Source organism: Xylanibacter rodentium (assembly GCF_013166575.1).
GTDB lineage: Bacteria > Bacteroidota > Bacteroidia > Bacteroidales > Bacteroidaceae > Prevotella > Prevotella rodentium.
Genome location: NZ_JABKKE010000004.1, coordinates 115,343 through 173,013, shown reverse-complemented (window position 1 = coordinate 173,013; position 57,671 = coordinate 115,343). Strand labels below are relative to the sequence as shown.

General features: G+C 48.6%; 33 protein-coding genes (2 of these 33 running past the window's edge). 11 read left to right on the top strand and 22 right to left on the bottom strand.

Annotated elements, in window-relative coordinates; all coding sequences use genetic code 11:
• The 7 genes from HPS55_RS04000 to HPS55_RS03970 form a co-directional block, all read right to left on the bottom strand.
• Nucleotides 1-2,597, bottom strand: the 5' portion of a protein-coding gene (locus HPS55_RS04000) for a hybrid sensor histidine kinase/response regulator transcription factor (protein WP_172176336.1). It extends 1,222 nt beyond the left edge of the window; 2,597 of the gene's 3,819 nt are visible here — the first part of the coding sequence; its start codon is at nt 2,595-2,597; its stop codon lies beyond the left edge, outside the window.
• A 126-nt stretch (nt 2,598-2,723) separates the two neighbouring features.
• Entirely contained in the window at nt 2,724-4,394 is a 1,671-nt protein-coding gene (locus HPS55_RS03995) for a cellulase family glycosylhydrolase (RefSeq protein WP_172176338.1), read from the bottom strand.
• Nucleotides 4,391-6,181 (bottom strand): Ig-like domain-containing protein, encoded by a 1,791-nt coding sequence (locus HPS55_RS03990; protein WP_172176340.1) that lies wholly within the window; start codon nt 6,179-6,181, stop codon nt 4,391-4,393. The genes HPS55_RS03995 and HPS55_RS03990 overlap by 4 nt, the downstream gene beginning before the upstream one ends.
• Nucleotides 6,182-7,157: 976 nt before the next feature.
• A complete protein-coding gene (locus tag HPS55_RS03985) occupies nt 7,158-8,726 on the bottom strand; it encodes a glycoside hydrolase (RefSeq protein ID WP_172176342.1) in 1,569 nt (522 codons plus the stop codon).
• Between the two features lie 461 nt (nt 8,727-9,187).
• Nucleotides 9,188-9,583 carry a hypothetical protein gene (locus tag HPS55_RS03980; protein ID WP_172176344.1) on the bottom strand — a complete coding sequence of 132 codons (396 nt, stop codon included), beginning with the start codon at nt 9,581-9,583 and terminating at the stop codon, nt 9,188-9,190.
• Nucleotides 9,580-9,897: a hypothetical protein gene (locus HPS55_RS03975; RefSeq protein ID WP_172176346.1), complete on the bottom strand. Its 318-nt coding sequence runs from the start codon at nt 9,895-9,897 to the stop codon at nt 9,580-9,582. The genes HPS55_RS03980 and HPS55_RS03975 overlap by 4 nt, the downstream gene beginning before the upstream one ends.
• Before the next feature lie 58 nt (nt 9,898-9,955).
• Nucleotides 9,956-11,275, bottom strand: coding sequence for a leucine-rich repeat domain-containing protein (locus tag HPS55_RS03970; RefSeq protein ID WP_172176348.1), 1,320 nt, complete (start codon nt 11,273-11,275; stop codon nt 9,956-9,958).
• Nucleotides 11,276-12,439: 1,164 nt separating this feature from the next.
• Between HPS55_RS03970 and HPS55_RS03965 the strand changes: the two genes are divergently transcribed.
• Nucleotides 12,440-13,357, top strand: coding sequence for an Rpn family recombination-promoting nuclease/putative transposase (locus HPS55_RS03965; protein WP_172176350.1), 918 nt, complete (start codon nt 12,440-12,442; stop codon nt 13,355-13,357).
• A 139-nt stretch (nt 13,358-13,496) separates the two neighbouring features.
• On the opposite strand, the gene HPS55_RS03960 is transcribed toward HPS55_RS03965, so the two are convergent.
• The 7 genes from HPS55_RS03960 to HPS55_RS03930 all read right to left on the bottom strand — a co-directional run bounded on the left by HPS55_RS03960 (nt 13,497) and on the right by HPS55_RS03930 (nt 29,856).
• Nucleotides 13,497-15,212, bottom strand: coding sequence for a RagB/SusD family nutrient uptake outer membrane protein (locus HPS55_RS03960; protein WP_172176352.1), 1,716 nt, complete (start codon nt 15,210-15,212; stop codon nt 13,497-13,499).
• Between the two features lie 23 nt (nt 15,213-15,235).
• The gene (locus HPS55_RS03955) at nt 15,236-18,454 is read right to left on the bottom strand and encodes a SusC/RagA family TonB-linked outer membrane protein (RefSeq protein WP_253945828.1); all 3,219 of its coding nucleotides are present in this window, start codon (nt 18,452-18,454) and stop codon (nt 15,236-15,238) included.
• Nucleotides 18,455-18,483: 29 nt separating this feature from the next.
• On the bottom strand, nt 18,484-20,079 hold the full coding sequence (locus HPS55_RS03950) for a fasciclin domain-containing protein (protein ID WP_172176354.1): 1,596 nt from the start codon (nt 20,077-20,079) through the stop codon (nt 18,484-18,486).
• Between the two features lie 179 nt (nt 20,080-20,258).
• Nucleotides 20,259-22,232: a fasciclin domain-containing protein gene (locus HPS55_RS03945; protein WP_172323505.1), complete on the bottom strand. Its 1,974-nt coding sequence runs from the start codon at nt 22,230-22,232 to the stop codon at nt 20,259-20,261.
• Nucleotides 22,232-23,941: a RagB/SusD family nutrient uptake outer membrane protein gene (locus tag HPS55_RS03940; protein ID WP_172176358.1), complete on the bottom strand. Its 1,710-nt coding sequence runs from the start codon at nt 23,939-23,941 to the stop codon at nt 22,232-22,234. The genes HPS55_RS03945 and HPS55_RS03940 overlap by 1 nt, the downstream gene beginning before the upstream one ends.
• A 26-nt stretch (nt 23,942-23,967) precedes the next feature.
• Nucleotides 23,968-27,288: a SusC/RagA family TonB-linked outer membrane protein gene (locus HPS55_RS03935; RefSeq protein WP_172176360.1), complete on the bottom strand. Its 3,321-nt coding sequence runs from the start codon at nt 27,286-27,288 to the stop codon at nt 23,968-23,970.
• Between the two features lie 21 nt (nt 27,289-27,309).
• Nucleotides 27,310-29,856, bottom strand: coding sequence for a fasciclin domain-containing protein (locus tag HPS55_RS03930; protein WP_172176362.1), 2,547 nt, complete (start codon nt 29,854-29,856; stop codon nt 27,310-27,312).
• Nucleotides 29,857-30,962: 1,106 nt separating this feature from the next.
• Here HPS55_RS03930 and HPS55_RS03925 point away from each other — a divergent pair.
• The 5 genes from HPS55_RS03925 to HPS55_RS03905 all read left to right on the top strand — a co-directional run bounded on the left by HPS55_RS03925 (nt 30,963) and on the right by HPS55_RS03905 (nt 38,048).
• Nucleotides 30,963-32,471, top strand: a complete 1,509-nt coding sequence (locus HPS55_RS03925; RefSeq protein ID WP_172176364.1) for an MFS transporter — start codon at nt 30,963-30,965, stop codon at nt 32,469-32,471.
• Between the two features lie 23 nt (nt 32,472-32,494).
• The gene (locus tag HPS55_RS03920) at nt 32,495-33,604 is read left to right on the top strand and encodes an endo-1,4-beta-xylanase (protein WP_172176366.1); all 1,110 of its coding nucleotides are present in this window, start codon (nt 32,495-32,497) and stop codon (nt 33,602-33,604) included.
• Between the two features lie 20 nt (nt 33,605-33,624).
• Nucleotides 33,625-34,593, top strand: coding sequence for a glycoside hydrolase family 43 protein (locus tag HPS55_RS03915; protein WP_172176368.1), 969 nt, complete (start codon nt 33,625-33,627; stop codon nt 34,591-34,593).
• Between the two features lie 13 nt (nt 34,594-34,606).
• Nucleotides 34,607-35,116 carry an RNA polymerase sigma factor gene (locus HPS55_RS03910; protein WP_172324703.1) on the top strand — a complete coding sequence of 170 codons (510 nt, stop codon included), beginning with the start codon at nt 34,607-34,609 and terminating at the stop codon, nt 35,114-35,116.
• Nucleotides 35,117-35,228: 112 nt separating this feature from the next.
• A complete protein-coding gene (locus tag HPS55_RS03905) occupies nt 35,229-38,048 on the top strand; it encodes a two-component regulator propeller domain-containing protein (RefSeq protein WP_172176372.1) in 2,820 nt (939 codons plus the stop codon).
• On the opposite strand, the gene HPS55_RS03900 is transcribed toward HPS55_RS03905, so the two are convergent.
• Nucleotides 38,040-38,573 (bottom strand): sigma-70 family RNA polymerase sigma factor, encoded by a 534-nt coding sequence (locus tag HPS55_RS03900; RefSeq protein WP_172324701.1) that lies wholly within the window; start codon nt 38,571-38,573, stop codon nt 38,040-38,042. The two genes, HPS55_RS03905 and HPS55_RS03900, sit on opposite strands and share 9 nt — an antisense overlap.
• 405 nt (nt 38,574-38,978) lie before the next feature.
• On the opposite strand from HPS55_RS03900, the gene HPS55_RS03895 reads away from it, so the two are divergent.
• Nucleotides 38,979-42,356 carry a protein O-mannosyl-transferase family gene (locus HPS55_RS03895; RefSeq protein WP_172324699.1) on the top strand — a complete coding sequence of 1,126 codons (3,378 nt, stop codon included), beginning with the start codon at nt 38,979-38,981 and terminating at the stop codon, nt 42,354-42,356.
• Between the two features lie 10 nt (nt 42,357-42,366).
• Nucleotides 42,367-42,978, top strand: a complete 612-nt coding sequence (locus HPS55_RS03890; protein ID WP_172176378.1) for a polysaccharide deacetylase family protein — start codon at nt 42,367-42,369, stop codon at nt 42,976-42,978.
• Nucleotides 42,979-43,189: 211 nt separating this feature from the next.
• Here the strand turns inward: HPS55_RS03890 and HPS55_RS03885 are convergent, their stop codons facing one another.
• From HPS55_RS03885 to HPS55_RS03855, 7 genes are all read right to left on the bottom strand, one after another.
• The gene (locus tag HPS55_RS03885) at nt 43,190-44,158 is read right to left on the bottom strand and encodes a DUF5106 domain-containing protein (protein WP_172176380.1); all 969 of its coding nucleotides are present in this window, start codon (nt 44,156-44,158) and stop codon (nt 43,190-43,192) included.
• A gap of 1 nt (nt 44,159) precedes the next feature.
• Nucleotides 44,160-47,429: a hypothetical protein gene (locus tag HPS55_RS03880; protein ID WP_172176382.1), complete on the bottom strand. Its 3,270-nt coding sequence runs from the start codon at nt 47,427-47,429 to the stop codon at nt 44,160-44,162.
• Nucleotides 47,430-47,441: 12 nt separating this feature from the next.
• A complete protein-coding gene (locus HPS55_RS03875; RefSeq protein WP_172176384.1) occupies nt 47,442-48,725 on the bottom strand; it encodes a hypothetical protein in 1,284 nt (427 codons plus the stop codon).
• A 4-nt stretch (nt 48,726-48,729) separates the two neighbouring features.
• Complete coding sequence (locus HPS55_RS03870; protein ID WP_172176385.1) at nt 48,730-49,785, bottom strand: FimB/Mfa2 family fimbrial subunit; 1,056 nt, start codon at nt 49,783-49,785, stop codon at nt 48,730-48,732.
• 65 nt (nt 49,786-49,850) lie between these two features.
• Entirely contained in the window at nt 49,851-51,602 is a 1,752-nt protein-coding gene (locus HPS55_RS03865) for an Mfa1 family fimbria major subunit (RefSeq protein ID WP_172324697.1), read from the bottom strand.
• A gap of 43 nt (nt 51,603-51,645) precedes the next feature.
• Nucleotides 51,646-53,070 carry a DUF3868 domain-containing protein gene (locus HPS55_RS03860; protein WP_172176389.1) on the bottom strand — a complete coding sequence of 475 codons (1,425 nt, stop codon included), beginning with the start codon at nt 53,068-53,070 and terminating at the stop codon, nt 51,646-51,648.
• A gap of 74 nt (nt 53,071-53,144) precedes the next feature.
• The gene (locus HPS55_RS03855) at nt 53,145-53,723 is read right to left on the bottom strand and encodes a DUF3575 domain-containing protein (RefSeq protein ID WP_172176391.1); all 579 of its coding nucleotides are present in this window, start codon (nt 53,721-53,723) and stop codon (nt 53,145-53,147) included.
• A gap of 427 nt (nt 53,724-54,150) precedes the next feature.
• Between HPS55_RS03855 and HPS55_RS03850 the strand changes: the two genes are divergently transcribed.
• The 3 genes from HPS55_RS03850 to HPS55_RS03840 all read left to right on the top strand — a co-directional run.
• On the top strand, nt 54,151-54,573 hold the full coding sequence (locus HPS55_RS03850; protein ID WP_172176393.1) for a Fur family transcriptional regulator: 423 nt from the start codon (nt 54,151-54,153) through the stop codon (nt 54,571-54,573).
• A 1,228-nt stretch (nt 54,574-55,801) separates the two neighbouring features.
• Complete coding sequence (locus HPS55_RS03845) at nt 55,802-56,557, top strand: hypothetical protein (RefSeq protein WP_172176395.1); 756 nt, start codon at nt 55,802-55,804, stop codon at nt 56,555-56,557.
• 67 nt (nt 56,558-56,624) lie between these two features.
• On the top strand, nt 56,625-57,671 hold the 5' portion of the coding sequence (locus HPS55_RS03840; protein WP_172176397.1) for an acetylxylan esterase. The gene runs 249 nt beyond the window's last position; 1,047 of the gene's 1,296 nt are visible here — the first part of the coding sequence; the start codon lies at nt 56,625-56,627; its stop codon lies beyond the right edge, outside the window.

The following is a 57,671-nucleotide window of genomic DNA, read 5'->3' as shown; positions in this document are numbered from 1 at the left end:
CGTTCCATACGATGGTTGAAATGATAGGTTATGCCACGGTCTTTGGCCATGTATTCATACATTTTGAACACTCCGTTGACAAACCGCACCATATCCACTTCCCTGCACTTCAAATGCATCTGTTGCTTGTCGATCTTGCGCACATCGAGAATCTGGTTCACAAGCGTCAGGATACGCTGCACGTTACGTTCTATGGTTGTCAGTTCATGCGACACATCCTCTCCGAGCTCACGTTTCTGCAACTTATGCAACGGACTGAGAATCAGCGTCAGCGGCGAACGTATGTCATGAGTCGCATTGATAAGGAACTTCATCTTCTCTTCATCAAGCTGCTCGCGTCTACGACGGGCATAGGTCATAAATATATAACATGCCAACAATAAAACTGTAATGATGTATAACAGAATTGCAACAGTCGAACGATACCACGGCGGTAGCACGGTCACGGTAAGAGTAGTGACAGGTGAATATGATCCGTAGGAAAGCGCGCGCACATCAATGGTATAGTAACCCGGCTGGAGATGATTGAACGTGATGGTATTGTTTCCCTCACGATTGCGCGTCCACACGTTGCTGCCATTGAGACGGTATTCGATGACGATATTCTCGGGATTGCAGAAATTAAGTTGCGAGAAACACATAGAGAATGTGTTGTCCATATACGAGATGGTAAAATGACGTGAGAACATCACTTCTGTATCGGTGACCTGAGAACCGTTGGAAAGTGTCGTGGTGTTCACCGGAACACTGCCAAGCTGGAAAGCCGTAAGCTGCAAAGAATCTACATGAGCTGCCGTATTTCTTACATCCGCAGGCAGAAACGCAGTGATACCATTGTTTGTTGCGAAATAAATCATGTCCGAACCGGTGTGCAGTCCAACACAGTTGACATATTCTTTTTGTGCAAGTCCGTTGCCGCTCACATAACTGATAAACTGACGCTTGGATGCCTGCCACTGCCATATACCGAACGAGGTGGCACACCATATGTCGCCGCTGTTATCCTGAACGATATACGCCACCGACTTTCCTTCAAGCAACTCTCCTCCTTCAAACAATCCGGCTTTTTTCGTTTTCCGGTCATAGAGATAAAGGCCACAGTTGGTACCGATAAGTATATTGCCTTCGCGTGTCTCACAAAGCGACAGACACATCACACCATTGAGCAGTTTGTGCCATCCCTGTGAGTTGAAACCGTCAGTTCGCGGGTCGTATACCGAAACTCCCGATGATGTTGCAATCCATACGTATCCATGACTGTCCGGCATAAGGCTCATCACCCAGTTGTTGCCGATATAGCCTTTCTTGGAATCGCGTTTTGAGAAATTATAGTTCTTCCACTTTCCGGTGGATGCATGACGGATGCACAGTCCGTCGGCGAATGTGCTCACGTAAATATTGCCATATTTGTCTACGGTCATGTCGTTCATACGGTCACAGTCATACGTAAATACCGACTCCGCATTTCCCGTGAGAGGATTGTAACGATAGAGCACATTGTCCGTACCGAGCCAATAATCACGGTTACAGTCGCGATAAATGAACTCCACATCGGCCGGACACTTGGGATGAGCGACCACAGTGCCTTCGGCATCGAAACCAAACACTCCGTTGCCCTGCACCGTACACCATATTATGCCATCATCACCCTCACACACCGACGATACAGAAGTGCCGAAACGACGGTTCTGCATGGCAAAACTGAAGGATTCAAACTGAGGCTGCTGTGCCGGAATGACCACAAGGCCCTTCGACTGACAACCGACCCACAGGTTATGATGGTTGTCCTCGGCTATGCTTACGATCTTTGCCTTGTCCAGATCTATCTGCAACGATTGGAAAGTGACACGCTCCAACCGTTTGCCCCCGGGCTTGATGCGGAAAAGTCCATTACCACGAGTACCGATGTATATAGCGCCTTTACTGTCAATGAAACCTTTGTTCAACAACAACTCATGATTGCCAAATTCAGACATGTCGATGCCGGCATCCGTAAGCGCACCGTCCCTGTATGCCAATATACCGCGCTGACAGACAAGATATATCTCTCCGTCACGCTCTATGAAATCCATAACAATGCCTTTCGAGGAAACCAGCTTGCGCGGTGCAGAATCTTTTTTCAGATTCTTCACCGTCACCACCTTGCCAATGCCGCTCTTCCACAGATTGCCCTGGCTGTCTTCCATCATGCGTACCCAATAACCGTCTTCATCCGGTATCGTAAGACCGGTCACCGGCAGAAGTTTCTGCTCTTCATGATCGGCAACCATCAGTCCGTAACCGGCCGTACCCACAAGCAGACGTCCGTCGCGCAACTGCATTATACAGTTCACACGGGGCTGCTGGTCTGTGCCCGAAGGATAATGTATAAAACTGTCAGTAGCAGGATCATAGCGGTCAAGACCTTTCACCGTACCCACCCACAGACGGCCTTCGCTATCGTTGAACAGGGTGGTGGCCGAGTTGAAACAAAGAGATCCCTTGTTGTCAAGATTGTTGAAATAGGATGTAAAGAGATAGCCGTCGAACCTGTTCAGTCCAAACTCCGTTGCTATCCACATCTGTCCACGACTGTCCTGAAGGACATTCTGAATCATACTGCTCGTCAACTGGTCGGTTACAGACGTAAAAAAATACCCGGTCTTACCTGAAACTGAAACAGGAAGACCGAGTAAAGCCATAGATATTATATATAATATAATCCGTTTCATTAGGTAAACTTGCTATTCTTTGGCAAATTTACTATATTTTTTGATAATACGATACGTTCCGTCCTCCTTTTTTTCTATTCTAATTGTTAATCCTGTTCCTGAAGCCGTACGCTTTCTGCCATCAATGGCAAATTCGGACACAGATACAGTCGACGGCGAGCCATCGGAAACACCGTGGATTGCATCTGTCGAAGTCACTGTCAACGGTAGTTTCAACATCTTTGTCGTACCATTCTTGTCGGTCAGAGAAAAGCGCAACTCCGTCTTCCCCTCCTTCAGGGCACTGATGCTGTCACCGCTGATTCTGGCTATGTTAGTGTTCATAACGGCATTGCGGCATAACAAAGCCACATCCCAACGACTACCGTTGTTACATACGAAATCTACAGTCAGCTTGGCCTTCTCTCCAGGAGTCATGACGAGAGTCTCTACAGGCGAGGCCAGCTCTTTCAGTCCGTCCTGAATGATGGGCAGACGCGAGGCATAATCGGCATACCATTCGAAACAAGCCTTGGCACAAGCCTCACTGTCACCATTGAAAGCGGGAACCACCCTACCCTCTCTTATATATGTATCAATATCAATATAGCACGATGTACCCGAAAGGGTCATCGATATATTGCCGAAATAATCCTTCATAGCCTTGAATCCGCGCCCCCACAACGAGGTCGTTGCTGTGGCCCATGTTCCCATGTTGCCCGGCACCCAATCTCCATGTTCATTGTAGTGTCCCTTGCCTTCCACCTCCGGACTCCAGTCCACCTCGGTGATTACTATCGGTTTGTCCATCACCACAGGCACACTTTCCTTAAACTTCGCACATACATACTGATAATTAGGATTGTCGTCGCTACTGCTATACCATCCGGGATAGTCATGAACTGCATATCCGAAATTGTCAAGCGGGTCGATCACGGGCATATTGGCATATGACCTGTAATTGCTCTGCCATCCGCTTCCCGGTACCCAGATGATGCCCTTGAAACCGTTTTCACGAATCTTGTCCACCACCGGCTGAAAATAATCACGCAGGGTATTGTCGGTCACACTGCCGTCAGCATTGGCCACATTGACAGGCTCATTGGCCAACTCTATACTCAGATAGCCCGAATAGCTGTCCTTACGGACATTGGCATTCTTCGTAACGATATCCCACACCTTTACAAGATAGTCCTGATAGTAATCGCCTACCCTTAAGTTTTGCGGGCATACTCCGGGCGGACGCATGATGACATACAATCCCTTGTTGATGGCTGAGCGGGCTATCGGAAAATAAAGAGTGGACATAAGAGTGGTCAGACGCTGTTCGCTGAAACGCGATATATCGGCCTCTCCACTTTCCTTGCCGTCGCTCGGCAGATTGGGATCGTTGGTCCAGCAAGGGTCAAGGTGCAAGCGGAAAAGATTGCAATAGGCGCCCTGTCCATTGTCGGTGATGGCGGTGAACAGTTTGTTGAAATATTCACGGCATGCACCCACCGTTGATGTATTACAAACATTTCCCCACCGATAATTGTTAAAATAAGGACTGGGGGTATCCATCACTCCGTGCAATACATGCACTTGCCCCTCGTCGTCCACCAGTTGGTTGCCATCAACGTGTAACGGTCTCATACCTTCCGGTTGGGCAAAAGCCGTTACAGTCATGATTAAAGCCCAAATTACGATGTAAGTCTTTCTCATATTCTCTTTATTGTTTTTATTCTTCCGTCTTTTCCTGTCCTCCTTTCAATGGTAACACCTCGCGAATTCCCATTTACGGACCGGCCGCCAAGGTCATAACACTCCACAGAACGGACATCAAACGCATCATTATCACCTGTTACACCGGCTTCAACATCACGTATGCCCGTAATATCGGTGCGGATTAGTTTCACATCGGCTATTACTGCGTCTGCCCAAGGTGCATCGGCTGTATAAAAACCAATATTTACCGGCATATCGGATCCGAGGGAAAAAGCAAGCGACCTTACCGACGCTCCACTGAAAGCATTGACGGCTGAATTTCCGATATTGCATGAAGGTGTCACCGTCTCGGTAGCCACAATCTCACCGGTAGAGGCATTTGTCACACGTACCGTAACCGGCGACGCTGCCGCCATATTCCAGTTGCACACGGTATAGTCCAATGAATAATTGGCAGGAGTAAGCAGCAGGCGGACCGCCGATGTCTCATCGCCATATACAGCATGGCCTTCACCGGCCTGCCCGTTCTTGTTTCGGATATACAGACCGAGGTCAAAATCACGCGGAGTTCCAGTCATCTCAAGCACACGACATCCCGAAGCAAGATTGGTCTTCTTGCCAATCCTTCGCTCTTCACCGTCGAATGTCACCCAACCCGAGGGCACGCCACCAGCAAGAAAATCGGCGGAAAGATTGAGCTGTCCCACCTTAATCAACGACGAGAGCGAAGCTGTAGAATAGGCGGAACCTCCATCCACATCGGTAGCCACCACTTTCAGACTATGCTGTCCTTTGGAAAATTTCTTTGTCCATACCACTTCGTAAGGCGCTTCCGTAACCTCACCTATCAGTTTTCCGTCGCCATAGAATGCGACCTTGGCTATTGCACTGTTGTCGGACACAGCATTGGCCGCTATACGCAGACTATGCTCACCCACTGAAGTGCCCATGGTATATAGGGTTGTACCGGACACGGGAACGGAAAGACTCACCCGCGGCACCTTCATGTCAAGCGAGTAACGACTGCAGAAACGCCATATCTCATCGCCCGTCAATACACCGTTATCATTGGAAATCCAATGGCCCTTACCGGCCATTTCCATCAAGACCACCTCAGTACCATTGTCGCCCGAACCGTAAACATGACGTGTGATATGAGCCGCTCCACGATAGTTGTGCGTCACCTTTGGCGCAGCATTACAATGGTTACGGGCCACCCAACCGTCGATGAAACTCTGTACACGGCTGAAAGGAACAACATCATCGGCAGTGCCATGAGTATGAATGATAGGCACAGGGCGTGAACTTGTGAACTCCATGCCGCCCATCGGATAGCCGCTTATAGGAGCAAAAGCCGCTATATAGTCGGCAATCCGGTTCATGCAGTGATAAGTGAACATGCCACCCATGGAGAAACCTGAAAGATACACACGATTGCGGTCTATCTTATAGTCTGAAGCCATCTTGTCGATGATGGCCTTGACAAAATCGACATCGGTATTCCCGGAGATATCCCACGCCTTGTTTACGCCCTGCGGAAAAACCGTTACAAACTTGGCCGTGTCGGCCACGCTCTCAATCTTCAGCATACCGCTTTGGTATGCCGCATCTTGATTCATACCATGACAGGAAATGAGTAACGGACGATTTTCGCCCAAATCGGCGGGCACATATTTCAGATAAGTGCGTGTAGTACCACCCACTGAAATATCGTCGGCCAACAGACTGACAGGTACTGCCGCCAGCATCATGGCCAATAAGACTTCTTTTACTTGTAGTTTCATTTGAGGTTGATTAGTTTATTGGTTTTAAATTCTGTTTATTCATCAACAGTACAAAAGTAACATTTTTCCAATGAAACCACTTTATAATACGTCTAAGTTCGTTTTACATTTGTTTCATACATTGACAGTCCGGCATTTCCATTAATTGAGAATTTGAAAATCAAGAATCGACAACGGAGAGTATCTTTACTATCGTTTATAAAATAAGTTAACCGATCGAATTAAACTACATTATTGTACGGACAGAACGCGCCCCAACGGGGCAACAAGCACACAGCCCGGGGCAGAGCGCAGCGGCACCCCGGGTATCATGTTCAATTATCCAATCCGCCCTGAAAGGGCAAAAGCATTCATTATCAAATACTTACACTTTTATATCCCATATATTTTTATGCTTTTGCCCTTTCAGGGCGCGAAGATTGGCAATGTTTTAATCCCGGGGTGCCGCTGCGCTCTGCCCCGGGCTGTGTGCTTGTTGCCCCGTTGGGGCGCATCCATCCAAAGCGCATTCATCCTATATCCGGACGATAATGTAGTTTAATTTTGTTGACTAACTTAGAATACTATATTTACCCCATACCTGTCTACAATAAACAAAGCACAATTAATTCCAAATCAAATAAATAAAAAATGAAGCCCGCCAAGCCGCAACAGCAGCCAACGGACTTCACTCACCTACATACTTTTTAATCTTCACCTTCCTGCATATCCAATCCATATGTTTCGGGAATAACAGCATGTCTACACAACAGACTGTATCCTTCCGCATTAAACTGACTACATAATACTAACTAACAACTGTATATGAAATTTACTAACTCCATCAATCAATGCCCTACCTGACTAGCATCCTGAACATTCTGTCACCGTATTGCCGTCAAAACATCCGCCGAAAACGTCACCGCCTCCGGCGGACTTGCTTTAAAAAGTTCATCGGAACAACAATATCCGACTAACAGGTCTGGCTTATAATATTTTATCTAACAATTTTCTTTCCACGATGTACAAACACTCCGCCTTTCGGATTCTCCACCCTCTGTCCTTTCATGTTGTACCATCCTTCGTCATCACGTACCACTTGTTCTTCGGCCTCCACCGTTTCAATGGCATTGGTGCCGTTGTCAATGGTAAATATATAGGTGGAAAGACTCCGGCCCGGGAAACGGAACGTCAGCTCATCCGACGGCTCACTGATATCGAGTGTAGCCTCTGCCACAACCGCATCTTCCGTACTCTGTATACGCTTGCCGCCTTTTACCTTGTACGGCAGTTTCATCTTCAGATTATAGTCGCGCGGCAGGGTGTCTATAGCCAGCACTATGAGCGAGTCGCCCTTGATATACGAAGAGAATTCCACCGGTGCATTGGTGCGTTCTGCCGCAGACGACGAATAGCCGAGTCGTGTAGCACCCGGAAGATGCTTTGCAAAGTGCGACATGATAAGTCCGCGTCTGAGCAGTTTTCCCTTTTCGTTACCCGGCTGCAATGTCTGTTCTCCCGAACCAATGAACGACCAATGGGCTATCATATACCAATAAATATAGGCTGAGGCATTGGCCAGCATCGACTCGTTGAGTTCTTCGGCAAACAGCAGTTCCTCATGCCATGTAGGCAGATCGATAACCCTTTCATCACCAGGCCTCTCGCCACGCGGATCGAAACTGTGCTCTGTCATCCATGTCTCCTTGCCCATACTCAAGCCCTTGGTAGCCACGGTCTTCATATTTTTCAAAGGAGGATTGCCGTAAATATGGCCGCCAAGTATCTCGATGTGCTTGGCTGTCTCGGGGTCGTCGAGCAGGGCATCGGTGAATCTCGTATCAAAGCACAGGCTCTCGCCTCCTATAATTTTCACACCAAATTTGCTCTTGTTGAGGCGTTTGGCATACTTAAGCACCAACTCATGCAGTTCCGCAGGTTCATAAAGACAACCGCTATACGATACCCACCAGTCGGGTTCGTTCTGCAAAGCCACGGCATCTACATTCACCCCGTTGTTGGACATATATGTAAGGAACGTGTTGAGCCAAGGAAAAAAGTCCTTATAGTTCTCCGTCTTAAGTTTGCCACGCTCACCGCTTGTAGTTCCGTCCTCATTGGTCACCTGCCCACCGCTCGCGCTATTGTTCGTCTTGTATATGGCAGGTGGCGACCATGGGGTGCCGAACACGATGGCCCCGAGTTCCTTGGCGCGCTTTGTCACAGGCAGATATCCGTGCCAATCGTAGGGAGTGTCCCACCACTGCTCTTTCACATCGCCCACCATATTGGGAGATATTTCCATTCGCAAGATGTTGAGTCCCACTTTCGAGTCCGGGCCGTAAAGCTTGTCAATGACAGAAGGATCCTGTATAGGCTCCATGAGGCCAAAACAGGCTGCCGCGCCAAATCCTGTGACACGTTGGTATCGGGTTGTGTTGACTGTGAGCTGGAGAGTGGTCAGCGTAGGATCAGTCTCCGGACGCACAACTGTTTCCTGCGCCTGTGTATGAACGGCGGCAAACAGCATAGCTACCAATATCAGTCTTTTCTTTATTCTTTTCATTCTTGCTTATAGATGTTTATTGAATGTACTACAGTTTGCTTACGGTTATAAATATAACGCAAATTTATGGCAAGACCGCCAAGCCCGTTTGAGCGACATACCGGAATGCGGCTTGTTTTCGGCAAAGGTAAATTGTTTGTTTCATAATGGATTTTCCGTTTGTCGCAAGTTGTTTTCTTTTTGTAGCAGCAGGCGTTTTGAAAAACAATAGCAACGGACAGCATGGTATATCCCGGCTTCCTATATGACAATCGCATTCATGCAGTATAACGGCATTATTAAGAAATTAAGGATTGGCAACAAACAAACTTGCCAATTTGGAAAACTTGGACAATGCCCTTTCCGTTTATCACGTTAAAACAAACTTGGAGACCTATTTCCATTCCAATTCTGCCTGAATATGACAACTTAACCACCACGCCAACAAGCGAACTGTCAATTGATTTATCATTAAAATATGCTTAATCTTCATCACTCGCTTCTATCAGTTTTTCATCTTCCAATATAGCCTTCAAGCGATAATAACGTTCAAGTTTGCGTTGCAAATCCACAACATCATCATCTTCATCCGCCACTGCAGCCATACGTTCTTTAATAGTAGAGAAGCTTTCCTGATGTACAGGAGGTATCATCTTGTCAATATCGGCAAACTCCACTTGTATTTCATCACCAACTGCAAGATGTCCCCCTGTCCATGACAAATTTACACAATCCGGCATCTTCAAACCTCCAACACTCCAATATGCCCCGTTATACCGTGCGAAATTAATCATTACGTCAACAACACCATCGGGAATAGCTATTTCAAAAAAATCCTTTTTCCCCGCAATATTACTTTTAACAACAATTCCTTTCATAACAAGTGCTTGTCTTTGAGTTCTTGTTTCAGACGTTCAAACTCCTGCTTCATTTGGTCACGATTCCGCTCCGTGGCTGTTTGGGGATATGAAACATTGGATTTAGTGACATTGACAACCCTCACAAAAACATTATCTCCGGCCCGTACTTTATCGTCAAACCAAGTATAATAGAATGAGTCATCTGCCCCTGCCACTAAAATATAATCCGGATTCTTTACTCCAACACCATAGCTCAAACTTATAAAAGCAAGATTCTCTGCCGCGACAACCAACGGTTCACGGTCATTTATATGTATTTCAAATGCTAACATAGACAAGTTAAATTGGACGAGGACATCCCCATATTTTCTGCGCCTGACAATATCAGTTTCATATTCGTATAGTCTGATATTTCCCGCAATTTTTAAATGCCGTATCACAAATCTTCCCCACTCCATCCGGCAGGCTGACTACACGCAAATTATTGCAGTCGCCGAATGTATAAGGTCGTATTATCTGCAACGGACAAAGCATCTGCACCACGGCAAGGTTGCGGCATCTGCAGAATGCTCCCTCACCGATTGATGTGACCGATTGTGGAATTATGAGTTGGTAAATACCGTCGCAACCGGAAAAGGCATAAGGTTCTATTGTGAGCAAACCTTCAGGCAAACGTAACACCTCATCCGAAACTCTGCCTGAAAAAGCATTCTCTGATATCTCGACAACGCCTTCAGGAATAATCGTGTTGCGACATCCAAGTACAACGTTTTTGCCATCTTTGGTAAGAATGGCATTTGAACCTGAAGGAGACGAGTAATACGGATTGGCCGGACTTACAGAAACGGATTCTATTTCATTACAACCCATAAAAGCACTTGAAGATATACGGACAACAGACTTCGGCAGACTGACATTATGGATTTTCTGTCTGCCAAAACACTCGTTGCCAAGTCCGGCAATACCATCTACAACTATAGTACCCGGACAGGCAGCAATGAGCAACGAGTCGGCTTTTCTGACAATGCCATTACAACCGGAACGCGAATCGAACACGGTATTGGCTGCATCCACTGCAACGTAAGTCAGCCTATCGCACCCACCAAAAAGACTACTTTCATGTATTGTCGTGACATTCTCCGGTATAAACAACGCCTCTAAAGCTCTACAGCCCACAAATGCTTCATAACCTATCCCATGGAGAGACCGTGGCAATGATATACGGCACAGCGAACTGCATCCAAGAAACGCACAATCCCCTATCGTCTCTACTCCTTCGGGTATTACAAGCTCCTTTATACCACTGCAATACGAAAAAGCATAATCACCGATTGACCTTACCGTATTCGGTATTCTTGTTGCGGAACAAGCCGTTAATAGTTTGTCCTCCTCTGAATCTATAATGGCATTTGAGTTTTCACGCGAATCCAAATATTTGTTACGCGGGTCTACAATTATCTCCGTCAGACTGTGACAACCTGAAAAAACTCCATATCCAACCTCCGTCAATGTCGAAGGAATACGAACAGACCGTAAATTGACACAACAGTTAAAAGCTTTATCATTTATAACCTCCACTCCTTCGTCTATCACGACAGAGCACAAACTGGCAAGACCGGCAAATGCGTTTTCGCCTATGCTTTCCACTTTAAAAGTCTTGCCATCATAAACTATTATCGACGGTATATGAAACACTGTGTCTACTGACATAGACACTCGGTTTTTGTATTCCAATATCATCACAGCATTGGAACTGGGCAACACTTTGCACTCAAAACCATTCTCGGTAAATGTAATACGACCGAAAACCAAAGTGCCCGTTATCAGCCAAATTGCAGCCAACAACACTATTCTTTTTAAAATAGTTGGTTTAACTGTAAACATTATTTTATAGTAATTAATAGTTTATATTTCTTATGTATTGAAATTCGCCGACAAAAGTAGTTCATTTATATCTAATACACTTTGTCATCTGTTTCAAATTGTTTTATTTCCGTATACAATCAACATTGGAGTACATTCTTACGGAAACTTGCTCCTAAAAAGGTAAATTAAGACATAAGCATATATACGTGTTTCATCTCTTTTCAAAGGCAGGGCTATTTCTTGATACGCCATAATCCTTTTTCATAACCGATGACAGCCAAACGGTATTGGAACAAGAAAGGTTCGAGCACTGCAATCGGCCGAATCCAATCCCAGATATATACAGAAACTATTGCATTATTATCGTCCAAACAGCAGCCACAATAAACGTTTCATCCTTAACAAGGCATGGAGCAATAAAAAGATAAAGATTATTCTTAAAAAAACACATTTCCTTTTTCCCGAAATAGAAAAACCGGGAGGCTCTCTCTGCTTTCTTGACACGCATTTCGGACATCGGATTTTTGCCGTAAGGGCCTCCCGGCATCGCTGTTACGGCGTAGTTGGCTCTCCGCGACGGCCTCGTTGGAAAGCCGGGAGGCCGCCACGGCAAGGTCGGGAGGGCCTCTCTGCTTTTATTACACGGTGTCATTGAATGCAAAATCGCATAACACACTGATTATCAACGCTTCCTATTTTGACGCAAATTTGCCGTTTTTCGGCCCGTCGGTGGCAAAAAACATTTTTGCAACGGACGACGAAGTAAATTGTTATATTTTTTCAGACAATCCGTTTGGGCTAAAACATCAAATGGCACACAGAAAATACAGAAGATTTTTTGTGATACGCTTTGCCGTCTCACCTAAAGATACTATATTTGCACTTTACAGCCACACATTTTGACAACACCAGACGGTCATGACCGTTTCCGACCTCTTTCCATCACAAATGAAATCTGTCAGAACCGTGGGCTGCATTAATTCGGTATAAACGAAATTTATTCAATATATGTGCGACAACAAATACATACGTTTCGACTGGGCCGCCAAGCGCATGCTACGCGACAAGGCTAATTTTGGCGTGCTCGAAGGACTTGTAACCGTTCTTCTCAACGAACAGATACATATCACCGAAATACTCGAGAGCGAAGGCAATCAGGAGTATATGTACGACAAGTTCAACCGTGTAGACATCAAGGCTACCAACAGCAAAGGCGAGATAATCATTGTCGAGATACAGCTCACGCGAGAGTTGTATTACCTTGAGCGAATACTCTACGGTGTGGCCAAGGCCATAACGGAACATATCTCACTCGGTGAGAAGTATGACAAAGTGAAGAAAGTCTATTCCATCAACATACTTTATTTCGATCTCGGACAAGGCTCCGACTATCTCTATCACGGTCGTACTACATTCCGTGGTGTACATACTGACGACACACTCGTAGTCAACGCTAAAGAGCGCGATACCATCCGAATGAAGGCACCCGAAGACATTTTCCCGGAATATTTCATTATCCGTGTGAACGAGTTCAACAAAGTGGCCACCACACCGCTCGAAGAGTGGCTCGACTATCTGAAAAACGGACACATCAAGGATGGCACTACTGCTCCCGGTCTCGGAGAAGCCAGCAAACGTCTGCAATATATATCTATGAACAAACAGGACCGCCTTGCATATGACAGGCACATCGACGCGATAATGGTGCAGAACGATGTTATCGACACAGCAAAACTGGAAGGATTTGCAGAAGGACGAGCAGAAGGACGAGCAGAGGGACGAGCAGAGGGACTTGAAGAAGGCATGGAGAAAGGTATGGAAAAAGCCATTACGGAAACGGCGAAACGCATGAAGCAGCATGGCATGAACCCGGATTTAATAGTCATGATGACAGGACTCTCAAAGCAAGACGTGGAGTCATTATAACAAATAAAGTTCATCCTTTCAAAACGTAAACAAACCGAAAGAGCCGCGAGACATATATAAAATCGTCTCGCGGCTCTTTTAGCATTTGATGCACTATGACATAATGTGATGTGGTAAAAAGCACATCACAATTGCAGTGTTACTTCAACGGCAGATACCAATTGCTGCGGTTTTTGAGCAGTTCACGCAGGGCATTGTCCTCCGTTCCATTACGCAAGGCCACGCGATCTGCAAGATAAGAATTATCCTCACGACGCAGAGCAACACGCATAAGATCATAGAAACGGTTGCCTTCGTAAGCACCCTCGAGCGCCATCTCCTCTATTATCATATCCTCTACAAGCGGAATCTGATAATCGACAGTATCCTGACGGGTGGCCAAAGCTGTAGCAGGCTGCGGCATGATGTACGAGATAGTGTCGCAATCGACAAATCCGCAACCACGTTCGTGTATACCGATACTGTTGCTCGTGGTAAATACGACGGGATCCCATACGAGGAAGCGTGCTGCTGCCGCACGCTCGGTCTCGTCGATACGGTCGTTGATATTCTTGTCACACAGACCGTACTTCAGGATAGCCATGGCGGTCTGAGTGTATCCGAGCCGGTTGAGGGCCTCGGCAAAACGCAGATAGACCATACCCACACGATAGAGAATGAACGCATCGTTCGTCATCTTCCTGATATTCTGCGTTGTGGTGGAATAAGGCGAATACTCGTCTCTATTGATACCTTCAGTGTATACGATGTTGAATGTATAACGCAGATCGCCCTGCGTGTAAGCCATATTGAGGATTTGGTCTACATCCGGACCGCTAAGGGTGTCCCTATTGTTGTTGTTGTCGATATATACCTGTGTATAGCGCTGTTTGCGGAACAACTCCCTCATACCCTTGGACGGAGACAACTCCACATAATAGTTGTTGCGTGTGGCATCGGAGTTGTACAGATAGTATACTTGACTGGTGTTTCCGTAGTAAGGCTGGCTCTCCAACGGAATCCATGATATTACCTCTGAGTTGGATTTAGTGAACAAGAGGTTATAGCTGTTATTATAATAAGGTCTACTCTCCGGACTGAAATCCTTTATATTGCCCCAATATATCTGATATGTTCCAACGGTTTTCGGAGCCTCACGCAGAGTAAGGTAATCATAGTAATACCGGGCAGCTTCCTCATACCGATTAGCCCACAGACACAGGTCACCAAGCATTACACGGATGGGGATGAAGTATTTGGGATCGACATTTCCACCGAGCACAGGCACACGCTCGTCAACATAGGGCTTCAAATCGTCGATAAGTGAATTACAGATACTGTGGATATCTGAAAACGGCTTCTGCAACTCAGCCTGCGCCTGACTTTCAGTATACACGGGAGCTGTCACGAACGGCAATTTGCCGTAAAGCTGCACAGCCTGCAGATATGCCCATGCACGGTATACCTTCACTGCCACATATTCGCGCTTGAACACCTTCACGCCTTTCAGTGTGAGCATTGTGTCAGCCTTGGCCAGATAGTTGTTGCAGTTATTGATTACGGCATAATAGTCGCTCACCTGATTATATCGGTTGCCGATGCCGGCCGTGAAGTCGGACAAGGCTTTGAGGTCGGTCGACGTCTTTCCGGTGGTGGCTATGAGATCGGAGTGCACATCGCCTATCAGTGCGTTGCGCTCGGCGATGACCTGTATCCTGTTAATGATGCCGAGCACGCTGTATACAGTATCGGAAACGGAGTTGAGGTGATTGTTCTCTTCAAACTCGACAATCTCCGAATCCGTGTCGAGCATGTCGCCGCACGACGCTGTGAGCAGCACGGCAGTCACGGCAAAAAGAATATTGCGATATTTCATATTTCGTTGATTTAAAATGATGATTAAAGGTTTATCTTCACACCCAGCGATACTGAACGGCTATTACCCAACAGACCGGTGTCGATGCCCTGAAGCAACTGCGATCCGGCAGTGATACAGTCAGGATCGGAACCGAGATAACGGGTGATGGTGAAAAGGTTCTCTGCGCCGGCCCACACTGTAATTCCCTGCAGATAGGTAGACTGCACGGGCAATGTGTAGCTCAGCGTAATGTTCTTCAGTTTCAGATATGAGCCGTCCTCTATCCAACGGTCACTGAAACGTGCGTTGCCTTTGGGGTCCTGATAGCTTGCGCGTGGCACGTCAGTATGCTGTCCTTCTGTGGTCCATCTGTTCAGCATGGCTGTGGTCTGGTTGTAGAACATGCTTCCGCTTTCCAGCACCGAACGGCGGTAATTGTAGATATCGTTGCCCAACGAATAGTTGAATGTTGCATCGAGACGCCATTTCTTCCACTGCAATGAGGTGAATATGTTACCGTAGATATCCGGATTGGGATCGCCTATCACAACACGGTCGCTCTCGTCAATGCACTTGTCACCGTTGGTGCTGACGAAACGCATGTCACCGGCTTCAAAGTATTCGGGAGTGCCGTTGCCGCTCAACTGATACAGGCCCTCGTTGGCAGCCTCAGCCTCGCCGGCTATCACACCGTTGGTACGGTAACCGTAGAAAAGTCCGATGGGACCGCCAACCTGTGTCAGTACAGTACCGCCGTATAACTTGGTCTCTATAGGCTTGTTGCCGGGCAGAGCCGTAACCTTGTTCTTGTAGTGTCCGACAGAGAATCCACCTTCCCACTGCCAGTCTTTGGTATTCAACAGCTTGATGTTGGCCTGCACATCAAAGCCCTCGTTCTGCAGTTTTCCTCCATTACCCCAGTTCTCCTGCAATCCGCTCACCCATGAGAGTTGCTGGAGGGTTATGAGATCGGATGTCCAGCTCTTGAAATAATTGAAGCGCAGGTTAAGACGGTTGCCGAAAAAATTGCCTTCCATACCGGCTGTGAGACGCTTGGTTGTTTCCCATTTGAGCATATCATTACCGATGTTGCCTATCAGTTTTCCGCTCACTTGTGCATTAAACATCTGCCTTGCAATGAAATACGTACGCGATGCGGTAAAGTCAAGGTCGTCATTACCTGTAACATCGAAACCGACATTGAGTTTCAGATAGTCAATCCCGGGTACGTCTGCCATCCATTTCTCATTTGAGAGCACCCATGAAGCCTGTACTCCTGGGAATATACCCCACACGGTATTGAACAAATCCAAGCCGTCAGCCTCGTCTCCGAAACGTGACGAAGCCTGTGCCGAGAGGCTTGCCGTAAGATAATACTTACCGGCATAATTGTAGTCGGCTTGTCCGTACCATGTTATTTCACGGCTCTTGTCATCAGCTCCGTCTGTAGATTTCATGGCAAGACCGCTTGACATCACAGGAATTTTGTCATTACCGGAATTATAGGCTTTCTGTGCATTCAGCTTATAATTGTAGCTCAGATAACGCATTCCTCCGAAAACATTGACAGCATGTGCTCCGTAACGGTTGTGCCAGTTCACACGGGTATCGCTCTGTATGTTTATCTGCCGTGCTGTCATCGAACCGAGCTTGTTGTTGAAATATTCTGTCAATGAAACTGAAGGTTCCTTGAACCTTGGTGTTCCGTTGATAGGCAGATAATAGTTCTCATTGGTATTTATCAGCGTGAAGTTGAAGTGTTCGCTCAGCGACAGATACTTGTTGAACTCGTATCGCGGAGTGATGGAGAGCATCACAAGACGGTTTCCGAAATGATTGCGGTTTTCACCGTCGCCATACTCGAGAATACTGTTAGGGTTGATCAGCGATGTTCCGGCACGTGGGTTCCCATTCTCATTGAGGTTGGGCACTTTGGCCAGATAGTCGTCGGCCTGTGACAGGAAACGGCTCAAATTGCCGTCGGTATCGTAGGCGTAAGGCGACAGGAAAGGAGACTTGATAAGACCAAGCAGACTGGTCGAAGTGACAAGCGAGGTGCTAATATTGTCCGGAGTGCCGTCGTCAAGCAGGTTACGGTTAACATCACTATAGGCTGCGTCAAAACGTATGGTCAGTCCGCGCACCACATTGATGTCACTGTTCAGACGCATATCGAAACGGCTATAGTCATTGCCGCGCTGGGTGCTGTTGCCCTGACTGTATCCTACTGACAGGTTATAGTTGGCAACATCGTCACCACCCTGCACGTTGATACCGTAATTCTGCACGAAAGTGTCGTGATAGACTTCCTTGGTCCAGTCAGTGTTGTTGTGATATTGCTTGTAATAATAGTAGTCCGGATCGTTTACGAGAAAGTTGAGACGTGATATGTCGGTGGTCTGGTTGTAAAGCATCTCCGACGCCAGCAGTCTGTAGTCCTCAGCTCCCATCATATCGGGCAGCTTGGGCAACATCTTATATGTGCCGTTGATGTTCACGTCTATACGTGTGGCCATGCTCTTGTTACGCTTGGTGTTGATAAGTATCACACCGTTTGCCCCCTTTGCACCGTAGATGGCTGTTCCATTCTTGAGCACGGTAACGTCTTCAATATCGTTGACGTTGATATTGGCCAGCAGATTGTTGTAGTATCCCTGATGAATCATACTGCGGCCATACTGCATGTCCATCACTACCCCGTCGATCACGATAAGCGGCTGTGCGTTGGCCTGAAACGAGTTGAGACCATTCATAAACATGGCATTTCCAAGTCCCAGATTGCCACCGCGCGAGACAGAACGCACGTCGCTGCCCAAGCGCTGGCTGATAAGATTGTCGATGCTAAGATCGGCCGTATTGTTGAAATCTCCTGTAACAGCCTTGCGGCCGGCTTCAGTTGTACGGGTATAGTCAGACCGGAATGACGAAGGATAAAGCCGTCCATCTGTATTTGCAGGATTTGTGCCGATGGCTTTCTGCTGGATATTGTAACCATCTACAATCATGGAGACGGATGTCACATAATCGGGCATTATCAGCTGGTATTTACCTTTATCATCGGTCATTGCCGAATAATGGTTATTGCCGTAGGCTTCTATACGCACACCGGCAATAGGCAGTCCGGTGGCAGCATCGGTCACAGTACCGCTCACAGTGACGTTTCTCCCGTCTTCTGGTTCTGCAGCGGCAACTACCGTACAGCTACCTATGCAGAGAGAGAACAGCATCGCTTTTCTGATATATTGAATGAGATTGTTCATATCTGTATTGTGGTTTAAGAATTAAAAAACTACTCTTTAGTCTTAGGACGCAGATAAATGCAGTCTATATAAATAGGACGGGTATATTTCTTTCCTTCCGAAGCAGTCATCTGGCATGTCAACTTGAGTGTGATATCATCGTTGGCAGTGTCGTATCTATTGCAGACAGGGAACTCAAAGTCCTCGGCCAGCACCACTGTGTCGACACGCACCGGGTCGTTGTGGAACTTCTTGTTACCGCAATTGAATGTCTTCTTGTTGCCGTTGGCATCAATGTAACCTACCTCTGCCTTAAACTGACAAGACGTGTATTTCTCGGCATTGGGGTCTGTAATTGAGCGTGGCAGAATGATGGCACAGACATCATAACGGGCCGAAAGTGTGCTTGACAAACGGAACGTCACGCTCCAGTTGGCCGTGTTGCTGCTCGGTTCTATATCCAGATAAGCACCATTCGATATACTGTCTGCATCAAGTTGGCGCGAAGTATACGTGCACTTTTCCGCTTTTATGATATAGCTTGTATACTCACCTTCTATTTCCAACTCGCGGAAATAAGTCTGCAAGGGAGTGAAAGGCCACTCCTCAGTCTCATAAAGAATACCGTTGCTACTCGTCGTAGCTGTGGCTGTGCTCAATATACCTCCGGGTTCAAACGGCTTATGGAATACGCTGTATTGAGGTTCGGACTGCGTGTATGTCAGAGAACACAGCGAGTCGTTTGGAGCGGCCTGGGTGGTCATGCTGTATATACCGTCGAAAAGCAGCGCGTATGTAGCATAGAGACGCTGCAGCGAGTCGCGCTTCTCCTCTTTCGATGAATAGTTGAAATAGGAACAAGCCTCATCGTAAGCTTTTCTCCAGCCTTCAGCTTTGGGCGCCACCATCCAGTAAGTGGAGTCTTCGCTGGTGAGTTTGGCCCTGAGCACATTGTTGAGAAAATCGTTACGCTCGATTATCACAGAATCGATATATACAGGTACACCGTCGACAGTACCGTTCTGCACGCTGTTGTTCTCATCAAACTCATCGCGGTCGTACGACCGTATGAAATCGCCGATAGCCTTGAACTCCTCACGGTCGGTCATCTGTTCATACAGATTATAGTAATAAGGAAGTTTTTCACTGACAATGTGCAATATACCGTTCTTTGCATGAAGATTGTTTTCCTTTATCTTCACATTGTTGATGCCGTCCAGACTGAGAGAGGCTCTCTTGTTGTTCATCATCAGGATGTTCTTCTCTGCAGATGTAACAGAATTGGCCGAGCGTGCGATATGATTCAGCACAAAAAACTTCTCGACAATAGAGTCTCCCTTATCTGTGGCTGTCTGGTCTATATACGCCTGCTTGTCGAATGTTCCGTTTACAGGTGCCATCACTGTAAACGACTGACCTGAATTGAGAATCTCGGCATAGCTGGCATTTGTCTTCTTGTGCATACGGAACAGTTTGGTATGCTCCAGTACCTCACAAAAATCACTCAGCTCAGGGCGTTGCTGCATCTGCTCCCAAAGTGTCATGCTGCCTCCTTCGGCCAACTCACCGTCATAGTGGTCATCCCAGTCGGTACATGCCGCCATCGAGCAGATGGCTACGCCTAATATATAATGTATTGCTTTCATAATTTGTTGATTTTCGTTCTTTATTTCTTGCCGTGGGGGCTGTATTAAAATAGGCGCAGCCCCCGACCGGCTTTACAAATATGTTGGATTTAATCCTACGTTTTCTTGCCATGCATAGTTGAAAACAAGTTTCACTCTGCTCATCTGGCTTTACGAAAACGTTTGTTCCCGTACAGACATCAATGCTGGTCCTCGCCTTCGGGGCTTGCATAAATATTCTTCGGACAGAACTCTATATAGTCGAATGACATGGAATAATTGCCTTTCAGCAACTGCCGGAACCTCAACCAGTATTCCTTGTTGGGGTCCATATCCTGTGTCACCAATACACGACGCATCACCCAACCGAGAGTACGGAACGACGGTTCACCATTGTTGGCTCCACCGCCTTGAGAATCCGGAGCCTTCATGAAACCACGGTTGTGCAACGACTTGTCGAGAGCACGGTTCTCCTCCTCGTCATCAGTATCCTCCTTCCAGCCGTCAGGCCCCACACGCAAATCCAAAGGCACGCCGCAGGCGACATCGTTAAGATAGCACTGCACAATACCACGGGTTGACTGCGAACTGTAACCGACGCGAATCTCGTAAGTACCGTAATTAGGTACCGGAGGCAGCTTTATCGTAAGATCAAACTCACCACAGAAAGCCACCATGTTGCCTTCCCATGAGTTTGTCCATATCTCATTACCGCGCACACCGACAAGAGACGCCTCATTGGCATCTTTCACATTTGTCATAAAACCGGGCTTGAACATAGTCATCGTCTTCTCCGGGAACTGCACACGTGCCTTGCTGGCATTGAGGAAATCAGGAAACATCGTCGTGGCATCGATACGGAGACGGTTGTTGAGTGCCTCCTGGTCAAAATAGAGCACACGGTCGACATAATGGTATACACCGTTGGCACTGCCCTTAGCCACCAGATTCAGTTCACTTCGCGCTTCCGACGGAGAATAAACTCTCACACCTCTCACCTGCAAAGTCTCCATACGCTTGCGGTTGATATAGACCTTTCCGTCTTTAGGACCGCTGCAACGCATTATAGCGCCGGGACACAATGTCTCGTAGTAATCCTCAGGATCTGCCTTGTCGAGGAAACAATAATAGTCCTTGATGGTGCCTGTAATGACCAACTGGTCATAATTCAGAAGCATCGGAATAACATGATAAGCCATAAAACGGTTCAAGGGATTCCTCGGATCGGTAAAATCGTCATCATAGAGACCGGCATCGGCCGGGAATGCCTTGTCATAGACTTTCTTCGCCTCCCTGAACAAATCTTCTATGGTAAATATATTGGCTTTGTTGAACACTTCATCCGTCTCGACAAAAGCCGTATACTTGAAATAACGTCGCTCCGGAAACTTCACCTTTGTCCATTTCTCGCCGTCAGCACCGAAAAACACTTCGGGCAGTCCCTCTTCAACCGAATCCCGGCCGATAAAGTAAGCATAGTCCTCCACTTTGCGCATTTTCAGTTCAAGACCGGTCAGAGCAAGCGCCTGAGCGAACAGCCTGGAAGCTGTATCTTTCTTTATCACATCCGGCAGAAGCTCACTGCTTGACACCAGCAAACGGTCGATGACATGAACCACACCGTTGGTGACAGAGTCGTCGCGCTCGATCATCCTGGCAGACTCATTGACATAATAGATGATGGCATTCTCGTTTTCTTCGTCAGCCGAACATGATATCGTAATGTTGCGATCGTCCATGTTGAGTTGCGGCAACGCACCTTCAGTTGTAGTCTCACTATATGTGAAATAGGCACCGTCCTTGACAATGTGAGTGCGTGCGATAGTATCACAGACATTCTGCGGGATGTCCTCCACAGACTGATACCCGCAACTGCTCAGATACGTGCTCACGGCATCATTGGTAGGTGCGAACAATGTGTACTCTCCATATGTGGAAAGCGTGCTCAGGAAATTGGAACGTTGCAAGATACGCGTGAACGAACTGAAACGTTCCGGATTCTGCTGCAGGAATCCGGCAGCGGTCACTTCTGTGGCTGTATAATAGTTGTCAGGGAAATCGTCATCATTGCAACTGACCACTATATTGGCAATGAATGCAACTGCAGCGAGCAGCATCCATGTCTTTTTCATTCGATACTTCATAGCTCGTATTTCGTAGGTTATTGTTTTCATTAATTTGTTCCCAACTGAGCGTTATTGTCCTTGTAAGCCGGATTCTGCTTCAGATAAGGATTCTTTTTCAGTTCCTCACGAGAGTAAGGATAGTAGATGATGTTGGGGTCGGCCAGCTTGATACGTATGGCGGCAGTATTGCTGGTATGCTTCTCAATGGCATTGTTCACCAGACGTGCCGTATTTCCGTCACGGCGGGCCATACGCACAAGGTCAAACCAACGTTTTCCTTCGAACATCAGTTCACGATGGCGCTCACTGAACACCAGCTCCTCCATTACATTGACAGAAGTTGAATAATCGTCGTACTTCAACGTGTCGCCATCGGTAGTACCCAGCACATTCCGGGCACGCTTGTTGACGGCATTTATCATAGAGAACGCTTCTGGGAAATGCTCTTCGCCCTGAAGCAGCTCGGCTTCAGCCTTCATCAGCATCACGTCCGTAAGTCTGTAGAAAATCCAGTTGCTCTTGTCGTCTTTGCGCAATTCCTCATAGGACTGCACACCGCTCTCATCCTGAATGTTCTTCATATTGAGATCCACATCTTCACGGGTGTATTTCCTTATGGCATAACGTCCACCCTTCTCGATGATGTTCTCATATCCCCTACAGTCATTCTTGCTGATGAATATCTTATTCTGGTTTTTGGATATATTCTCGTACAGATGACCGGGTGCGCTCAGGAAACCGAAATAACTGTCATTCCTTTCATTGTAATAGTACGAAGACAAGTATTCGTTCTTATTACCGTATCTGCTATTGCAATACAACTCGAAAAGGCTCTCAAACGAATTGCCTTCGCCGAATATTGCGTCATAGGCGTCTCCACGAGAAGTCTCAATGCTTGAGTTCAGAGGAGATTCCAATATCAGCGGAACACCGTTGAACAAGGCTATGCTACGCAGAGCCTTCGCACGCAAATCCGGATCGGTCAGCATCTCTTCATACTGGCTCTTCTTGTACTCGATAATCTCGTCGCATGCCTGTATACACTTTTCATACTCGCCTGCCCACAGATACATGTCAGCCAGAATGGCACGTATGGCCCAACGCGTTATGCGGCTGCTGTTCACAAAAGCATTGCTGTTGTCGTCGAGATAATAACGGCGTACAGCATCATCCTTACAGCCCTCCAGATCCTGTATAAGACTATGGAGTATTGTATTGAAGTCAGTTGCAGGAATCTGGTAATTCTGAGTATCGTCAATGCTCGGTTCTGTAGTATAAGGCACGTCACGGAACGTCTTGATAAGCGTGAAATAGCATATAGCCCGTATAGCCTTTGCCTCGGCAATATTCTCCCTCAGCTCGCTGTCCTTATAATTAGGGTCTATCTCGTTTACCCCAGGAGCATATTGTATGAGAGTGTTGCAGTAGTTGATGGTCTTGTAAACAGCTTCCCAATTGCATATCTCATTGTCCGGCTGCAGGTTCTCCTTCAGAATGTCCTGCAACCAGAAAGGCGGGTTTGTCCCTGACTTCATATTGTCAGAGCGTACTTCACCCCACAATCCGATACGCCTCAGACACTCGACGCTGCCCAATGCCTCGTAGCAGCTCATCAGTTCACTCGTGGCATCGGCCTTTTCAGTCCAATAGTCTTCGAGGACTATCTCATTTTGCGGCTTGATTTCGAGGAAGTCGCTACACGATACAAGTGCGGCCGCCCCCAACCCTGCCATTATATAATGCTTGATTGTTTTCATATCTTGATATATATTGTATTAAGATGTTAGAACTGTATGTTGATACCGGCAGTGAAAGAACGCGAACGCGGTGTCTGCGCATAGTCCGTAACGATACTCAGCCCTCCGTAACCCACTTCAGGATCGGCTCCTGAATATTCCGTAAGACAGAAGAGATTGTTGGCCGAGACATCGAATCGAAGTCCTGTGAGACCTATTTTCTTCAGCATCTTCTTTGGGAACGAATATGACAGCTGCGTATAGTTGAGCCGGAGGAACGAGCCGTCCTCGACAAAACGGTCACTGCCCAACGCATTATAGTTTGAAGTGCCGTAGAGAGCCCTCGGTATCAGAGCGTCCGACTGTCCTTCCACGCGCCAACGCCAGTTGACCGCGCGGCTCTGGTTGTTGACATTGTTCATGCTCTCCGCATTGAGACGGGCGGCATTGATAATCTTGTTGCCGTAACGGAAGTTGAACTGGTTGTTCCATGTAAGACGCCCGAAAGTGAGCTTGAATCCGAATCCGCCGGTAATCTTAGGAAGTGACGAACCCAGATAGACAATGTCCAGTTCGTCGATAGTTCCATCGTGGTTTATATCTTCATATATGGCGTCACCACCCTTGAATTCGTAACCTACCTTGCCATAACGGAATGTCATTGGAATAGGACGTCCGCGATGGTCGAGAACCACATTACCGTTCTCGTCGCGTGCTACCGGAGCGTTCGGACCACTTACCTTAGGCTCCTCCACATCCGAATATTCCGAATACTGATAGACTCCCTTGTAACGGAAACCATAGATACTTCCCAACGGACGGTCCAGCTCAACACGGGTCATATAATTGCCGTTCGCTCCGTTCCATTCTTTATTGAGACTCGACAAGCAACTCTCACTCATCTCCTTCAAGGTATTCTTGTTGTTGGCGAACGTGACATTGAAATCCACCGAGAACTTTCCGGCCTTTATAATCTGGTTGCCGTTGATGTTGAACTCCCATCCCACGTTGTCCATCTTTCCGACATTGGCCCATGTCAGTGTGGGATATCCGGAAGAAGTGGGAATACCGTAATTCTCAAGCAGAAGATCACGTGTCACCTGCTTGTATATTTCCACATTTCCGGTAATCTTGTCGTCAAGGAAACCGAAGTCTATACCAAGATTATAAGTCTCTTTCTCTTCCCACTTCAAGTTTTTCAACTGTATGTTGTTGGGATGAGTGCCACCGTTGCCTATGTAGCCTGTACTTCCCACATAACGGCTCAGGAACAGGTATTCCTTGTTGGGCTGTTTACCCACGATACCCCATCCCGGACGTACCGAAAGCATCGAGACAAACGGCAATGCCTTCTTGAAGAACGGCTCGTCGCTGATGTTCCACCTGAGTGACAATGCGGGGAAGTTACCCCACCGCTGGTCCGGTCCGAACTTGGTGCTGCCGTCACGACGTATGGAGAAATCGGCCATATATCGTCCCTTGTAGGCATAGTGTGCCGAGTATGTCAGGTAAATGCTTCGCCACTGTCCGCTGCTTGTACTCATTTCCTGAATGGGTGCAGAGGCCGAAGGACTCTGGATGCTACCCGACGGAAGACGGAACACACCTGTGCTCTGATAGTTTGACGAACCGCTGTTCACCTGTCCGCGGAGCATCATCATCAGCGAGTGGTCCTCGTTCCTGAAATGCGGTGTGAAAGTCAGAGTATGTGTTGTGGAAATACCCAGCTGCTTGCTGCTGTTGGACACAGCCTTGTTGGGGTAACTTTTGGTTTTGTCGTCACCTGCATACCATCCGCCGTTGTTGATTGCCGAGGGACGGAATGTGTCGTTATACTCATTGTATATATCGAACATAATCTTTCCCTCGTAGTCGAGATGCGTCTTGCCTTCGTCGGTACCCAACAGCTTGTAATTGATTTTGAACTCGGGCTGTATCTTGTATGTAGACTGATTGTTCTTGGCAAGATGAGCCAAAGCCACAGGGTTGTCGAGCATGTACTGGTCGTCCAGTTCCTTTGAATGGTCGAACTGGATGTTGTAGAAGCGGTCGGTATCGTTGCCGAACTCATCCTCCTCATATATAGAAAGGTTAGGCATGCGTTTGTAGGCAATACCCAGCAGATCGCTGTAGTTCTTCTGGTTGCGGGTGTATGTGAACGACAGGTTCGACTCGAACTTGATGCGTGTGCTCACAAAATAGTCGAGAGCCACACGTGTAGTGAATCTGTCAAGCTGCTGCTTGATGATGGAACCAGTCTCATGGTCGTAACCTGCACCGATACGGAAATTGGCTTTCTCGCCTCCTCCCGATATCGAGACATAATGGTTCTGACGCCATCCTGTCTGCTTTACGGCATCCACCCAGTCGGTGTTGTCGTCAAACATGCGTGCCTCACTGAACTCCATCGGATTAAGATAGTTCAACTCCTTGATATTGCTGGCTGCATCACTCAGTTTCTGGTTGAAGAACGCCTCCTTCATCAGCATGGTATACTCGTCACCATTGAGCATCTTCATGCCTTCGGGCTGATGAGTGGCAGTGAGACGGAAAGAATAGGTCACCGCTGTCTTGCCGCGCGCACCGCGTTTTGTCTTGATTTCGATGACACCATTGGCACCCTGGCTACCCCATATTGCAGTAGCGGCGGCATCCTTCAGCACTGCGATGCTCTCGATGTCGTCGGGGTTAACATTGAGCAGTTCGGCAAATTTCTCGTCGTTCATGCTCGCGTCCACGCTCTCGTCCGTCTGGAAGACATTGCCGTCCACCACGATTAGCGGTTCGCTTGAGCCGTTGATGCTCGACACACCGCGCAAGCGCATGGATGTACCGGCACCCAGGTTTCCGCTGTTGGCCACAATGTCCAGACCGGCGATACGTCCCTGCAGGGCCTCGTCAATCGTGGTAAGGGCCAGACCCTCAAATTCCTTCGTGCTGATGGTCTGCCGGGATGTGGAGACCTCACGGTCGGGAATGGCAAGTCCCGAACCTTGCGTGCGTCTTTTCGACTTCACCGTGAGTTCGCTTATCTGTGTGGCATCCACAAGATTGATGCGATATGTGGTCTTGTTGATAGGCAGCGTCTGTGTCTTGTATCCCACGAAAGAAACCCTCAAACGGTTCTTTGGGTTCTTCAGTTTCAACGAGAAGTTTCCGTTGAAGTCAGTTATACAGGCTGTCACGATACGGTTGGCCGCGTCTATCTCCACCACATTGGCCGTAATCACCGGCCCCATGCTGTCAAACACCTGACCGCTGATGATTTGCCCGGCTTGCTGTGCAAAAGCACTGCCGACAGTCAGCAGGCATCCGAGTGCCGCTGAAGTCATGCGTCTTATACATCTGTTGTTGGTTATATATTCCATGATTATTCAGTTTTCTTAGGGTTATTCATACATCAACGGTCCGTCTATCTGATGGATGACAATAGATGAGTTCGTCTCGATGTCAGTGGCATCCTTCGCGCTCTTGCCGGGATAGATATACTCTCGGGCAAAACGGTTGTATACGGCGGGACTGGTCTTCACTACACGACGCGTATTGTTCTTGCCGTCCTTTATGGAGATTTCCTTGTCGTCGGCAGTTACAGACAGACGCACGAAACTGTTGGTACGCGTGTCGATAAGCGCGGTCTCATACAACGAGCTTTCGTTTCTGCCACCTATGACAAGGGCGTTGTCCTGTATGTGGTATTTCACAAAGTTCACCAGTTTCGTCGAGTCGGCAGTAACGTTGATGCCGGCCTCCCGCTTCTCGTCGATCTGCTCCGGGTCAGGCAATTTGCCGTCATTTATCAGATTGCGTATTGACTCGTTGGTGGGCACATATACAGTATATTGATAACTGTTGAACACATTTATATAATTGTCACCGCAGGTCTTGTCCTTATAGTTGTTCTCGATGAGCCCCGATGCCTCGAGCAGTCCTGCAAATTCGCTGAACTCAGGCGTGGCTTCAAGAATCTTCTTAACGCTCTGACGTGTTCCGAGAATAGGCTGTTCGTCGAGGATATATGTCTTTCCGTTACCGCCGGTCTGCTCTTTGGTCTGGTTATATATATGGCTGACAGGTATCGGCCGCAGGTTGTCGTTCATCTGATATGTACCCTCGATGGTCATGCCACCGGCTCCTTTCGACGCGTCCTTCACACGGATTATCGAGTTGCCCATCGTCTTGTAATACTCGTGGCCATCCTCGATGTCGCCTACCACCACATGGTCTTTCAGCAGGAATTCCAGACGACGGTCCAATCCCCAGTAACCGCGCTTCTCATCGATGGAGTCGCCCACCACACCTGTTGCCGGATCGTATTTATGAACAGACGCATACGGCTCCTTGGTAGCGTTGTCATAATGGAAACGCAGCATTTCCAGATCAGTCTTGCCATACGAACAAGGATCCACATACTGCAATACGGCATTGCTGCTGGGCACCATAAGGCTGTAAGTCGAGGTCAGCGAATTGAGCAGCGCATCATAACGGTGCTGGTTGATAATCCACCACAATATCTTATAATTGTCGTTGAAGACGATGAGCGGATACATCACACTGACAAACGACGTGGGCGCGAACACCTTGTTTGTCAGATAAATAGCTCCGTTACATCCCAGCCATACCGAATCCACATCATTCGTCGTTATATTCATCGGGTCGTTCGACTTGTTGAGCATGGTAGGGAATTTGCTCGGCACACACGAAGTGAGATATTTCTGCATGTTGTTGTTGACCAACTCGGCTATCACATTGTCCGGCACGGCTTCCCATGTTCCATAACGCTCACGCAGAATGCTTCCGGCACCATCTCTCCAGTAATAATCCAATGCCTCGTCGCTCGGCACCATCATCAACGCCATGTTGCGCTGCAACTCTACATCGGCAGTAGTGTTCTGCCCGGCATAATATTCGTTCCATCCCGGGTCAAACGTCAACAGTTCCGCATCGTCAATCACTGTTCCGTCTGCGGTGGTGGAATATGGTCTCCCACCCTGTGACCATTCGGAGAAGAAGCGTTTCTGGTAGGCTTTCTCTGCCGGCCATGACAGTCCAAGACGAATGGAAGCCTCCTCCACGGAATCAGGAGCGCTGAAACGCTCAAGAAACGAGTTCCAACGGCTTGCCACAGGCTTTTGGGATATTATTTCGGCCATGTTCTGCAGCGGAGTCATAACCTCTTCGGTACGGTTGATGAATCCGTTTGAGCAACGGATGTCCTCTTCCACTACCTGCAGACCGTTGACGCTGGCCTGTCCGGGCTTACGGTTTGTCTCATTATTATATAGGAAATCGTAATCCTCGTTGGTTATCTTGTTATTGGCCAGGAACTTCTCCATGAAATGAATCATGGGTATATATGTGAGATCCTTGAAACAATACGTAAAAGGCTGACTTTTCAGATGTTTCCAATACTTGTTGTCAGGCATGTCCTCCGGCCTGAGCCTTGGAACACTGTCATAGGGGCTGAGTGCCGAAAGGCGACGCATGCAGGCTCCCTCTACCGGGCCCTCCGTGTTGCAGAGATAGTTCAGCTGATAACTGTTGTTGATCATCGCCCCGAACAGCAGCATACGCTTCTGCGCCTCGGACAGCTGCTCGTAAGAACGCACTCCGAAACTGTTGTTGGCATAAAAACGTGCAAAAGCATCGTCGTCGGCCACAAAAAGAGTTTTGGAACCGGTCTTGTTCAACACCGCGGTATAGCCCAGATCATCGATAATTCTGGTCATGTTGGTGTAGTTCCCATTACCGGCAAGATAACTGTAAATGGAGTTACCCCAGTTGGATGGAGTCCTCTCGTCCAAGTCGTACTCAGAACATGAACTGAGTCCGAGTCCTGTCATTCCGGCCATTACCAACGCCAATGCACCCAGTCTTTTCCTGGTGTGCCTTGCCAATGACGTACCGCCTGACGACAGTGAAAAATACTTGATTGCCATAGATATTAAATTGTTAATTTTGTAATTATTGCAATTTTAGGTTTTCTGCGGCAAAGTTAACATATTTTTGATATATGCTTTATTTCCTATGTTTATAGCCCTTTTCTAATTGTTACAAGGTTTTTGTTTTTATCTCATTATATTCACTCCTTGTTTCACAACAATTCTATTCAACGTCACAATATCCTGAATATCAATAAATTACAGCAACAACTCGAATATATTGAAAAAGAAGTGCTTTCGTGCGCACATCACGCTTCCACATGTCCGTTCAAATTGGCATGATATGCAGTCATATAGCCTTTTAAAGGCTGTAAATGCCAATTTACGGATTGTATGAACATTCCATTTTGCTTATTGACGCCATGTAAAGAATCACAATGTATTATCATTACATTATAATATAATGATATTCAAGCCAAATCTACATTCGACAAACACCAATGAAATATGTACGTATTATTCCGAAAAAAACACATTTTATTTTTTCCAGACTGGAAAAGCAGAAAGGCCCTCTCTGGTGTATCGACACACGTTTTTTGCATGGAAAATTTGCCGTAAGGGCCTCCCGACACTCCCGCGAGGGCCGTTTCGCATTGCAATAAGGCCGCCGCCGCAATGCAATAAGGGCCTTATTGCAAGGTGATAAGGCCCTCTCTGCTTTATTTACAAATCCGAATTACTGTAACACTCTGAATATCAGCGCTTCCCGTTTGAAGCAAAAATCGCGTTTTTCAGAGCCTTGTCCGGAAATCGCGATTCAGATGCCGCTTAACATACGTTAAAGTAAATATATTTGGTCATGACCGTACAGCCGTATGTATCATCTGCAAATGCCAGATTTTCATATGCGACTCACATCCCGTACATACAAAAGCCGACGAAAGCGACATGTCGGACATAGCGTGCATTCTACGGTTCTTGAAAATATAATCATGGCATTTGAAAGCAACAATCTGGTGCTATTTCACACTTTTCGATTATAATGAAACGAAAAGAAAACAATCTGTAACGGCAAATTATAAAATGTTGTTTGAAGATGTGCTACCTTTGCAAAAACTTAATTAAAAACCATAAACCAATTTAATTAAAAACCACAAATTAGCATGAATAAGATAATGTCTCAGAAAGTACCCCTTGGCGAGAAGATCGGCTACTCGCTGGGTGACGCTTCGGCCAATCTCGTGTTCCAGATGATGATGATCTTCCAGCTGAAGTTCTATACGGATGTGTTCGGCTTGGACGGTGCCATAGCCGGCTCCGTGTTGTTGGTAGCCCGCATTGTCGATGCGTTTGTTGACCCCGCTGTAGGAATAATCTCCGACCGCACTAACACGAAATGGGGAAAATACAGGCCATGGGTGCTGTGGACGGCATTGCCGTTCAGTGTCTTCTACGTACTGGCTTTCTATAATCCCGGAATAGAAGACAAAGGCATGGTAGCCCTCTATGCCACATTATCTTATATATTGCTTATGACAATGTACTCGCTGAACAACACTCCATACTCGTCGCTTGGCGGTGTTATGACAGGCGATATCAAGGAGCGCACGAGCATCACGTCGATACGATTCGTCGCCGCCACTATAGCACAGTTTGTGGTTCAGGGCCTTACACTGCCGTTGGTCAACAAGTTCGGCAACGGCGACGCCCAACGCGGATGGCTGTACACGATAAGCCTGTTTGCCGCCATAGCCTTTGTCTTCCTTGTGATAGCTTTCTTCTCTTCCCGTGAGCGCATCGCTCCGCCTCCGGCTCAGAAGATGAACATCAAAGAAGATGTGAAGGACACTTTGTCAAGCGTGCCGTGGCGGGCCATGTTCGTGCTCACGTTGTTCATCTTCATCACTCTGGCCATGTGGGGCAGCGCCATGAACTTCTATTTCCAGTATGCCGTAGACCAAAAGTCATTGTACAACTTCCTCGACATGCTCGGATTGACGGACCCTGGCAATGAGAAGACCGGAATATGGGCCACCGTATTGGGTTCCTTCAACCTTATCGCACGCGGACAGGCCGACGCCTACTCCATCGGTTTCTCACTGTTCAATATGATAGGAGCCGTGGTACAGTTCATCGGAGTCATCTGTCTGTCAAGCTATCTGGCCAACCGTTACGGCAAGAAGCAGACATTCATTGTCTGCCTGTCACTGACCGCACTGTTCACCGCACTGTTCTATCTGCCCACGCCGGCCGACGTAGAACTGATGTTCGTGCTCTGCATACTCAAAAGTCTGGCATACGCCCCTACAGTGCCGCTGCTATGGGCCATGATAGGCGACGTAGCCGACCACGTGGAATATGTCAACCACCGCCGTGCCACGGGCTTCTGCTTCTCGGGAGTAGTGTTTGCGCTCAAGGCCGGTCTCGGTCTCGGCGGTGCCTTTGCCGGTGTGATACTGTCTGTGTTCGGCTACGTATCAGGTAATGTTACAACGCAAAATGACATGGCTGTAGACGGAATACGACTTGTATCGTCGATAATTCCGGCATTGCTGTTCGGTATCGGAGTCGGCGCACTGTTCTTCTATCCAATTACCAAGCAATATAATGAAAGGATGCAGGCCGATCTGGCGGAACGCCGCAGGCAAGCCGGCCAGGAGGCAAACCCATAAATAACTAAAAACAGAACGATATTATGAAGAAAAGAACATTTTTGCTTGTGGCTGCATGTATAGCCTTGCCGGGCCTGCTCTCGGCACAGCAGACAGGACTGAAAGATGCCGTGTCCGGGCATTTCCTGATAGGAGCCGCCATAAACCAGAGACAATCTGACGGGAAAGACGCAAATGCCACAAAGGTGCTGAAACGCCACTTCAACACGATAGTGGCCGAAAACTGCATGAAATCAGGATTGCTACAACCACGCGAGAACAAATTTGACTTCAGGGCGGCCGACCGCTTTGTCGACTATGCCGAGAAAAACGGACAAGTGCCGATAGGCCACTGTCTTATATGGCACTCACAGGCACCGCGCTGGTTCTTCACTGACGACGAAGGGAAAAGAGTGAGCCGGGAAGTGATGATAGAACGCATGCGCAAGCACATATCGACGGTGGTGGGACGATACAAAGGCCGCATAAAAGGATGGGATGTGGTAAACGAGGCTATCGAAGACGACGGCAGTTTCCGTCGCTCGCCTTTCTATGAGATTGTAGGTGAAGACTTTATAGAGATTGCCTTTAAGGCGGCCCATGAGGCAGACCCTGACGTAGAGTTGTATTACAATGACTTTTCCATGTCCAAACCGGGCAAACGTGCTGCAGTGTGCCGCCTGGTAAAGCGGCTGAAAGATGCCGGATGCCGCATTGACGGAGTAGGTATGCAGTCGCACAACGGACTTGACTATCCGGACCTTTCCGACTACGAGGCATCGATTGACTCGTTTGCCGCTTGCGGAGTGAAAGTGATGATAACCGAACTTGACGTTAACGTGCTGCCAAATCCGAGAGGATTCGGCGGAGCCGCCGTCGAGCAGAATTTCGAATATCAGAAGAAATACAATCCTTACACGGCCGGACTGCCGGAGGATATGGCCGAAAAACTGCGTGAAAGGTATAAGGCACTGTTCGACATCTACCGCAGACACAGCGGACAGATTTCACGAATCACACTATGGGGAATCAGTGATGCCAATTCGTGGCTGAACAACTGGCCTGTACCCGGACGTACCAACTACCCGTTGCTGTTCGACCGAAAATACAACGAGAAACCCGTTGTTGACGATATTATCAATATGTATAAATAAACCAAACAAGCATAGACATTATGAACAAGTTACCAAGATATCTATTTCCTGAAGACTATATGGCCGACCCGTCTGCCAACGTTTTCAACGGCCGTCTTTACATATACCCGTCACACGACTGGGACAGCGGAGCTACGGAAGACGACAACGGAGGGCATTTCGAAATGAAGGACTATCACGTCCTGTCACTCGATGATGTGGAAAACGGTGAGGTGACCGACCACGGTCAGATACTCTGCGTGGACGACGTGGACTGGGTCGGACGCCAAATGTGGGACAATGACGTGGCAGAACGTGACGGAAAATATTATCTGATATACAGCGCCAAGGACAAATGTGACATATTCCGTCTCGGAGTGGCCGTGGCTGACAGTCCCGAAGGTCCGTTCCGGCCCCAACAAGACCCAATCAGAGGGTCTTATTCGATAGACCCATGCGCATTCAAGGACGACGACGGTGAAATATATGTGTACTTCGGAGGCCTGTGGGGCGGGCAGTTGCAACGTTATCGCGACAACAAAGCGCTCGAATCGGCACATTTGCCGGCCGGCGATGAGGACGCACTGCCGTCGAGAGTAGCCAAAATGGACGATTCAATGCTACAGTTTGCAGAAGAGCCGAAACCCATCGTCATATTGGACGCCGACGGCAATCCACTGAAAGCAGGCAATCCGCACCGTTTCTTCGAAGCCTCGTGGATGCACAAATACAACGGACGCTATTACTTCTCCTATTCTACAGGTGATTCGCATCTGCTGTGTTATGCCACCGGCGACTCGCCGTACGGGCCATTCACTTTCCGCGGAGTGCTGCTCGACCCGGTTGTAGGATGGACAACCCACCACTCCATAGTGGAATACAAAGGACAATGGTACCTGTTCTATCATGATTGTGTCCCGTCGGACGGTGTTACATGGCTGCGCAGCGTCAAAGTGCAGCGCCTGTATCATAATAGTGACGGAACGATAATGAAAGTTGTCAATGAATAATCGTAATAATGATATGTTAGTTGAGTACTATGCCGGCCACCGCGATGAACTGATAAAGTTCATCGCGGCAAGGCTCGGCTCTGTACCCGATGCGGAAGACTTGCTGCACGATGTGTTCCTACAGTTGCTCACCACTGAAAACATCATATCCACAGTAACGCTGTCGGGATTGGTATATACAATGATACGCAATCGGATAACCGACCGTTTCCGCCGTATGGCCATCTACAGGGAATATGAAAACGCGTCAAAACTCGAACATTCCGCAACATTCAATGCAAACGGCACAGCCATATACAGCCCGGCAGAATCGCGGCTGGCAATGCGCGATATCACAGAGCACATAGAACACGGACTGGCCGGCATTCCGGAAAACTGCCGCGAAATTTACCGCATGCACATCTATGCCGGAATGAAGACAGGAGAAATATCCCGACAAACGGGCGACAACTACCGGTCTGTCGAACATCGGCTCGGCAAGGCACGCATATACATACGTACTTATCTGTCTCAGTGTGTATAAGGCAGCAAAACATAGCCCACAGAAACGTCAGGAAAGCAAAAACGCCGGTCAAAGTATCATTTTTTCAAGCATATTTACTATATTTGCACAATGAAACTTTGACTGAAACATAATGGCTACAACATACCTGCGATATATTCTGCTTACCTTCACATATTTTATGCTATGTCTCAACACACCGGCAACCGAGATATGGCGCCAACACTGGCTCACTATTTACGACGGATTGCCCGGATTGACGGTAACATCCATAAAAGAAGATCCGTCAGGAAAAATATGGATAGGGACAAGCAACGGAATTTCATTGTTCAACGGTGTATCGCTCAAAAACTATGTCCTGCCTCGCCTCCATAACGGACCGGCCAACTATTGCTTTGACATAGACATCGATGCAAAAGGTAACTTATGGGCCGCCACAAGAGACGGGGTGTTCATGCTCGACCGATATGCGGACAATTTTGAACGCATAAGCGACATCACCAAAGCCGAATGCGTGGCATGTGCCAGCGACACTATATACATAGGCACAAGAACAGGCCTGTTTGTCATCGACAGCAACAGACGGAGCAGACAGATAGACATCGCCGGTGGAACCGTCACTGAAAACAGCAGCATAAGATGTCTGCGTCTGGCCGGTGGCAACGTTTGGCTGACCATGCGCAACGGCCTCGTAAGACTGAACCGGGCCACAGGCAAAAGTACACGGCACAGGATGGAACTGCCGTCGGGTCTGAGCAGATTTGACATATGTGACGGAAAGTTTTTTGTAGGCACAAAAAACAACGGACTTTACGTTTTCAATCCGGCTGACGGCAATTTCCGGCATATAAGCAGTATCGGCAATATCATAAGTGATGTCAACGCGTGCGGAGACTCTGCGGTATGCATCAGTGTGAACGGAGATGGCGGCTATGTGCTCGACGCACGTAAGGAGACGGTGAAACAACATTTTTCAGCAAACGGCAACGACAAATTCGCTCTGCCGGACAATTCACTGACCACATTCATAAGAACGAGGATAGGAACAGACTGGTTCGGGCTGTTACAAAACGGGCTGTCATACAGTTACAAGGAATACAACTTTTTCCGGCCTTACAAACTCGCCGACTTCACCACACGCGGCATGAAGGTCAAGACTGCATATACCGACAGGAACAAACGACTCATAGCCACCGGCAACGGCTTTTGGATTGCCGACGAACAAAACCAGACATCCATGTACTTTGACACAGGCAACATGGGCTGCCACACCATTACCGACTTTTGCCGGCACGGAGACTACTACTATATAGCCACCTACGACGGCGGACTGCTCAGGCTGGACGTAAAAACAATGAAACTGGGACGACTGCCTGACTGTCCGAAACTGAACTACGCCACCGTACGATGTCTCAGCACCGACCGCACCGGCCGCCTTTGGGCCGCAACAAGCGAAGGCCTGTTTGTCATAGAAAATGACGAAGTGACCCACAACTATACTGAAAAGAACTCGAAGATACCCGAAGGCATATATTCCATATGGTTTGACAGCAACAACAACGGATGGATAGGCTCGGCACGCGGTCTGTGCCTGTATCTGTCGCGTGAGAACGCATTCAAGACCGACGGCTTCCCAAAAGGTTTTTTCGACAAGACAAACGGACTGCGCGTAACAGGCTGCGGCGACACTATATACGCATGGTCGGAAACAAAACTGTTCAAAACCGATCTCAGGATGAGCCGCTTCGAGGAAATAAACATACCGGACGGTGTATTGTCAGAGCGCCTTATAGACTTTGAAGCCGACAACGACGGCAGTCTGTGGATGGTGACCGAAGAAGGTCTTTTCCTTACCGATGCCAAACAGCGGCAGACAATACACTTCGGAGCCGGTAGCGGAATAGAACGTAACATAATGAACGAAGGATGTCTTGGAAAAGACAACCGGTATATATGGGTGGGAACATACAACGGTCTGATGATGGCCGAAAAAAAACAGCTGCACAACGATATCGCCTCTTCTTACCGTCCGAAATTGGAACTTGACTATGTAACGACAGGAGAGCACTCCGCCGGATATGGCGACATGATGCGCATAAACGACACTCGCGAGCTGTCGGTAAAATGGAACATAACGATACCGCGAATGGTTATAATGCCGGTATTGACAGATTACAGCAAACAAGGCCGGGATTTCTATGAATACCGGCTCGACGACGGCAGGTGGAATATTTGTCCGCTGGGGCAAGCCATAACCATAGACAACCTTACTCCGGGAAAACACTCATTGCAGATACGCATGGCCGGAATCACGACGAACACCGTTTCCTATACAATCAGCACCTACCCTGCCCCATTGTTTTACGCAGAAATACTCCTCACAACAATTATGGTATTGTTACTGTGGTGGTGGAACAGATGGCGTCGTAATACCAACATACTGTTGCGGGAACACATACAGACCGAAGACGCACTGATAGAAGAACTGACAAATCCAACCATACCCAAACAAGAAGAAGAACGACACCACACAGAAGAATCTGATGCCGCCGACCACAATACAAAACGCATGGACAACGGCAAATACAGAAAATCGAGAGTTACCGATCAGGAATTGGCACAGCTGTTCAACAGTATGGACGAATATGTGAAAGAGAAGCGTCCTTATCTCGACAAAGACCTTAAGATGAGCGACATAGCATCAGCGCTCGGCGTTTCGCCAAGTCTTCTCAGCCAAGTATTCACCCTTTACCTGAAAGAACCGTACTACGACTATATCAACAAATACCGACTTGAAGAATTCAAGAAATTCATAAATTACGGGAAACACAAACAATTCACCATAATGGCACTGAGCGAACAGTGCGGTTTCAAGAAAACTTCGTTCTTTTCAACCTTCCGAAAAGTGGAAGGCATGACCCCAACCGAATTTATACAAAAACATCTACAATGACATTGCAGCCTTGAGCTTGCTGCGTATTTCCCTACGCGACACGAAGAGATGATACTCTACAGTACGCTTGCTTATTCCGAGTTCTGCCGACAGTTCGTCGGCTGACAATCCGTCAAAACGCGTCATACGATATACCTGGGCCATCTTGTTAGGCAGTACGGCCAACAGTTTCTGCTCCATGTCCATTATCTGTCTGCACTCAAGTGTCTCGCTATCCTGCCAGAAACGCTTTCCATCCATTGCTTGCACATAGCCCGATATAGCCCTGCGCACAAACTCGCAATGACGGACATCGTCGACCACCATGCGCCGTGCAATGGTGAAAACAAAACTCTTTGCCGTCTCTTCAACAATCATATCCTCATAATTCATCAACTTGACAAACAAGTCCTGAGTCATATCCTCCGCACGCATCTCGTCATGCGTGTATTTCAGGAAATAGAGCTTCACATCGCTGAAATACATCTTATATATTCCGGCAACAAGTTTTCCCCTGCGGGATGTTACATTGTTAGAATCAGCCATATTTTATTTCGGTTTTTAGTTATCAGGAAAACGTCGTCTTTATATCAAAAAACAATGTTTCTGTCGCAAAAATAACAATAAAATCCAACCGACAATAAAAATCTGCCACAGGGTGTTGACGCTATGTTTAGCAAGGAAGAATATATATATAAACATCTGATTATAAACATATTAGAAAATCAAGAACAACATTCCGTCCAATTTAAACGAACGTTTTCGTCAAGCCAGATGAGCAGAACGAAACTTGTTTCAGTTCTGCCATGAGCTGACGGACATATACTTAAAAGTCTTTTCAAGTTAAAAATAATGAAATACGCCGTATCTAAACCGATTTATATTAACTTTGCAAACATTATATAATATAAGAATCTATAAATAATAAAAACTAATTCATACACTCTAAGAATGAAACAATTTAGACGAGTGGACAATATTCTCGGCTGGCTGTCATTCCTTATAGCGGCCTTTGTTTATTGTTCCACGATTGAACCGACAGCCAGTTTTTGGGACTGTCCAGAGTTTATCACCACGGGCTATAAGCTCGAAGTGGGCCATCCGCCGGGAGCACCGTTCTTCATGCTTACAGCCAATCTGTTTTCACAGTTCGCGAGCGATCCGTCGCAGGTGGCATACATGGTGAACACGATGAGCGCACTGTTCTCGGCCCTTACCATCATGTTCCTGTTTTGGACAGTATCACACCTCACGCGCCGGCTGCTCGTAAAAGACTGGAGCGAGCTTACCACAGGCAAACTGATAGCCATCGAAGCCTCCGGACTCGTGGGAGCACTGATATACACTTTCACCGACACATTCTGGTTCAGCGCCGTCGAGGGCGAAGTCTACGCCTATTCGTCACTGTTCACCGCTGTTGTGTTTTGGCTGATGCTCAAATGGGAAGACCATGCCGACGAGCCCCACAGCGACCGCTGGTTAGTGCTCATCATGTACATGACGGGCCTGTCCATCGGTGTCCATCTGCTCAACCTTCTTTGTGTTCCGGCATTGGTATTGGTATACTACTACCGCCGTTTCCCGCACAAGAATCCTAAAGCCGACCTGCGCGGTTCATTAGGCGCTTTGGCCGTATCGGTGGTCATTCTTGCAGCCGTGCTCTACGGTGTTGTACCGGGCATAGTACAGGTGGGAGGATGGTTTGAACTATTCTTCGTCAACACTCTCGGTTGTCCGTTCAATACCGGTGAAATCATATACATCATACTGCTCATAGCCTGTATCATCTGGGCCATCCGCGAAACCTATACCAACCGCAACGAGAAGCGCGGCAACATCGCATTTCTGCTCTCCGTGGGCATGCTTGGCATACCGTTCTATGGGCACGGATGGCCGGCTGTGATAATCGGTGTAATCGTGCTGGCACTGCTATGGATGGTGCTCAACATGCGCGGCAAGAAGAAAGGTCTGATGATAAGCGCACGCGTGAAGAACACCTCGCTGCTCTGCATGCTGATGCTGATGATCGGCTACTCGAGCTACGCGCTTATAGTGATACGCTCCTCTGCCAACCCGCCGATGGACCAGAACTCTCCGGAAGACATCTTCACCCTCGGACAGTATCTCAGCCGCGAGCAGTACGGCAGCCGTCCACTGTTCTACGGCAAGGCATACACCTCACAGGTGAAACTGGAGAAAGACGGCGAGTACTGCCGCCCCGCAGTGAAAAAAGGCGCCCCTGTATACCAACGCAAGGAAAAAGCATCGGAAAACGAGAAAGACTCATACTTCGTAGTGCGTACCAACGACGAATACGAATATGCACAGAACATGTTCTTCCCACGTATGTACAGTGACAACGACCAACACCGGAACGCATACGAGAGCTGGATGGGAGGCGTAAAGGGGACAAATGTCCCTTACGACCGCTGCGGTGAAATGATTATGGTGAAGGTGCCGTCGCAGATGGAGAACCTGCGCTTCTTCCTGTCATACCAGTGCAACTTCATGTACTGGCGCTATTTCATGTGGAACTTCGCCGGCCGTCAGAACGACATTCAGGGCAACGGCGAACTGGAGCATGGCAACTGGATAACAGGCTTCTCATGGTTTGACAACTGGCGCCTGGGAGACCAAAGCAAGCTGCCTGACGACTTGAAAGACAACAAGGGACACAACGTATTCTACTGTCTGCCGCTGTTGCTCGGCCTTATCGGGCTCTTCTGGCAGTCACTGCGCAAGGGACCGAACGGCATACGCCAGTTCTGGGTAGTGTTCTTCCTGTTCTTCATGACCGGCCTTGCCATCGTCATCTACCTCAACCAGACACCGATGCAGCCCCGCGAACGCGACTATGCCTACGCAGGTTCGTTCTATGCTTTTGCAATATGGTGCGGAATGGGCGTGGCAGCAATCATCGACGAAATCTGTCGCAAGATGAAAGGCCATGAAGCCTCAATAGCAGCGACGGTGGGTGCCGTGTGTCTGCTCGTGCCCATACAAATGGCGTCGCAGACATGGGACGACCATGACCGCAGCGGACGCTATACCTGCCGCGATTTCGGACAGAACTATCTCATGTCTCTCCAACAGGAAGGCAATCCGATTATATTCACCAACGGCGACAACGACACATTCCCGCTATGGTACAACCAAGACGTGGAGGGAGTGCGCACCGATGCCCGTGTCTGCAACCTGAGCTATCTGCAAACCGACTGGTATATCGACCAGATGCGCCGCCCGGCTTACGATTCTCCTTCCGTGCCCATATCATGGAGCCGTTTGGAATACTGTGCCGGAACAAACGACTATGTGCAGGTAAATCCGTCGCTGAAAGAAGAAATAAAGAATATCTATAAGGAATATCCTGAAGAGGCAGCAAAACTCTTCGGTGAAAATCCTTTCGAGCTCAAAAACATATTAAAGTATTGGGTTCGCGGTGATGTGAACGAGACACAACGTGAAATAATCAACCAGCTCACCAATGGCAACGGACACGTCATCCCTACCGACACGGTTTACATGACAATAGACAAGGAAGCCGTGAAGAAGAGCGGCATGATGATGGCCGCCGACTCTATCCCCGACCAGATGACAATATCGCTCGAAGGCAAACGCGCACTCTACAAAGGCGACCTGATGATGCTCGAAATCATTGCCCAAAGCAACTGGACACGTCCGGTATACGTGGCGCTGACCGTCGGTCCGAGCAATTACATGAATCTCGGTGACAACTTCATACAGGAAGGACTGGCATGGCGCATATCGCCCTTTACGACAAACGCTCCCGGAGCCAAGAACTTCGACACCAAGCGCACATACGACAATCTGATGAAGCGCTTCAAATTCGGAGGCATCGACAAGGAAGGCATCTATCTCGACGAGACCGTGATGCGCATGTGCTATACCCACCGCCGTGTGTTTGTACAGCTGGCCATACAACTGGCCAACGAGGGACAGAACGGGAAAGCCGCCGAAGTGCTGGCCTACGTCGACAAGAACGTGCCGAGCTATAATGTTCCCATAGACTTTGAATCGGGTTCGCTCGACGAGGCCCGCGTATACTCAGCCATCGGCGACAAGGCAAAAGCCATGGAAATAGTCAAGCAGCTGTGGAAACGCTCCGAGCAATACCTCAACTGGTATCTCAGTCTCGATGGCATACGCTTTGCCGGCTCACAACGTGAATGTATGCTCCATTTCCATGTCCTGCAGAACGCAGCCATGCTCGGTTCTGCCAACGACAAGGCTTGGGGCGAGAAGAAGATGACCGAACTCGAGTCTTTAATCAACGCATATCACGCCAAGGGCGGATCGTTCGGAGAATAATACAGACGCTATGATAATAGAACAGCCGGCAATGTGGTTGCGTTGGTTATATCCGAGGGCAACATGGAGGATGGACAAGCACGAAAAGTCGGTATACCTGACTTTTGACGACGGCCCCATACCGGAGGCCACACCGTTCATCCTCGACACCCTTGCCGAGTTCGGCATTCATGCCACATTCTTCATGGTTGGCGACAACGTGAGAAAATATCCGGAACTATATCGCCGTGTAGTGGAGGAAGGTCACCGTATAGGTAACCATACCTTCCACCACATGGGTGGTTTCAGACATACGGTGAAGACATACAATGCCGATGCGGAACAGGCCGACAAACTGTTGCACACCGATCTGTTCCGTCCGCCACACGGATGGATGCGCCTTGACCAGTATATCTGGCTCGGACGCAAATACCGCATCGTCATGTGGGACCTCGTCACCCGCGACTATTCCAAATGGATGACAGCAGAAGGAGTTCTCGCCAACGTAAGACGATATGCCCGCAACGGCTCAATCATCACGTTTCACGACTCATTGAAAAGCATCGACAAGTTGCACTACGCATTGCCTGAGTCTATCAAATGGCTGAAAGAACAGGGATACAGTTTCAAGACATTCGAATGAAGATTGTCTGTGCCACAGTCAGAAATCAATTGAGAATTTAGAATTTAGAATTGATAATTATGATTACCATTAGTTGGTGATAAGTTATTCATAATTGAGAATTTAGAATTGAGAATTATGATTACCATTAGTTGGTGATAAGTTGTTCATAACAGTATCAACTAAAAAAGCAAATCATAATTCTCAATTCTAAATTCTCAATTATCAATTATCACAACCTTGCCAGTTCCCTTAGTATGGCATCAGGCGCCACATCTTTCAATATGACAGTCTTGTCTGCATCAAGAAGATACAGAACCGGCATTGCAGGCAAATCGTAAAGCGCACTTTCGGTTATGACGTTATTGTCGTCGTGGCCCACAATCCAACGGTGTGGCATGTCGCGTTTGGTGCGTTCCCACACATCACCGTCGCTCTCCGTGTCGATGGCAAGCACAGTCAGAAGTCCTTTCTCCTGCAATTCCGCCAGCATTTCGTCAGCAGCCAAAGAAGCGGTGATTTCACTGCAATGTTCACATTCCGGATCGTAGAACACCAACAATATATTACCCGTCGATTTTGTCCCATGAAGCGTGCGGCTCACACCATCACGGTCAACATATGCGAAGTCGGCCGCTGCCATGCCCGGACGGTTCTTTTTCGCCGTATCAAGCTGGATGCGGGCACGTATCTTCTCACTTTCGTCCAACACTCCGGCTTCAATCTGACTATTCAGAAAAAACATGAACAAGTCCTCATTACGCATAGGAGAATCCGGTTCCGAAAGATACTTCTCCGCCAGTCCGGCAAGCATCAGAAAGACAGTCTTGTCCGCTTCCGCCCTCTTCATGAGCACAGCCACGGCCTTTTCCGCTGAAGAAGCAGGGGCATACGGCAACAAGTATACGAAGTTGGAGAAGTTGCGCTCCAGGAACTCGCTGTCATGGCTGCGCAACGTGTCGCTGAAATCCATGGCGTCCCAAAAATGCTCTGCCACATAAGACGAGCGTTCGTCCGGACTGTTGAGTGCCGACGGTATGGCCGGCATGGGAAGCTCGCCGCCGTTACCGTCCAAAACAATCTGCCCACCGGCATCGGACACCCCGCCCGCTGCCTTTCTGCCGCAAGCGGCAAACAACAACGCCACGGCTATAATCCATATCAACCGCGCCGTCTGTATCTTATGATTGATCATATTCATGCTATTCGACATCACGCACACAACGTACATAAAGAGCGTCTCCGTTTGAAGCGGTCAAAGCATAGGTGTGTCCCGATGAAGCTACAAGAAAACGCCTGTCGCCCGTTCCCCGGGCTATTCCATAGATATCAAAATATTCACGTGTACACGACAGCATCGACCCGGAAGACGTTACCAATCCCAGATTGCGCATTATCGACATCTCCTTCTGATTGGGCACACGCCAATTGGTGTGTCCACGATAAGGATTACGCCCGCTGTTAAGACTGCTGCAAGGATTCTTGTTGATGGCATCTATAAGCCCGGAGGTACTGCTGCCGTAACTTATTTTCTGCACCTTATCCGTTCCCGAATACTCAAACTTTCTGGCACACATGTTATATTGCTGGTTGTATATATCATGTATAGGCAACGGTGTGTCGCGGTAAGGACGCACCGACCGCACATCGTAGTATTCAAGTGACACTATGTTATTTTTACTGTCATGCACAAATGCCGGCGTAGTTCCGTCGTTATTCTTATCGGTACCCACCATCACCGAACTCAAGTTTGTACCGAGATTACGCACACAGCGCACCTCCCAAAACCCTACAGTCCAGTTCTGGCTAAAATTGCTTACCGAAAGTCCTTCCATGGCCCACAGCACCTTACGGTCGCTCGAATAAGCCTTGAACCGTGTGTTTTTCCCTTTGTCGCCATGTCCATTGACCGGATTACCCCGAGGATAATACAGTTTGTCTCCCACCCCCTTATAGTCCATGAGGGGTGTGGTAAGCGAGTTACGACCGAGAATGATACGCAGATACTTACCCATCGTAGGTACATACCACCTCACTTCCTCCGCATCTATTCTCCCGTTACCGTTGTTGTCGCGGTTGCGGTTTGTGCAGGCATTGGCCGCCTCCATAAACTGGTTGAGGTCGGTTACACGGGTAAGTCCACCCGGTTGCGGCTCGTAGTCAGTACTGAAGCCGATGGCGGTCATACCGGCATTGCTGTTTACCTCGGCTCGTGTCACTGTGGTACGCAACATCGGCACCGTTAGCACATTATCACTCTTACTTGGCACGGTATATGCCGGATAGTTTACTCCCTGGGTATTCACCGCCCCTATCGTCTGCACCTGCGTAGCGTTGAGCACCTTGTCCCAAGTACGGTCAATTACTCCGCCCCAATTTACATACATCCAATAGTTGTTCCTTCCGTTGGACTCTGACTCAACATGCAGCGAAACGGCTCTCAGATTGAGCCCTCTGCTCTCATTACGGTGCTCCACCCCCATGGCACCTATCGTCTCGCTCATATCCACATTATAATATGTCTGTATGGACTTCTGCGAGAAAGAGTATTTCGACACCACATACAGGCTCTCCTTATCAGGAGAGATGCGGCGGTTAACCTTTATCCAACAATAGCGTGACGGCTGGTTGACATATCCTTTCCAACGATTGCCGGTTTCATCCGGTCCCTTCTCATACACATTTTCGTTCACATGTACGGTATACCATCTGTCGGTGTTGTCGGTCGGATCGACTTTTTTGTCATCAGGATGCGGATGCTTTTTCAACTCGATCATCTCGTAAATCCTTATAACCTTTCCCGGGTCATATTTGGCAAGCACGTCCTGCCCTGTTGTGGGGATAAACTCAATCCATTTGTAGTATATAGAGTCAAAATCAAGATAGTTGTTCTCGTTTATATCATAAAGAGTGCCGTTTTCATACGCCTGTATAATAAAGCCGAAACCATTGCCTATCTCCTTGTCGTTTCCCGTACGTTCCGCATTAGACAGACATACATTGAACACCCCATAGTGAGCGTCAAGGTCATAGGTATCTCCGGTGATGCGCGTAACGGTGCCCTCCATGCCCGGCACGGCTTCGTCCGTCAGAGAGTTGCTGAAAGCCTCCACGTATATGGAGTTTGCACCGGCTATGTGTACATTGTATGTATAATCCGTATTGCGACGACACTTGAAGTCACGTGCCTTACGCTCCTCGCTGTCACCTTCGCAGTAACCCAGATGCACTGTAAACACGGCATTTCCGAAAGTTTCATCACCGTGAGCCGTGTCTTCCGGATCCCTGTCTTTTATATTTCCAGGTGTCACCTGGCATCTTATCTCCACGAATGTCGCCGTGTTGTTTAGGTCCCATTCGTCCGTGGCACACAGACTTTTGTATATGCCCATATTCACTCCCGCTGTCCCGTCACCGGCAGTGACATCCTTGTATTCCGCCTCGCGGTCGTTGTATGTACGCACATCGGCCAATCCGTCGTGCTTGTTTTCCATCTGATAGAAGTCGAAAGCATATGTACCTTCGGTCTCTCCCTTCTCAATATATGCCGTGCCGAACGGTTTCGTATAGGCCAAAGCATTGCCAGTACGGTCTTGTGCCGTCACTGTCATCCCGGCCACATTGCGACAGTTCAGCTCATCGGCTACGTTACCGTCGTCCTTTCCCGAACGCTCATATACCCAGCTCTCCTTCGGAACATTCTTCAAGCTATAGCTCTGCGGCACAATAGCCACGCCATTCTCCGGAATAAGATTGAATGTGACATGCGAGACAAGTCTTCTGAGGTGTATAGAGCCTTTCAGAGTGTATTCTCCTTTGCCTGTTGTCGGAATGTACACAGGCTGCGCATTTTTGCTGTCCTCCCAATCCACCAGGCCATGATTCAGGTTGTTCTCATAATACACACCGCACATGGGAAGCAAATCGAGCGGCATCGACACACTCGTAACACCGTCCACCACAGGTGCCAGCACCGATATGGCGCAAAACTCGTCCCATGTATCGGCCTCTTCAAGAAAAGTCCTCAACACTCCTTCCTCATAAGTCACCCTACCGTCTGCCGCCACAGTATATCTACGTGCCGAACTGGTATTGTCTATGTTGGCCACTGCCGCGATATAGCTCGGTCCCGACTTTGTATCGAGCGTTATCACGTGGTCAGTGTGGCTGTCGGTGTGACTGACATCAAGCACCTTGGCATCGCTCGTGGCCTCGCCGGTAGTGGCACTGTACACCCGCAGCCACAGCGATTCCACGCGGTTGGCATGGTCGTCGGGCAGCTTCGCGCGTGTACGCACCTGCATCTCCGGCACCACAACATTCACACCGATCCTTGCCGGTGCTCCGGCCACCGTAAAGTCAAGCTCGGTGTTGTCGTCTTCACTGCACGAGCATAGCATGCCCGACGCAAATACGGCCATCAGGCAAGTCAGCGTATATATATGTGTGTAAATACTCTTCAACAGTCTCATATCATCTTGGTGTTATTCAAATCTTATATCCCCTGCCGTGCGCACATCCCACGGGCACACAGTATAGTTTATGACAAGCCTCCGTTCCGGATTGTCCGGCGATCCGACAAGTTCAAAACGGTATATATGATTGCGTAGCAGATAGCTGTAGTTGGGGTCGTTGTCCATGACAGTGGGAGTAGTCCCGCCGCCATAGTCGGCAATGTCTACGATATACCCCAACAATTCGGTGTCACGTCCGGGCTTCCTTATCTGGAGCTTTATTGCCGGCCGCAACACGTCTCCCGGTTCCAGCCCTCTCATGTCAAATTCCGGCACATACGCGGCATACACAGGCCGGCCCTCTCCGTCGTTGCCCGCCGGCAGCATCCCGAGGTCGCTGCCCTGCTCCATTTCATCCTGCGGCAACGGCAGCGTCGGTGTCGTCACCTGTACTTCCTCCACATGCCATTCCGGATTTCTCTTCATGTCGCATATCAGCGTGCCCGTCTTGTTGTAGCGCGACACCGCCGCCACCTTCACACCGCAAACACCGTCTCTTTTGCCTTCGTACAGATTGTCTATTATCTCGATTTTCGCCACTGCCCTCAACAGCATGACGGGCTCGTCGATGCTTATCTCCCCGCCGGCCCGGACTGCGGCACTCGTCATTTCAAATTCTTTCACGCCACACATCGGTATTCCCTTGTGTCCGCTTACATAAGGTTGCCACGTCTGCAATGTCTCCTTCGCCGGCGACTTGTCCGTCGGCAACCTGAAAGGCTTGTTGCGTGCCTGCCCGACCACATCGTCGATGGTGGTCACGCCACTCACCGTCAAGATGTCGTCGTATTCACATCCGAAGCTGCGCCAGTTGGCAAGCACCATGATAGCCATATTCTCCTGCGCCACAGTACCGGTCTTTAGTCCGGATGCCACCGAGACCACTCCCTGCAACGCATAAAGCCGTTCCTTACTCCCTTCAATAGTCTGCACCGACAACGGCACGAAACGTTCCTGAAACACCATTCCTTCAGTGCCGTCGGCTGTTGTCTGTCGTCTGAATATCAGTATACAATAGTCATTCCCTTCTATATCTATACGGTTTTCCTCCACGCTGTTGTCGTCGTTCGACAATTCGGGGGCACGTGTACTCCCCATGATGTCTCCCGTACAGAGATGCATTGTAACGATCATGCCGGCATCCGAATCGTTCCGCACAACGACATCGCTGCCTGCGTCACAAGACACAAGCACCGGCATCAGTCCCGCCAACAAGGCAAGAAAGAGCAGAACGTCGGACTTAATATACAGCATTTATCTACAAATCCACATTATCGAGCACTACTCTCCACGAATTGATTATCACAGACGCGCTCAGCCACTTGTGGTCGGCATCGAGGAAGAACGTCATGTTGTACTCGTCCTGGCGGTCGAGATACTCCTGATTGCTCATCTCCCTGTTGTATTTGCCTTTCACAAGCAGTGCATAGTCTATCACCGGTATCGACAGCACCTTGCTGCCGTCCTTCTTTCTCACTGTCAGCACGGGGCGGTTGCGGTCGCCTTTCCAGTCGAGCATCATCAGGCGCCCCACTGTCAGCTCGGCCACCACGGCGCTCACACCTGTAACGACGGTGCCGTCTTCGTCGGTCACTCCCGCCTCACCGCTGTACTTGCTCCATGCCCCGTACGTCACATCGCCGCCCTCCATCAGGCCGTTTTCCGAATCGAGCCGGGCATTGCCTGCTCCCTCGATGGAAAATTCGAAGTCGTTGCTGTCGAGGCCGTCGCCCGACATCTGCTGCAACACGATGCGGAACACATTGGTGTCCTTGACCAGCGGCACGGTACATGTATATTCGCCGCCGTCCTCCATTGTCGGCAGCGTCACGTCGATGCTTCCATAAAACAAGGGATGAAGATCGTCATCACAATATGCCGTGCCCCCGGCGCCGGCCTCGGTGTTGAGGGTGCACACCATGTCCGTCAGGTCCGAACGCGATCTGACGCCCACGGTGAACGACTCTCCGTCATCAAGCCCGCACCATGCCACAATACGATAGTCGCCCGCCGGCAGAGGCAGGTCGAGGGCATAGCCGTCCGCAGCGAGGCGCTCGCCGCGGTCGGTTCCATGCCACACCATGTTGCCGTCGACGTCGAAGGCATATACCGCCACCGACTTCACTTCGTGGGCAAAGGCGTCGGCAAATTTCATGTTGTAATCGTAACGGAACATCAGGCGATACTTCGCCGAACAGTCTCCCTGATCGTCGTAAATCATGCCGTTGCACGACGACACGACCAAAGCCGACACCAATGCCACTATCACAGACGCTACTGTCCGAAACATGCCGATATATGATGACTTCTTCATCTTGTTTTATGAAATTGATCGTTTGAATATCAAAACTCAGTCAAAGCACTCAGTCAAATCTCTTATTATTTCAGATCTACTGTGCTCTTCACCACACGCCATGAAAGAACCTTGATGCGGGCGGCAAGATAAGACTCCTCGTCTTTGGGCTGCTCAGGATCGATAACATCATCCGGATTATACACAGGAGTGCCCAAGCCGGTAACACTGTTTATCACCACCTGATAAGAGTGGTTGCGCACCACACCGTATGCACCCACACTGGGAACATCTTGGCCCTTACCATCTTGTGTTATCTTTCCGAGGTGACGTATGTCTGTGTAGTAGTAGGTCTTTCCATCTTTCCACACCTTTGCATTGCCCAACTCCTTAAGCTGTTTGTTAACGGCCTCAATATCGGCTGTTTCAGCAGCGTCTCTTGAAAGATAGAACGTATTGCTTTCTGCATCGTCGACAAGAACAGCATATGAAGCGTCGTCGGCAAATCGAATCATTTCAGGAGTGATCAGCGCTCTCGTATTCTCATCTTTCTGATAATACACACCGGAGAAATTTGCCATGGTAATCAACACTCCATTCACGTCAGAGCGTATACCCCTCCACTCTGCAATCTCAATCGGTTTTCCGGTTTTGTCGACCAGCTGTGATGCTACAAGTATCTTTGTCGGTTTTTCAGGTGCCGCAACAGTTCCATCAGTAGTGTTCTTAGACGCATTCTCTTGAACGTATGTATAGTTGATGTCTTTATCCTCATTATACACCATATCGCCTTTCTGGTCCACCCCACCTACTTTAAACATCAGCGCATCGTTATAATTGCGGTTTATATATGTCATGCCAGCAGGATTCATGGCCCTGAACGAACGGAAGTAGTCGGGCCATGTCCAGTTGGTGATGCCAAGTTGCTTGTCTGTCCATTTCGGATCGATGTTCTTGAACAAATAAGACTTTTCCGTCTCCGTGGCAATGTTCCATCCCAAGAATTTCACATATACACGCTTATCCTCATCAGCCGATTTGTCTGTGGTCTGACCGGTATAATACAATGTCTCATTATCAACAGTTATATCATCCGCTCCGACTGTCATCTGTGCGCCTACACTCACCTTTGCAAGTACACGCTCAACATAGATATCCACCGGTGTTTTCTTTGCTTCTGTATCCGAAGTTTTGAAAAAAGACTGTATGTTGTCTACCTCCATCTTCTTCACTCCACTACCGTTGCCACTGGAAGAGTAAACACTGCTGCTCATTACGAATTTATTATCATTCCTGTCAAAACTATAATCGTTAACAATTTCCGACAGCTCACTAAGCGACATGCCTGTGCCGTCCTGTTTTGTCAATGCCTTGTCTGCATTAAGTACAGCCACGATCTTGTCAGGAATCAAATCACCCTTTTCTGTGTTGATAACGACCGTAACATCCAACAACATCTCCACGTTTGGCATACCGTCTTCTTTTTCTGCAGTGGTGGGCGAATTATAATAATTGACATAAGTGTCGCCCTGCTTTACGACATTGGCTGCAGAACCATCCGCATTGTAAAAATAGAAATAAGCGTTGGTAACATCGTTTTCCTTTCCGGTGCCTTTTTCATAATCGGCCTTGTTGCCATCGTCGTCAACAGGGTCGCCTACCTCTGTGGCACGTGTGCCTTCGTTTGCCGACATCACACTCACCGAAAGATAGAGATTCTGTCCGTTAGCGATACCGTCGGGGGTCGTTTCTCCCCCGACAACGTCGTCGCTGCTCGAGCAAGAAGCCATCATGCCCACTGCACAAAAGGCTCCAAATAAAAATTTTAAATTCTTCATAATTACAATACTGTTTATTGATTAATACTATGTTTGTTCTCTGTCATTTCTTTGCGGCCAGCTTCTTCATCCGCTTCTCCGTCTCGGCGATCACGGTCTCGGCCTCGGCTATGCCGCCTTTGCGCGCCTCCTCAAGCAATGCCCGCGCACGCTCGTAGTCCTTGGTCAGGTAGGCATGCACTCCACGTGCATATGCGGCCTCCGGCGAGTTGCCCGCCTTGTCGAGATAGCGCTGTGACGACACATAATCTCCGCGCTGCATGGCGGCATTGGCTGCATTGAGATTGGCCACGGCATCGTGGGGATACATCTTCACGGCCACGTCAAACACATCGCAGAACTCGTCGCTGCCCGGCTCATGGCTGTTGGCCAGCAGATACAGTTCGTTGAGGCTCAGCTTCTGCGGCTGCGTGCGCATGATGCGCTCTATGTCGTAGATGTCGGTGAAGTTGCGCACCACATACCTTATGCAATAGTCGGTACGGCGAAGCGACGGGTAGCAGTTGTCCAACAGAAACTTGTATTCGTCGGGATAGGCCCGCTTTATGGCTGCCTCCTTGGCGTCGGGCTCCATGCCGCTGTCTATCATGGCCAGTATCTCGCTGCGGTGCTCCAGATTGGACCGCTCCACAAAACGCCGCAGCCCCTCCCAGTTCTCCGGCTCGTAGCCGGTGCGCACCACGCCTTCGTCAAAATGGTGCAGCCGCTGCAGATGGGTCTTCAGCGCCTGCACACGTCCCTTAGCCAGATCGGCGTTGTGACTGTACGGACTCTCGGGCGATGCGAATCCCTTCAGGTCTACGTTGAGTATGGTTATGTCCTTGTCGCTTCGCACGGTGTCTATGCTCGCGTTGATTTTGCCTATCTCCGTGCGGTTGTCCATTATCTCGGGCTTCAGCACAGTCTTGTCCACCTCGAATATCACGTATGCCGTGCCGGTGATGGAGTCGGTCTTCACCCCCTGTGCCACAGGGGTCACATAGAGCATCTTCGGCACATACTCCACATATCCGCCCAGCCCCAACATCCACTCGTCGAGTATCGAGTTGCAGCAACCGTATTCATAGCAGGCCAGCTTGAGCCGTGCTCCCGACATCCATTCGCCGTAGGGCACGGCGGCGCTGTAGGCGAAAGTGTCAGGACAGTCGGCCGTGCGCAGCACGGTCTCGTCCTTGCCTGTGAGCATGCTCTCGCCGTTGCGCACATAATGGTAGTAGCGGCGACGTCCGTAGATGCCCACCGACGGCAGGTCTACAGAGTCGTTGCCATTGACCATGCGCGGAGTGAGCAGCACGGCACCGGTGCTCTTGAGGTCCAGGCGCGACAGGTCTATATCGAAGTCCACTTCGATGTTGCTGCCGTTTCGCTCGAAAGCGGCGTCAGCCACGCCCACTTCCTTGTGCTGTGCCCTCAACGGTTGCATCCATCCGGCAATCAGAATCGTCAATGCTATTATCGTCTTTCCCATATCCAAATATCCTTAATCTCAAAAAAAATGATGTTGCAGGTTTTTACCCTTTCTGTAAAAAGCAGATATACTATTCAAAACATATACACTATGTTCACGGCCGCCTTCGTCGGACCGACATAGTGGTGCGACTTGTCTGCCTCCACCTTTCTGCCGCAACCGGCACACTTGAAACGGTCGTAGCGTGTGAAGGAATAGCCGAGCCCCAGTTCGGCCTCAATATTCCAGTGTTTGTCAAGAATCCAGGCATATCCGTACGACACGCCCCCTCCGACAAACCATCCCTGGAAACGTGCATCTGACAACTTCGAGAAATCGGTGCCAAGAAAAGAGATACCGTTCTTTATCCCACCTATATTGAATTGTCCGCCATGCAGATGTGCACCGACGAAATGTCCCGAGAAGCGGTCGCACAGCCAGTAGCGCACACCGGGCTGCACCGACCAATGCTTCCAGCGTCGGTCGTGCGACAGGCTCCAGGCATTGAACTCGCCAATGACATCCAATGTCAGGCGGGGAGACAGTCCCACCTCAACACCGGCATTGATATTCATCAATCCGTCAGAAAGAACATTCGTCTTTAATGCCACTTTCTGAGCCTCAAGTGCCACAGCCGTCTGCAAAAGAAAAATCAAAACAATTACACGTCTCATATGTTAGCTAATCTTATAATCCATAAATACGGTATACCACTTTTTTACCGGTAGAAATGCAAATTAAGAAAAAAAGATTATCAAATTTACCCCCCGAAAAATTACCCTTTATTAACTTAAAACACGGGTATTTATATAAATTTAATATTTAAATCACAAAATAGCATATTATATATCATATGAAGCCAAGTGGGAATACAAACACTACAGAATATGATACAATTTATTTTGTCCTATAGGAAAATTTCAGACAATGCAAAGAAAAATATCTACATTTTCGCCAAATCAAATGAGCAGAGTGAAACTTGTTTCAACTATGTCGTGGCAAGAAAACACACATAAAAATGAACGCCCGGCATTTGTTTTTGGCATAAAATAACTGTTTTTATTTTGCCATTCAGCCAATGATTGTTATTTTTGCATTATAATGAACGAAAATGTATATACACAGTTTTTGGAAAAACATGGTGTGCGGCCTACGGCCAACCGTATTCTGATAATCAAGGCTCTTGTTGCAGCAGGACGCCCTATGTCTCTGTCCGAACTGGACAGCAGCATGGTCACTGTTGACAAGTCGAGCATATTCCGTGCACTGACCACGTTCCGCGAGCACAGGTTGCTGCATGTCATAGACAACGGATGTGACGGCGTGCGCTACGAACTGTGCATGTGCCACGACCACGACACCGACAGCGATATCCACGTCCACTTCTACTGCGAGCAGTGCCGCCGCACGTTCTGCATAGACAATGTGCCGGTGCCGCCCGTGCCTCTGCCCGACGGCTACCGCCCCACCACAGCCAACTATATGGTAAAGGGTGTATGCCCGGAGTGTGTCGACAAGAGATAACGATAAGTCAGCCAACAGAATAAAACCACATTATTGTCCGGACATAAGATGAACGCGCCTTGTTGGAACAAAACGAGCCTTCCAGGGCGCGTTCTTTCCCAACAAAGCGCGTTTTGTCCCAACTACTTGCGTGACATTGTTATATCCTGTGCGCTCAATATCCCCCTTTGGGGGATTATAGGGGTCTGTCCATTATTTTCTTAATTTTCCGCACTTTTTTTCTTCCATTCTGGAAAAGCCGCGGGGCCTTCTCTGCTTTCTTGACACACATTTCGGGTGCCCCGTTCTTGCCGTAAGGGCCTCCCGGGACTCCCATTACGGCGTTATTGTCTCGCCGCGGCGGCCTCGTTGCAATGCCGGGAGGCCGCCGTTGCAACCTCGCGAGGGCCTCTCTGCTTTTCTTACACGCCTACTTTACGGTATAATCAGCGTAAGTGCCTGACTGTCAGCACATCCTATTTTAGCCAAAAAATCGCGTTTTTCGGGCCATTGCCTGCAAAACGCGATTTTGTGACGAACGAGAAAGTGTTTTGTCATGTTTTTTTACGAATCTTAGATACCGATAAGTTTCTGAGAACGTTATATGAGCGAAGTCGTTAAAATACGAAATTACTCAATTGCAACAATGTCATATTCTGTATTTTAATAAGTTGGTCAACAGAATAAAACTACATAATCACTCGGATATAGGATGGATGCGCCTTGGATGGATGCGCCTTGAAAAGGCAACGAGCACATAGCCCGGGGCAGAGCGCAGCGGCACCCCGGGAATCAAACATCGACACTCCGCGCCCTGCAAGGGCAAAAGCATAAAAAACATACAACACATAAACTGTAAATACCTGATAATTAACGCTTTTGCCCTTTCAGGGCGAGTGTATACAATCGTGTTGTTCCCGGGGTTCCGCTTCGCTCTGCCCCGGGCTATGTGCTCGTTGCCTTTTCAAGGCGCATCCATCCAAAGCGCATCCATCCTATATCCGAGTGATTATGTAGTCTAATTTTGTTGACCAGCTTATCTATATGACAGACAAACCTGTAACTCCTTATATTATATAAAACAACAACTACCTTCAATTTAATTTGCACGACCGGAAATTAATGGCTAAATTTGCAACTGCGGCTAAAACATACCGCAGTTGCAGATTTTTTTATTACGACAAATCAGACAAACGACAATACTTATCTACATCAAAAGACATATTTACCGATTCAAATAGCAACGATTATGCAACAGATAGACAACAGCAGGATATTGCAGGCTCTGATAAGGGGATTTTTCGACGCACTTTATTGCGGACTGACTGACTATCAGGACAGCACAGCCAAAGAACTGATTCAGCCGAAGAAGATAAAAGAGGTGATGACGGAAAACTACGAGAAGATTTCGGTGGTGTTCAACGACACGCTGTTCTACCCCATCTCGTGCCTCAACTACACCTACGACGAGGTGACGGAAATGCTGAAAGGCATCGACCCTGACAACGTCGACATGCTCGAACTGGTGAAAAAGGCGTGCCGCACCGACGAGTGCTTCGAAACTATGAAGAACGGGTATTGCCGCAATCTGCTGACAATGCTCGAAGGACGCTATCCCACCTTGCACGGTTTCTTTGAAGAAAAGGACAAATACGGTGAAGAAAAACAAAGCGGGAACGGTGAAAAAGATGGCGGAAACAATGCCAATGAACAGGACCGGCATACCGACAGCGACGCTGCCATCGGCATGGCCGTGCGCACGGTGATGACGGCCTACGCCCAAGGACTGAGACAAAGCGGAAAGACTGAGGTGAAGCTGCATCAAGGTACGCTGTTCCGTCTGGTACTCGACGCTGTAACCACACTGCTGCACGACGCTCCGATAGACAGCAGCCACATGGAGAGCTTCGAGGAGCTGGTGATGGCCGTGTGCAAGACAAGCCACAACATCGACGTAATGACGGACGAGATGAACCGCATGCACGAAGAACTTATTTTTAAATGAAGAATGAAAAATGAAAAATTAAGAGTGAGGAATGAAGAATACTTATACTAATCAGACAAAGGCAATCATGAAGCATAACATCAAAGCTGCCATTCTCTTTATGGCTTTCGCATGCACGGCGATGAGTGCGATGGCGCAGTTCTCGAAACCGCGACGCACATATCTCGAGTATATCATAACCACCGACCATGCCGACCGCAACTACAATACTGGCGAACAGGCCAACGTGAAGATAGAGGCGTATAAGGGCGGAGTGCCCGTGGACGGAGTAAAGGTACACTACACCACCGGCGACGAGATGTTCCCTGCCGAACGCAAAGACTCCACTACATTCAGGGCCGGAGTGGCAACGATACCCGTGGGCACACGCACCGAACCGGGGTTCAAGGCGTGCAACCTGCAATTCACTGTTTACGACAAGACAGTGAAAGACATGGTGAAGGTGGCATTCAGTCCGTACGACATCAAACCGTTTACCACAATGCCCGACGATTTCGACCGATTCTGGCAGAAGACGCTGAAGAAGGCGGAGAAGACGGCACTCGATCCAGAGATTACGCCGCTGCCGAAGTATTCTACCGACAAGGTGGAGGTGGCACTCGTGAAAATCAACGTGGGTCCCGACGGACGACACATGTACGGATATCTTACCAAACCGCGCGACGGACGCCGCCACCCCGTGCTGTTCTGCCCTCCGGGTGCGGGAGCATCGAAGATTTCACCCACCACCTATTACAGCGAGCATGGCTTTATCTATCTGAATATCAACATTCACAACGGATGCAATCCGGAACTCGACGATGCGGCATATGCCGAAGCCAAGAGCAATGCCGAAGGATACAACCGCCGCGGAATAGGGAGCAAGGAAACCTTTTACTATCGTGAGGTGTACGCGGGCTGTTCACGTTGCATTGACTTTTTGTGTACGCTGCCCGAATGGGACGGCCGCAACGTTGGCGTGACGGGAGGCAGCCAAGGCGGTGCATTGTCCATTGTCACGGCTGCACTCAATCCGAAAGTGACATTCTGCTCGCCTTTCTACCCTGCCCTGTGCGACCTGACGGGATTCCGACACGGACGTGCCGGCGGATGGCCGAAGTACTTCAACAAGACT

Coding starts and splice junctions, on each gene's coding strand:
- HPS55_RS03995 (WP_172176338.1), bottom strand. CDS start 4,394: ATGAGAAAGACTTACATCGTAATTTGGGCTTTAATCATGACTGTAACG.
- HPS55_RS03990 (WP_172176340.1), bottom strand. CDS start 6,181: ATGAAACTACAAGTAAAAGAAGTCTTATTGGCCATGATGCTGGCGGCA.
- HPS55_RS03985 (WP_172176342.1), bottom strand. CDS start 8,726: ATGAAAAGAATAAAGAAAAGACTGATATTGGTAGCTATGCTGTTTGCC.
- HPS55_RS03980 (WP_172176344.1), bottom strand. CDS start 9,583: ATGAAAGGAATTGTTGTTAAAAGTAATATTGCGGGGAAAAAGGATTTT.
- HPS55_RS03975 (WP_172176346.1), bottom strand. CDS start 9,897: ATGTTAGCATTTGAAATACATATAAATGACCGTGAACCGTTGGTTGTC.
- HPS55_RS03970 (WP_172176348.1), bottom strand. CDS start 11,275: ATGTCAGTAGACACAGTGTTTCATATACCGTCGATAATAGTTTATGAT.
- HPS55_RS03965 (WP_172176350.1), top strand. CDS start 12,440: ATGTGCGACAACAAATACATACGTTTCGACTGGGCCGCCAAGCGCATG.
- HPS55_RS03960 (WP_172176352.1), bottom strand. CDS start 15,212: ATGAAATATCGCAATATTCTTTTTGCCGTGACTGCCGTGCTGCTCACA.
- HPS55_RS03955 (WP_253945828.1), bottom strand. CDS start 18,454: ATGAACAATCTCATTCAATATATCAGAAAAGCGATGCTGTTCTCTCTC.
- HPS55_RS03950 (WP_172176354.1), bottom strand. CDS start 20,079: ATGAAAGCAATACATTATATATTAGGCGTAGCCATCTGCTCGATGGCG.
- HPS55_RS03945 (WP_172323505.1), bottom strand. CDS start 22,232: ATGAAAACAATAACCTACGAAATACGAGCTATGAAGTATCGAATGAAA.
- HPS55_RS03940 (WP_172176358.1), bottom strand. CDS start 23,941: ATGAAAACAATCAAGCATTATATAATGGCAGGGTTGGGGGCGGCCGCA.
- HPS55_RS03935 (WP_172176360.1), bottom strand. CDS start 27,288: ATGGAATATATAACCAACAACAGATGTATAAGACGCATGACTTCAGCG.
- HPS55_RS03930 (WP_172176362.1), bottom strand. CDS start 29,856: ATGGCAATCAAGTATTTTTCACTGTCGTCAGGCGGTACGTCATTGGCA.
- HPS55_RS03925 (WP_172176364.1), top strand. CDS start 30,963: ATGAATAAGATAATGTCTCAGAAAGTACCCCTTGGCGAGAAGATCGGC.
- HPS55_RS03920 (WP_172176366.1), top strand. CDS start 32,495: ATGAAGAAAAGAACATTTTTGCTTGTGGCTGCATGTATAGCCTTGCCG.
- HPS55_RS03915 (WP_172176368.1), top strand. CDS start 33,625: ATGAACAAGTTACCAAGATATCTATTTCCTGAAGACTATATGGCCGAC.
- HPS55_RS03910 (WP_172324703.1), top strand. CDS start 34,607: ATGTTAGTTGAGTACTATGCCGGCCACCGCGATGAACTGATAAAGTTC.
- HPS55_RS03905 (WP_172176372.1), top strand. CDS start 35,229: ATGGCTACAACATACCTGCGATATATTCTGCTTACCTTCACATATTTT.
- HPS55_RS03900 (WP_172324701.1), bottom strand. CDS start 38,573: ATGGCTGATTCTAACAATGTAACATCCCGCAGGGGAAAACTTGTTGCC.
- HPS55_RS03895 (WP_172324699.1), top strand. CDS start 38,979: ATGAAACAATTTAGACGAGTGGACAATATTCTCGGCTGGCTGTCATTC.
- HPS55_RS03890 (WP_172176378.1), top strand. CDS start 42,367: ATGATAATAGAACAGCCGGCAATGTGGTTGCGTTGGTTATATCCGAGG.
- HPS55_RS03885 (WP_172176380.1), bottom strand. CDS start 44,158: ATGAATATGATCAATCATAAGATACAGACGGCGCGGTTGATATGGATT.
- HPS55_RS03880 (WP_172176382.1), bottom strand. CDS start 47,429: ATGAGACTGTTGAAGAGTATTTACACACATATATATACGCTGACTTGC.
- HPS55_RS03875 (WP_172176384.1), bottom strand. CDS start 48,725: ATGCTGTATATTAAGTCCGACGTTCTGCTCTTTCTTGCCTTGTTGGCG.
- HPS55_RS03870 (WP_172176385.1), bottom strand. CDS start 49,785: ATGAAGAAGTCATCATATATCGGCATGTTTCGGACAGTAGCGTCTGTG.
- HPS55_RS03865 (WP_172324697.1), bottom strand. CDS start 51,602: ATGAAGAATTTAAAATTTTTATTTGGAGCCTTTTGTGCAGTGGGCATG.
- HPS55_RS03860 (WP_172176389.1), bottom strand. CDS start 53,070: ATGGGAAAGACGATAATAGCATTGACGATTCTGATTGCCGGATGGATG.
- HPS55_RS03855 (WP_172176391.1), bottom strand. CDS start 53,723: ATGAGACGTGTAATTGTTTTGATTTTTCTTTTGCAGACGGCTGTGGCA.
- HPS55_RS03850 (WP_172176393.1), top strand. CDS start 54,151: ATGAACGAAAATGTATATACACAGTTTTTGGAAAAACATGGTGTGCGG.
- HPS55_RS03845 (WP_172176395.1), top strand. CDS start 55,802: ATGCAACAGATAGACAACAGCAGGATATTGCAGGCTCTGATAAGGGGA.